The sequence below is a fragment of the Kitasatospora sp. NPDC051170 genome (assembly GCF_044455705.1).
Lineage (GTDB): Bacteria > Actinomycetota > Actinomycetes > Streptomycetales > Streptomycetaceae > Kitasatospora.
The window spans coordinates 113,017-167,717 of sequence record NZ_JBITFA010000006.1 but is presented as its reverse complement, the minus strand read 5'-3'; the positions used below and the strand labels follow the sequence as shown (position 1 = coordinate 167,717).

56 protein-coding genes (2 of these 56 only partly in view) are annotated in these 54,701 nt (G+C 71.5%); 28 read left to right on the top strand and 28 right to left on the bottom strand.

Features of this window, described 5'->3' with window-relative positions:
* Positions 1–636, top strand: the final stretch of a protein-coding gene (locus ACIBCA_RS15670; protein WP_396283420.1) for an MFS transporter. It extends 888 nt beyond the left edge of the window; only the last 636 of its 1,524 coding nucleotides appear in the window; its start codon lies beyond the left edge, outside the window; it ends in the stop codon at positions 634–636.
* A 162-nt stretch (positions 637–798) separates the two neighbouring features.
* Positions 799–1,515: a helix-turn-helix domain-containing protein gene (locus tag ACIBCA_RS15665; protein WP_396283419.1), complete on the top strand. Its 717-nt coding sequence runs from the start codon at positions 799–801 to the stop codon at positions 1,513–1,515.
* A gap of 57 nt (positions 1,516–1,572) precedes the next feature.
* On the opposite strand, the gene ACIBCA_RS15660 is transcribed toward ACIBCA_RS15665, so the two are convergent.
* Positions 1,573–1,983, bottom strand: coding sequence for a VOC family protein (locus ACIBCA_RS15660; protein ID WP_396283418.1), 411 nt, complete (start codon positions 1,981–1,983; stop codon positions 1,573–1,575).
* Between the two features lie 85 nt (positions 1,984–2,068).
* Here ACIBCA_RS15660 and ACIBCA_RS15655 point away from each other — a divergent pair, with 85 nt between their 5' ends.
* From ACIBCA_RS15655 to ACIBCA_RS15645, 3 genes are all read left to right on the top strand, one after another.
* On the top strand, positions 2,069–2,581 hold the full coding sequence (locus tag ACIBCA_RS15655; protein ID WP_396283417.1) for a GrpB family protein: 513 nt from the start codon (positions 2,069–2,071) through the stop codon (positions 2,579–2,581).
* A gap of 77 nt (positions 2,582–2,658) precedes the next feature.
* Positions 2,659–3,621 (top strand): molybdopterin-dependent oxidoreductase, encoded by a 963-nt coding sequence (locus ACIBCA_RS15650; RefSeq protein WP_396283416.1) that lies wholly within the window; start codon positions 2,659–2,661, stop codon positions 3,619–3,621.
* A gap of 12 nt (positions 3,622–3,633) precedes the next feature.
* Positions 3,634–4,593 carry an aldo/keto reductase gene (locus tag ACIBCA_RS15645; protein ID WP_396283415.1) on the top strand — a complete coding sequence of 320 codons (960 nt, stop codon included), beginning with the start codon at positions 3,634–3,636 and terminating at the stop codon, positions 4,591–4,593.
* A 182-nt stretch (positions 4,594–4,775) separates the two neighbouring features.
* Here ACIBCA_RS15645 and ACIBCA_RS15640 read toward each other — a convergent pair whose 3' ends face one another.
* The gene (locus tag ACIBCA_RS15640) at positions 4,776–4,913 is read right to left on the bottom strand and encodes a hypothetical protein (RefSeq protein WP_396283414.1); all 138 of its coding nucleotides are present in this window, start codon (positions 4,911–4,913) and stop codon (positions 4,776–4,778) included.
* A 441-nt stretch (positions 4,914–5,354) separates the two neighbouring features.
* Between ACIBCA_RS15640 and ACIBCA_RS15635 the strand changes: the two genes are divergently transcribed.
* The 4 genes from ACIBCA_RS15635 to ACIBCA_RS15620 all read left to right on the top strand — a co-directional run bounded on the left by ACIBCA_RS15635 (position 5,355) and on the right by ACIBCA_RS15620 (position 9,709).
* Positions 5,355–7,199: an asparagine synthase-related protein gene (locus tag ACIBCA_RS15635; RefSeq protein WP_396283413.1), complete on the top strand. Its 1,845-nt coding sequence runs from the start codon at positions 5,355–5,357 to the stop codon at positions 7,197–7,199.
* Positions 7,196–7,657 (top strand): lasso peptide biosynthesis B2 protein, encoded by a 462-nt coding sequence (locus ACIBCA_RS15630; RefSeq protein WP_396283412.1) that lies wholly within the window; start codon positions 7,196–7,198, stop codon positions 7,655–7,657. The genes ACIBCA_RS15635 and ACIBCA_RS15630 overlap by 4 nt, the downstream gene beginning before the upstream one ends.
* 65 nt (positions 7,658–7,722) lie before the next feature.
* A complete protein-coding gene (locus tag ACIBCA_RS15625; protein ID WP_396283411.1) occupies positions 7,723–7,983 on the top strand; it encodes a lasso peptide biosynthesis PqqD family chaperone in 261 nt (86 codons plus the stop codon).
* Positions 7,984–8,008: 25 nt separating this feature from the next.
* Positions 8,009–9,709 carry an ABC transporter ATP-binding protein gene (locus tag ACIBCA_RS15620; RefSeq protein WP_396283410.1) on the top strand — a complete coding sequence of 567 codons (1,701 nt, stop codon included), beginning with the start codon at positions 8,009–8,011 and terminating at the stop codon, positions 9,707–9,709.
* An 88-nt stretch (positions 9,710–9,797) separates the two neighbouring features.
* On the opposite strand, the gene ACIBCA_RS15615 is transcribed toward ACIBCA_RS15620, so the two are convergent.
* Complete coding sequence (locus tag ACIBCA_RS15615) at positions 9,798–10,301, bottom strand: MarR family winged helix-turn-helix transcriptional regulator (RefSeq protein WP_396283409.1); 504 nt, start codon at positions 10,299–10,301, stop codon at positions 9,798–9,800.
* Positions 10,302–10,425: 124 nt separating this feature from the next.
* Between ACIBCA_RS15615 and ACIBCA_RS15610 the strand changes: the two genes are divergently transcribed.
* The gene (locus ACIBCA_RS15610; RefSeq protein WP_396283408.1) at positions 10,426–11,268 is read left to right on the top strand and encodes an NAD(P)H-binding protein; all 843 of its coding nucleotides are present in this window, start codon (positions 10,426–10,428) and stop codon (positions 11,266–11,268) included.
* A 32-nt stretch (positions 11,269–11,300) separates the two neighbouring features.
* Positions 11,301–11,723 (top strand): MarR family winged helix-turn-helix transcriptional regulator, encoded by a 423-nt coding sequence (locus ACIBCA_RS15605; RefSeq protein WP_396283407.1) that lies wholly within the window; start codon positions 11,301–11,303, stop codon positions 11,721–11,723.
* Here the strand turns inward: ACIBCA_RS15605 and ACIBCA_RS15600 are convergent.
* Positions 11,720–12,187 carry a MarR family winged helix-turn-helix transcriptional regulator gene (locus tag ACIBCA_RS15600; RefSeq protein ID WP_396283406.1) on the bottom strand — a complete coding sequence of 156 codons (468 nt, stop codon included), beginning with the start codon at positions 12,185–12,187 and terminating at the stop codon, positions 11,720–11,722. The genes ACIBCA_RS15605 and ACIBCA_RS15600 overlap by 4 nt on opposite strands.
* Before the next feature lie 30 nt (positions 12,188–12,217).
* On the opposite strand from ACIBCA_RS15600, the gene ACIBCA_RS15595 reads away from it, so the two are divergent.
* Entirely contained in the window at positions 12,218–13,285 is a 1,068-nt protein-coding gene (locus ACIBCA_RS15595) for a GNAT family N-acetyltransferase (protein WP_396283405.1), read from the top strand.
* 29 nt (positions 13,286–13,314) lie between these two features.
* Here the strand turns inward: ACIBCA_RS15595 and ACIBCA_RS15590 are convergent, their stop codons facing one another.
* On the bottom strand, positions 13,315–13,773 hold the full coding sequence (locus tag ACIBCA_RS15590; RefSeq protein ID WP_396283404.1) for a carboxymuconolactone decarboxylase family protein: 459 nt from the start codon (positions 13,771–13,773) through the stop codon (positions 13,315–13,317).
* Entirely contained in the window at positions 13,770–14,435 is a 666-nt protein-coding gene (locus ACIBCA_RS15585) for a class II aldolase/adducin family protein (protein WP_396283403.1), read from the bottom strand. Before ACIBCA_RS15585 ends, ACIBCA_RS15590 begins: the two co-directional genes overlap by 4 nt.
* 143 nt (positions 14,436–14,578) lie before the next feature.
* Here ACIBCA_RS15585 and ACIBCA_RS15580 point away from each other — a divergent pair, with 143 nt between their 5' ends.
* Entirely contained in the window at positions 14,579–14,956 is a 378-nt protein-coding gene (locus ACIBCA_RS15580; RefSeq protein WP_396283587.1) for a MerR family transcriptional regulator, read from the top strand.
* Positions 14,957–15,222: 266 nt separating this feature from the next.
* On the opposite strand, the gene ACIBCA_RS15575 is transcribed toward ACIBCA_RS15580, so the two are convergent.
* Positions 15,223–16,053, bottom strand: a complete 831-nt coding sequence (locus ACIBCA_RS15575; RefSeq protein WP_396283402.1) for a cupin domain-containing protein — start codon at positions 16,051–16,053, stop codon at positions 15,223–15,225.
* 75 nt (positions 16,054–16,128) lie between these two features.
* Between ACIBCA_RS15575 and ACIBCA_RS15570 the strand changes: the two genes are divergently transcribed.
* Positions 16,129–16,695 (top strand): TetR/AcrR family transcriptional regulator, encoded by a 567-nt coding sequence (locus ACIBCA_RS15570; protein ID WP_396283401.1) that lies wholly within the window; start codon positions 16,129–16,131, stop codon positions 16,693–16,695.
* A gap of 167 nt (positions 16,696–16,862) precedes the next feature.
* Complete coding sequence (locus ACIBCA_RS15565; protein WP_396283400.1) at positions 16,863–17,906, top strand: NAD(P)-dependent alcohol dehydrogenase; 1,044 nt, start codon at positions 16,863–16,865, stop codon at positions 17,904–17,906.
* A 161-nt stretch (positions 17,907–18,067) separates the two neighbouring features.
* Here the strand turns inward: ACIBCA_RS15565 and ACIBCA_RS15560 are convergent, their stop codons facing one another.
* Together ACIBCA_RS15560 and ACIBCA_RS15555 are read right to left on the bottom strand one after the other, a co-directional pair.
* Entirely contained in the window at positions 18,068–18,790 is a 723-nt protein-coding gene (locus ACIBCA_RS15560; protein WP_396283399.1) for a response regulator, read from the bottom strand.
* Positions 18,787–20,028 carry a sensor histidine kinase gene (locus ACIBCA_RS15555; RefSeq protein ID WP_396283398.1) on the bottom strand — a complete coding sequence of 414 codons (1,242 nt, stop codon included), beginning with the start codon at positions 20,026–20,028 and terminating at the stop codon, positions 18,787–18,789. The genes ACIBCA_RS15560 and ACIBCA_RS15555 overlap by 4 nt, the downstream gene beginning before the upstream one ends.
* A gap of 140 nt (positions 20,029–20,168) precedes the next feature.
* On the opposite strand from ACIBCA_RS15555, the gene ACIBCA_RS15550 reads away from it, so the two are divergent.
* Entirely contained in the window at positions 20,169–21,353 is a 1,185-nt protein-coding gene (locus tag ACIBCA_RS15550; RefSeq protein WP_396283397.1) for a serine hydrolase domain-containing protein, read from the top strand.
* A 100-nt stretch (positions 21,354–21,453) separates the two neighbouring features.
* The gene (locus ACIBCA_RS15545; protein ID WP_396283396.1) at positions 21,454–22,596 is read left to right on the top strand and encodes a serine hydrolase domain-containing protein; all 1,143 of its coding nucleotides are present in this window, start codon (positions 21,454–21,456) and stop codon (positions 22,594–22,596) included.
* A 233-nt stretch (positions 22,597–22,829) separates the two neighbouring features.
* Here the strand turns inward: ACIBCA_RS15545 and ACIBCA_RS15540 are convergent, their stop codons facing one another.
* From ACIBCA_RS15540 to ACIBCA_RS15515, 6 genes are all read right to left on the bottom strand, one after another.
* The gene (locus ACIBCA_RS15540; RefSeq protein ID WP_396283395.1) at positions 22,830–24,350 is read right to left on the bottom strand and encodes a serine hydrolase domain-containing protein; all 1,521 of its coding nucleotides are present in this window, start codon (positions 24,348–24,350) and stop codon (positions 22,830–22,832) included.
* Positions 24,351–24,548: 198 nt separating this feature from the next.
* Complete coding sequence (locus ACIBCA_RS15535; RefSeq protein ID WP_396283394.1) at positions 24,549–26,369, bottom strand: FG-GAP-like repeat-containing protein; 1,821 nt, start codon at positions 26,367–26,369, stop codon at positions 24,549–24,551.
* Positions 26,370–26,723: 354 nt separating this feature from the next.
* The gene (locus ACIBCA_RS15530; RefSeq protein ID WP_396283393.1) at positions 26,724–27,833 is read right to left on the bottom strand and encodes an FG-GAP-like repeat-containing protein; all 1,110 of its coding nucleotides are present in this window, start codon (positions 27,831–27,833) and stop codon (positions 26,724–26,726) included.
* 102 nt (positions 27,834–27,935) lie between these two features.
* Positions 27,936–29,261: an FG-GAP-like repeat-containing protein gene (locus ACIBCA_RS15525; protein WP_396283392.1), complete on the bottom strand. Its 1,326-nt coding sequence runs from the start codon at positions 29,259–29,261 to the stop codon at positions 27,936–27,938.
* A 102-nt stretch (positions 29,262–29,363) separates the two neighbouring features.
* Positions 29,364–29,639, bottom strand: a complete 276-nt coding sequence (locus ACIBCA_RS15520; protein WP_396283391.1) for a hypothetical protein — start codon at positions 29,637–29,639, stop codon at positions 29,364–29,366.
* Positions 29,640–29,645: 6 nt separating this feature from the next.
* Positions 29,646–29,849, bottom strand: a complete 204-nt coding sequence (locus tag ACIBCA_RS15515) for a hypothetical protein (protein ID WP_396283390.1) — start codon at positions 29,847–29,849, stop codon at positions 29,646–29,648.
* A gap of 298 nt (positions 29,850–30,147) precedes the next feature.
* Between ACIBCA_RS15515 and ACIBCA_RS15510 the strand changes: the two genes are divergently transcribed.
* The 4 genes from ACIBCA_RS15510 to ACIBCA_RS15495 all read left to right on the top strand — a co-directional run bounded on the left by ACIBCA_RS15510 (position 30,148) and on the right by ACIBCA_RS15495 (position 34,747).
* A complete protein-coding gene (locus ACIBCA_RS15510; protein WP_396283389.1) occupies positions 30,148–31,128 on the top strand; it encodes a LuxR C-terminal-related transcriptional regulator in 981 nt (326 codons plus the stop codon).
* Between the two features lie 1,491 nt (positions 31,129–32,619).
* The gene (locus tag ACIBCA_RS15505; protein WP_396283586.1) at positions 32,620–33,543 is read left to right on the top strand and encodes a DUF6192 family protein; all 924 of its coding nucleotides are present in this window, start codon (positions 32,620–32,622) and stop codon (positions 33,541–33,543) included.
* A gap of 2 nt (positions 33,544–33,545) precedes the next feature.
* Positions 33,546–34,049 (top strand): hypothetical protein, encoded by a 504-nt coding sequence (locus ACIBCA_RS15500; RefSeq protein ID WP_396283388.1) that lies wholly within the window; start codon positions 33,546–33,548, stop codon positions 34,047–34,049.
* 188 nt (positions 34,050–34,237) lie between these two features.
* The gene (locus tag ACIBCA_RS15495; protein ID WP_396283387.1) at positions 34,238–34,747 is read left to right on the top strand and encodes a GNAT family N-acetyltransferase; all 510 of its coding nucleotides are present in this window, start codon (positions 34,238–34,240) and stop codon (positions 34,745–34,747) included.
* A gap of 73 nt (positions 34,748–34,820) precedes the next feature.
* On the opposite strand, the gene alaS is transcribed toward ACIBCA_RS15495, so the two are convergent.
* The 6 genes from alaS to ACIBCA_RS15465 form a co-directional block, all read right to left on the bottom strand.
* Positions 34,821–37,478 carry an alanine--tRNA ligase gene (gene alaS / locus ACIBCA_RS15490; protein WP_396283386.1) on the bottom strand — a complete coding sequence of 886 codons (2,658 nt, stop codon included), beginning with the start codon at positions 37,476–37,478 and terminating at the stop codon, positions 34,821–34,823.
* Between the two features lie 228 nt (positions 37,479–37,706).
* The gene (locus ACIBCA_RS15485) at positions 37,707–38,375 is read right to left on the bottom strand and encodes an HAD family hydrolase (RefSeq protein WP_396283385.1); all 669 of its coding nucleotides are present in this window, start codon (positions 38,373–38,375) and stop codon (positions 37,707–37,709) included.
* On the bottom strand, positions 38,372–38,923 hold the full coding sequence (locus ACIBCA_RS15480; RefSeq protein WP_396283384.1) for an orotate phosphoribosyltransferase: 552 nt from the start codon (positions 38,921–38,923) through the stop codon (positions 38,372–38,374). Before ACIBCA_RS15480 ends, ACIBCA_RS15485 begins: the two co-directional genes overlap by 4 nt.
* Positions 38,920–39,519, bottom strand: coding sequence for an LOG family protein (locus tag ACIBCA_RS15475; protein WP_396283383.1), 600 nt, complete (start codon positions 39,517–39,519; stop codon positions 38,920–38,922). The genes ACIBCA_RS15480 and ACIBCA_RS15475 overlap by 4 nt, the downstream gene beginning before the upstream one ends.
* Positions 39,516–40,400 carry a hypothetical protein gene (locus ACIBCA_RS15470; RefSeq protein WP_396283382.1) on the bottom strand — a complete coding sequence of 295 codons (885 nt, stop codon included), beginning with the start codon at positions 40,398–40,400 and terminating at the stop codon, positions 39,516–39,518. The genes ACIBCA_RS15475 and ACIBCA_RS15470 overlap by 4 nt, the downstream gene beginning before the upstream one ends.
* A 52-nt stretch (positions 40,401–40,452) precedes the next feature.
* The gene (locus ACIBCA_RS15465; protein WP_396283381.1) at positions 40,453–41,286 is read right to left on the bottom strand and encodes an aspartyl/asparaginyl beta-hydroxylase domain-containing protein; all 834 of its coding nucleotides are present in this window, start codon (positions 41,284–41,286) and stop codon (positions 40,453–40,455) included.
* A 385-nt stretch (positions 41,287–41,671) separates the two neighbouring features.
* Here ACIBCA_RS15465 and ACIBCA_RS15460 point away from each other — a divergent pair, with 385 nt between their 5' ends.
* Genes ACIBCA_RS15460 through ACIBCA_RS15450 form a run of 3 tightly spaced genes read left to right on the top strand, consistent with a single transcriptional unit; the run spans position 41,672 to position 44,085 of the window.
* Positions 41,672–43,072 (top strand): hypothetical protein, encoded by a 1,401-nt coding sequence (locus ACIBCA_RS15460; RefSeq protein WP_396283380.1) that lies wholly within the window; start codon positions 41,672–41,674, stop codon positions 43,070–43,072.
* A 23-nt stretch (positions 43,073–43,095) separates the two neighbouring features.
* Positions 43,096–43,710, top strand: a complete 615-nt coding sequence (locus tag ACIBCA_RS15455; RefSeq protein ID WP_396283379.1) for a GNAT family N-acetyltransferase — start codon at positions 43,096–43,098, stop codon at positions 43,708–43,710.
* A gap of 3 nt (positions 43,711–43,713) precedes the next feature.
* The gene (locus tag ACIBCA_RS15450) at positions 43,714–44,085 is read left to right on the top strand and encodes a hypothetical protein (RefSeq protein ID WP_396283378.1); all 372 of its coding nucleotides are present in this window, start codon (positions 43,714–43,716) and stop codon (positions 44,083–44,085) included.
* A gap of 422 nt (positions 44,086–44,507) precedes the next feature.
* On the opposite strand, the gene ACIBCA_RS15445 is transcribed toward ACIBCA_RS15450, so the two are convergent.
* The 5 genes from ACIBCA_RS15445 to ACIBCA_RS15425 all read right to left on the bottom strand — a co-directional run bounded on the left by ACIBCA_RS15445 (position 44,508) and on the right by ACIBCA_RS15425 (position 50,466).
* The gene (locus ACIBCA_RS15445) at positions 44,508–44,840 is read right to left on the bottom strand and encodes a hypothetical protein (RefSeq protein ID WP_396283377.1); all 333 of its coding nucleotides are present in this window, start codon (positions 44,838–44,840) and stop codon (positions 44,508–44,510) included.
* 164 nt (positions 44,841–45,004) lie between these two features.
* Positions 45,005–46,756, bottom strand: a complete 1,752-nt coding sequence (locus ACIBCA_RS15440; protein WP_396283376.1) for a relaxase/mobilization nuclease domain-containing protein — start codon at positions 46,754–46,756, stop codon at positions 45,005–45,007.
* On the bottom strand, positions 46,746–47,630 hold the full coding sequence (locus ACIBCA_RS15435) for a hypothetical protein (protein ID WP_396283375.1): 885 nt from the start codon (positions 47,628–47,630) through the stop codon (positions 46,746–46,748). The genes ACIBCA_RS15440 and ACIBCA_RS15435 overlap by 11 nt, the downstream gene beginning before the upstream one ends.
* A 250-nt stretch (positions 47,631–47,880) precedes the next feature.
* A complete protein-coding gene (locus ACIBCA_RS15430) occupies positions 47,881–48,675 on the bottom strand; it encodes a DUF2637 domain-containing protein (RefSeq protein ID WP_396283374.1) in 795 nt (264 codons plus the stop codon).
* Positions 48,676–49,143: 468 nt separating this feature from the next.
* Entirely contained in the window at positions 49,144–50,466 is a 1,323-nt protein-coding gene (locus ACIBCA_RS15425; RefSeq protein WP_396283373.1) for a DUF3631 domain-containing protein, read from the bottom strand.
* 407 nt (positions 50,467–50,873) lie between these two features.
* Between ACIBCA_RS15425 and ACIBCA_RS15420 the strand changes: the two genes are divergently transcribed.
* The 3 genes from ACIBCA_RS15420 to ACIBCA_RS15410 all read left to right on the top strand — a co-directional run bounded on the left by ACIBCA_RS15420 (position 50,874) and on the right by ACIBCA_RS15410 (position 53,392).
* Complete coding sequence (locus ACIBCA_RS15420) at positions 50,874–51,383, top strand: helix-turn-helix domain-containing protein (protein ID WP_396283372.1); 510 nt, start codon at positions 50,874–50,876, stop codon at positions 51,381–51,383.
* Positions 51,384–51,923: 540 nt separating this feature from the next.
* Complete coding sequence (locus tag ACIBCA_RS15415; protein WP_396283371.1) at positions 51,924–52,133, top strand: helix-turn-helix domain-containing protein; 210 nt, start codon at positions 51,924–51,926, stop codon at positions 52,131–52,133.
* A 14-nt stretch (positions 52,134–52,147) separates the two neighbouring features.
* Positions 52,148–53,392, top strand: coding sequence for a tyrosine-type recombinase/integrase (locus ACIBCA_RS15410; RefSeq protein ID WP_396283370.1), 1,245 nt, complete (start codon positions 52,148–52,150; stop codon positions 53,390–53,392).
* Between the two features lie 56 nt (positions 53,393–53,448).
* Here ACIBCA_RS15410 and ACIBCA_RS15405 read toward each other — a convergent pair whose 3' ends face one another.
* Complete coding sequence (locus ACIBCA_RS15405; RefSeq protein ID WP_396283369.1) at positions 53,449–53,898, bottom strand: DUF5994 family protein; 450 nt, start codon at positions 53,896–53,898, stop codon at positions 53,449–53,451.
* A 254-nt stretch (positions 53,899–54,152) separates the two neighbouring features.
* Here ACIBCA_RS15405 and ACIBCA_RS15400 point away from each other — a divergent pair, with 254 nt between their 5' ends.
* Positions 54,153–54,578 carry a CBS domain-containing protein gene (locus ACIBCA_RS15400; protein ID WP_396283368.1) on the top strand — a complete coding sequence of 142 codons (426 nt, stop codon included), beginning with the start codon at positions 54,153–54,155 and terminating at the stop codon, positions 54,576–54,578.
* Positions 54,579–54,615: 37 nt separating this feature from the next.
* Here ACIBCA_RS15400 and ACIBCA_RS15395 read toward each other — a convergent pair whose 3' ends face one another.
* Positions 54,616–54,701, bottom strand: partial view of an ATP-binding protein gene (locus ACIBCA_RS15395; RefSeq protein ID WP_396283367.1) — the 3' end only. The gene runs 364 nt beyond the window's last position; 86 of the gene's 450 nt are visible here — the last part of the coding sequence; the start codon falls outside the window, past its right edge — the gene reads right to left on this strand; its stop codon occupies positions 54,616–54,618.

The window sequence follows — 54,701 nt, the reverse complement described above, 5'->3', positions numbered from 1 at the left end:
GACACCGGTCTCGCCTTCATCCCCCTCGCCGTCGCCTCGCTCCTCTTCAACGGCATCGGCGCGGCCCTCGGCAAGAAGGTCTCCGCCCGGGTGCTCACCGCGATCGGCATGCTGATCATCGCCGGCGGCTTCGGCCTGCTCGCCACCCTCTCGGTCGGCGACGGCTTCGTGAAGGTCGCCCTCGGCATGCTGGTCCTCGGCATCGGCTCCGGCCTCGGCATGCCGGCCGCCGCCAACGCCCTCCTCGGCGCCATCCCCGGCGAACACGCCGGCGTCGGCTCGGCCCTCAACGACACCATCCAGCAGTCCGGCGCAGCCCTGGGCGTCGCGATCCTCGGCACCGTCCTCTCCAGCACCTACACCGACGGCATGCCCACCGACACCCCCTCGGCCGCCCGCCACTCCATCACCGACGCCCTCGCCCTGGCCTCCACCAACGCCGACCACGGCCTGGTCACCGCCGCCCGCGACGCCTTCAACACCGCGACCTCCACCACCTTCACCGCCGGCGGCATCGCGGTCCTCGCGGCGGCGGCACTGACCCTGGTCCTGATGAAGGGCGGCCCGAAGGCCCCGGAGGCGGAGGCAGCGGATGCCGATGCGGCCGCCGAGCCCGAGGCCCAGCCGGTGGGCTGACCCCGCAGCGCCGTTGAAGGCCCCGGCCCGCTGAACGCGGCCGGGGCCTTCGGCTGCCCGGTGGGAAGCACGGGGTCACTACGGACGTAGTGCCACTACTTGCGTAGTGCCGGGGGCTCGCAGGCCCGGCAGGATCCGCCGGACACGGCTTAGCCTTCGGGTATGCCTGCGATGTCCGCCGCCTACGCGGAGCGCCCGTCCCGGCTGCCGGGGGCGGTCGTGTGGACGAAGCCTGCCGCCGTCTGTGGGGACTCGGGCGCCGCAGGGCTCGTGCTGCCGGACGGGTGCATGGACCTGATCTGGACGGGCGGCCGGCTGCTGGTGGCGGGCCCCGACACCTGCGCCTTCCGGCCCGGGCCCGGTCAGGGCGGCCCGTGGGCGGGCGTACGGCTTCGGCCGGGTGCGATGCCGGCGCTGCTCGGCGTTCCGGCGTGCGAGCTGCGCGACCAGCGGGTCGACCTGGCCGCGCTACGGCCCGCCGCCGAGGTGAGTCGGCTCATCGGCCGGATCGACACCGCGCCCGATCCGGCCGCCGCGCTGGAGGACCTGGCCCTGCACCTGGCGGCCGAGGCGCCGCCGGAGGACGGGCTGGTCCGGGCGGTGGCCTCCGCCCTCGCGGCCGGGCGCGGCGTCGCGGCCACGGCCGAGACCGTCGGCCTCGGCGCCCGGCAGCTGCACCGGCGCTCGCTGGCGGCCTTCGGCTACGGCCCCAAGACGCTCGCCCGCATCCTGCGGCTGCAACGCGCTCTCGCGCTCGCCCGCTCGGGCGTGCCGCTCGCCGAGACGGCGGCCCGCGCGGGCTACGCGGACCAGGCGCACTTGGCGCGGGACGTCCGGGAGTTGGCGGGCACGCCGGTGACGTCCCTCCTGCGCGCCTGACGTTCCGGGTGCACCCCGGTGGCGCCCCTCCTGCGCCTGGTCGCCATGAGCCTCCGCTCAGCCCTCCGCGAGCGGGGCGAGCAGGTCCACCTCGTTGCCGTCCGGGTCGCGTACGACCGCGTACCGCTGCCCCCAGAACGCGTCCCAGGGCTTGAGCTCCCCGTGGTGCCCCGCGTCGACCAGCTGCGCGTACAGGGCGTCCACCTGCGCGGGGTCGGCGCAGCGGAACGCCAGGGCCGTGCGGCCGCCGCCGGTCGGGGGCTGCCAGTCGGGGTGGAAGGAGCGGATGGTGGATTCCGGGTCGAGGACCAGCAGGGGGCCGCCGGGCAGTTGGGCTTCGACGTGCGGTTCGTTCTCGGCGCCCGCGGCGAACTCGATGCCGAGGAGGCGGTAGAAGGCGATGGAGGCGGCGAGGTCGGACACGGCGAGGCCGACGAAGGCGAACCGGGGTGCGGTGGCGTCGTTCATGACCGCCACGCTAGGCGCGGCCCGGGGCGCCGGTCTTGAAGGAATCGGACGTGGTGGTCGTGTCCGGCGACGGTACTCTCCGGGCATGCTCGACGAACCGATTCACCTGACCCCTTACGATCCCGCCTGGGCCGATCAGGGCCGCGCGCTGGCGGCGCTGTTCCGCGCGGACCTTCCGGTGCCGGCCGAGGTCGAGCACATCGGCTCGACCGCCGTGCCCGGGTTGGACGCCAAGCCGGTGCTGGACGTCCAGATCGGGTGCGCGGGGGTGGACACGGCGGCGGTGGTCGAGGTCGTGTGCCGGCACGGGTTCGAGCACCTGGGCGAGTCGGGAGTGCCCGGGCGGCAGTACCTGCGGCGGCGGTCGGGGGTGTCCGCGAACGTCCATGTCGTGGAGCTGGGCGGCGCGTTGTGGACGGACAACCTGCTCCTGCGCGCGTACCTGCGGGCCCGTCCGGAGGCGGTCGCCCGCTATGCCCGCGCCAAGCGGGAGGCTGCCCGGGCCGACGCCCGTCTGCTCGCCTACTCCGCCCACAAGGCTTCCACCGTCGCCGAGTTGGTCGCCGAAGCCCGCGCGTTCGGCGGTCGGCCCGCCTGAAACCGGGCTGACCGGGCGGGCTCCTGCGGGTAACGTCCCTGCGGATACAGGTGATTCGTATGAGGAGGCAGTGGCGGATGGGCTACCACAACGACCCGGAGACCCCCGACGTCTTCCGGACCCCGATCGGGCAGGTCTTCGTCCGCACGCACCTCGGTGAGGCGCCTGCGATCGAGGCCGCCGACTGGACGCTCACCGTCGACGGTCTGGTCGAACGCCCCCTGGAAATCGGCCTGTCCGCTCTGCTGGAGCTGCCGCAGACCCGCGTCACGTCCGTCCACGAGTGCCTCGGCAACCCGTTGAACCCGGACGTCCCGACCCGCGCCGTCGCCAACCTGGAGTGGACGGGCGTCGCGCTCTCCGCGGTGCTTGCCCTGGCCGGTCCGTCCGCCGGGGCCCGGCACCTCTGGCTGGAGGGCGCCGACACGGGCAGCTTCGCGGGGGAGAGCGGCCTGACGTACCTCAAGGATCTTCCGCTGGAGGAGGGCGGGGCCGCTGTGCTGCTCGCCCACCGGGTGAACGGTGAGCCCTTGCCGCGTCAGCACGGCTTTCCCGTAAGGGCGGTGGTGCCGGGGATGTTCGGCACCAACTCGGTGAAGTGGCTGCGCCGGATCACCCTGGCGGCCGAGCGCCCGGAGCACCTCTTCACCACCCGCCTCTACACGCGGGCGGTCCCGGGGAGCGAGGAGCGCGTCCCGGCCCGCGAGATCGACGTCAGCAGCAAGCTGCTCACCCCGCGCGACGGCGCCCGGGTGCCCGCCGGGGTGTGCGAACTCGCGGGCCGGGCCTGGAGTTCGACCGAGGTGACCTCCGTCGAGGTCTCCGTGGACGACGGCCCCTGGCGGCCCGCCGTCCTGGAGCCGCGCGGCGCGCAGCCCGCCTGGCAGCGCTTCGCGCTCGACCACGACCTCGCCCCTGGCCCGCACCGCGTCCGGGCCAGGGCGACCGACGCCGTCGGCCGGGTGCAGCCGCTCGCCGGTACCAGGAACCACGTCCACGAGATCCGGCTGACCGCCGGAACCGAGCACGAGCACGAATAGGGGATCGCGCGAATGAAGCACCGTGCACTGGGAGTCGGCGGCCCGGAGGCGAGCGCGTTGTGCCTGGGCGCGATGACCTTCGGCACCACCGTGGACGAGGGGACGGCGACGGCGATCCTGGACCGCTTCACCGAGGCGGGCGGGACGTTCGTCGACACCTCGAACAACTACGCCTTCTGGGTGCCCGGCGCGACCGGCTTCGAGAGCGAGGAACTGCTCGGCCGCTGGATCAGGAGCCGCGGCAACCGCGAATCGCTGGTGCTCGCCTCGAAGTCCGGCGCCCGCCCGGTGCCGGGCCTGCCGTTCCCCGAGCACATCGAGGGCCTCGCCGGGCCCGTGCTGCGCGCCGCCGTCGAGGGCAGCCTGCGCCGCCTCGGCACGGACCGCCTGGACGTCCACTACGCGCACGTGGCCGACCCGAACACCCCGGTCGAGGAGACCCTCGGCGCCTACGCGGGCCTGGTCGGGGACGGCAAGGTGGGCCTCCTCGGCTGCAGCAACCACACCGCCGCCCAGCTGTTCGAGGCCAACGCGCTGGCCGCGCGCCGGGGTTGGCCCGGCTATCGGTGCGTCCAGCAGCGCCACAGCTATCTGATGCCCCGCCCCGACGCGGACTTCGGCGTCCAGGCGCACGCCGACGTCGCTCTGCTCGACCACCTCGCGGACCACCCCGGGACCGTCCTGCTCGCCTACTCCCCGCTCCTCGGCGGCGCCTACGGCCGCCCGGACCGGTCGCCGGGCGAGCAGTACGACTGGCCTGGGGCGAAGGCCCGCCTCGCCGTCCTGGCGGAGGTGACGGCCGAGACCGGTGCGACCGTCAACCAGGTGGTGCTGGCCTGGCTGTTGGCGCATCCCGTTCCCACGGTCCCCGTCCTGGGCGTGAGTTCGGTCGCGCAGCTCGACGAGGCGCTCGGGGCGCTCGAACTGAGGCTCGACGAGGACCAGTTGAGGCGGCTCTCGGAGGCCGGCTGACGGAGGGTCGAGGGGCGGGGGTCGAGGGGCGGGTGCGGGGGGCCGGGGGGCGGATCGGGTGCGGTCGACCGGGAATTCGGAATTTCGATGGCGATGGGAATTCGGAATCGCGGGAAAGGGATCCCGGATAAAGCGGGACGGCCCGCCGGCGGTGCGCCGGCGGGCCGTCGGGCAGGAGCGGGTCAGCGCGGCTTCTTGAAGCCGAGGGTCGTCGCGTCCTTCTTGGTGTAGATGGTGCCGTCGGTGTCCTTGGTGAAGTCGCCGACCTTGGCGGCCGCCGGCGGGGTGTAGCGCTCGGGCAGCTTCTGGTTCTCGGTCACGGTGCTCTCCCATGCGTCCGTATCGAGGCCCGGGTGGCCTCCGCTTCATTGAGACCGGTGTCCCCCGATGGTGTCCATGCGGACGGCCGGGCTTCGGCCATTGCCCGTCGACTTCTCGTGCGCGGGGCTGGCTCGTAAGCGAAGCATCACCCGGTCGACTTCGTTGTGGAAGTGGGCATGACAGATTCTGGGTCGGTCAAAAGTGATCAGAAGCGGTCGTGATGATCTCTCGATCTGAATATTATCGATCCGGAAATGGCCATATTTCGCCACCGAACAATTGGCGCGATCCCCGGGAATGCGGCGATATTCGGTTGTGATGCCCCCTTTTTGTGGTGCACGGTTCTGGGGCGAAGCACCGATGGTGCCGATGCCGTCGTGATACCCGTGATGACCGTGATACCTGGGGGTGGGAACGTGAAGTCGCTCGACGATTACCTCGTGGTTTTTCCGGATTCCCAGGGTGGCGCCGAGGCCCACCGGAACACCGGCCGTCGGATCGGCCCCGGAACCGCGCGGACGGTCGCGCACGCCTCCGGACGGCCCTGGCTGGCAGGCTCGTGGGCGCCGGAGGACCTGGTCGTCTCCACCGCCGGGCCGGTACGGGTGGCGGTGTTCGGGCCGAGCCCGGTCGCCGCCGGCCGGCTCGACGCCCTGGTCTCGCGCGTCCGCGGCCTCCCGGACCTCGACGCGCTCGCCCGGGGCCTCCCCGGCAACACCCACGTGGTGGCCTCCGTCCACGGGCAGGTGCGCTTCCAGGGCACCGTCAGCGGGACGCGCTGCGCGTTCACCGCCCGGCTCGGCGGTGTGCCCATCGCCGGCGACCGGGCCGACGTGCTGGCCGAGTTGACCGGCGCCGAGCCCGACGAGGGCCTGGTCGCGGCGAGCGTGACGTACGGGATGCTCTTCGCGCCGCTGAGCGAGCGCAGCTGGTGGCACGGCGTGCACCAGGTGCCCTCCGACTCCTGCCTGGTGCTCCCCGCCGACGGCCCCGCCCGGTCCGTGCAGTGGTGGCGGCCGCCGGAGCCGGAACTCACCCTGGCGCAGGGCGCGCCGGCCGTGCGCGAGCGCCTGCGGGAGGCGGTGGCCCAGCGGCGGCCGGAACAGGGCCGGCTCTCCGCCGACCTCTCCGGCGGCATGGACTCCACCTCGCTGTGCTTCCTCGCCGCCGAACAGCGCCCCGACCTGCTGACCTTCTGCTGGACGGGCGGCAGCGCGATCAACGACGATCCGCTGTACGCCGCCCAGGCCGCCCGCCTGCTCCCGCACGCCGAGCACCTGACCGTGCCGGACACCGACGCGCCCGCGGTGTTCGCCCCGCCCTACTGGGCGACGGACGCGGAGGCCCCGCGCGCCACCACCCGCGGCATGAACGCCGTCCGCTTCGGTGCCCGGCAGCTGGTCGAGCACGGCGCCACCCGGCACCTCGCGGGGCACGGCGCCGACGAGCTGTTCACCGGCGGCGCCTCCTACCTGCACACCCTGCTGCGCCGCCGCCCCGTCACCGCCTGGCGGCACCTGCGTGCCCACCGGGCCCTGAACGACTGGCCGCTGCTGCCCAGCCTGGCCGGACTGCTGGGCGGGGGAGACCTCGCCGGGTGGTGGCGGCAGTGCGCCGGCGACCTCGCCCGCAGCGCGCCGCCTCCCCGGACGCCCTCCCTCGGCTGGGGCGAACGGATTCCGGCCACGCCCTGGGCCACCGGCGACGCGGTACGGACCACCCGGACGCTCTTCCACGAGGTGGCCGAGCAGGCCGCGCCCTTCGCACCGGACCGGGGGCAGCACGAGACCCTCGCCGCCCTGCGCAGCGCCGGGCCGGTGCTCCGGCTCGTCTGCCGCGACTACGCCGCCGAAGGCCTGCCCCTCGAACTGCCGTACCTGGACGACCGGGTGATCGAGGCCGTACTGGCCGTCCTTCCCCACGAGCGCTACAGCCCCTGGCGCTACAAACCGGCGCTGGCCGCGGCGATGCGGGGCCTCGTGCCCGACGTGATCCTCGACCGCACCACCAAGGGCGACTGCGAGGAGCCCGTCGACCGCTCCCTCCAGCAGCACGTGCCGGACCTGCTGGACCTCTTCGCGGACTCGGAGCTGGCGCGGCGCGGCCTGATCGACGTACGCGGGCTGCGCACCACGCTGATCACCCCGCCGCGCAGCGGGGACGTCTGGTCCGCGCAGCTGGAGGCGACGATCGGCGCCGAACTGTGGCTGCGCGAGATCACCGCCCGCTCCGCCGCTCACCTGCCCGAAGCCCAGCCGGTCCTCACCCTCGAGGAGACGCCGTGACCAGTCCGCCCTGCGCGCTCCAGCCGCGTACCCGGCTGCCCCTGCACCGGCGCCTGCTCCCGCTGGCCGCCGTGGCGCTCGCCCGTCCGCTGGCCAGGCTCTCGCCCGGGCGCCTGCAATCCGTCCTCGCGGCCCTGAGTACCGGAGCCCGGCCGGGCACCGCCGCGCAGGCGTCCGCCGCCCGTACGGCGGTGGTCGCGGTCAGCCTGCGCTGCGCCGTCCACAACTGCCTCCAGCGCTCGATCGCCACGGCCGTCCTGTGCCGGTTCAAGGGCGTCTGGCCCACCTGGCAGGCGGGCGTGCGCACGACGCCGTTCGGCGCCCACGCCTGGGTGGAGGCGGAGGGGCGGGTGATCGACGAGCCGTACCCGGACGGCTACTTCCGGCCGATGGTCACCGTCGCGCCCAAGCGGCCGGCTCGGCCCGCCAGTTCCGCCCGTTCCGCCCGTTCCGGCTGACCTGCCTGACCTGCCCGTTTCGCCCGTCCCGCTGGTTCCGCCTCATCCCCCGTCCGGAGGACCGCATGACGCTCCGCCTGACCGCCCACACCGTGTCCACCGACACGGACGACGGCGCCGTGCTGCTGAGCCGGCGCACCGGCGCCTACTGGCAGCTCAACCAGACCGGCGCGTACGCCCTGCGGCGCCTGCTCGACGGCCACACCGTCGGCCAGGTCGCCGAGGAGTTCTCCGCCCACTTCGGCATCGCCGAGGCCGAGGCGCGGCAGGACCTCACGGCGATGACCGACCGGCTGTGCACCTCCGGCCTGGTGGAAGCCGGCTGAACACATCCTGGGAGCCGAGGACACGATGCTTCGCCAGCTGTGGACCCTGACCCGTGGGCAGCGCCGCGCCCTGGCCGTCGCCCTGCTCCTCACCCTGGCGGCCGCCGCCGTGGGCATCGCCCAGCCCCTGGCGGCCAAGGGGGTGGTGGACGCCGTCACCGCCCACCGGCCGCTCCTGCTCCCCGCCGGTCTCCTCGTCCTGCTGCTCCTGCTCCAGGCCCTCATCGGCGCCGGCGCCGTCTACCTGCTGGAGCGCACCGGCGAACGGTTCGTCCTGGCCACGCGGACCAGGCTGATCGGGCACCTGCTGCGGGTGCGCATACCCGCCTTCGACCGTCTGCGCGTCGGCGACCTGATGGCGCGCGCCTCGACGGACGTGGTCGTTCTTCGCGAGGCGCTGACGCACGTCTCCGTCCAGATCGCCACCAACCTGTGCGTCGCGCTCGGCAGCGTCGCCGCGATGTTCGTGCTGGATCCGGTCCTGATGCTGATCATCCTCGGCGTGCTCCTCGCCAGCGGCCTCGTGATCAACAGGCTTTCGGCGGCGATCGGCCGCTCCTCCTCCGACCTGCAGGCCGCCGTGGGCGCGGTCTCGGCCGGGCTGGAGCGGGCCCTGTCGGCCCTGCGGACCGTACGGGCCAACCGCGCCGAACGGCGGGAGGCCGACCACCTCGGCACACTCGCCCTCGACGCGTACGACGCCGCGATGCGCGGCGCCCGTCTCACGGCGCTGATCGCCCCGACGGCCCAACTGGCCATCAACGCCGCCTTCGTGCTGGTCCTGCTGCTCGGCGCGACCCGGGTCGACCAGGGCGTCCTCTCGCTCGGCGCCCTGGTGGCGATGCTGCTGTACGCCACCCAACTGACGGGCCCGGTCACCGAGTTGATGGAGGGACTCGCCTCGGTGAACCGGGCCAAGGGCTCCACCGAGCGCATCCGGGAGGTGTACGCGCTCCCCGTGGAGGCCGCCCCCCGAGTGTTTCGTCAGCCCTCGGAGTGGTCAACCACCGCCCCCGCACTGGAGATCCGCGACCTGTACTTCGGCTACAGCTCCGACGCGCCGATCCTCCAAGGCCTCTCCCTCACCGTCCCCCGCCACGCCCTGGTGGCCCTGGTCGGCCCGTCCGGCGCCGGCAAGTCGACCACCTTCGCGCTGGTCAACCGCTTCTACGAACCGTGGAGCGGCAGCATCCGCCTCGGCGGGCACCCCGCCGAGGGCCTCGGCCTGGACGAGTGGCGCTCCGGGATCGGCTGGGTCGAGCAGGACTGCCCGATGCTGCACGGCACCCTACGGGAGAACCTCTGCTACGCGGCCCCGGACGCCACCGACGACCGCCTCCGGGAAGTCCTCGACCTGGTCAACCTCACCGAGAAGGTGCACCGCCTGCCGGCCGGGCTCGACACCGAGGTCGGCGAGCGGGGCCTGCGCCTCTCCAGCGGCGAGCGCCAGCGCGTCGCCATCGCCCGCGCCGTCCTCGCCCGCCCCCGGCTGCTGCTCCTGGACGAGCCCACCGCGCACCTGGACCCGGCCAACGAGGCCGCGCTGACCATCAACCTGCACGACCTGCGGAAGGAGTGCGCCCTGCTGGTCATCGCCCACCGCATGTCCACCGTCGAGGCCGCGGACAGCGTGGTGATGCTCTCCGACGGTACGGCCTCCGCCACCGCCCCTTACGCCGAACTCCTGCGCGACCACGCCCCGTTCCAGCGCCTCTCCGGGCGCTGATCACGTGCTGATCACGTGCTGATCAGTGCTGAACGGGCCCTGATTCGGATGCTCACCGGCCGCCGTCCGGGCGCAGGGCCCGCAGGCCTCAGGCGCCCTTGGCGTCCACGGCCAGGCCCCGGTCCTTCAACTGGGCCAGCGAGTCGACGTACTTGAGCATCAGGCGGGCGAACTCCAGGCGGTCGTGCTCGTTCCAGTCGGCGGTGATGTAGTCGAACGCGTCGCGCTGGTGGCGCCGGAACCGGGCCATGAGCTCGGCGCCCTCGGGGCTGAGCAGGAGTACGGTGCGGCGCCCGTCCTGCTGGGAGGCGGCGCGGATCAGGTAGCCGGCCTTGATGTTGTCGCTGACCATCCGGCTGGCGACCGAGGGGTCGACGCCGAGGATCTCGGCGACCGCGCCGACGGTGATCTCCTTGTCGGAGTCCCGGGTGTGCCCCAGGACGATGTTCAGGACCAGGGTGCGGCTCAGGTCCTTGGCCGAGATGGGGTTCTCGACCTCTAGCAGCGAGGTGCGGCGCAGCTTGGAGAACGCGGGGCCCACGGCGTTCAGCAGTTCCTCCGCCGTCTGCGGCGCGTTCCCGTTCGTCGTCATGGGTCCATCGTAGAGCCCATGAGCGACGGCAGGCATGTGTTGACCTGAAATTACATGCATGCAAGCATGCATATGTCGAAGCGCAGAGCTTCGGTCGTGCTGTGAACCAGGGGGTCCCCTTCTCATGTCCATCCTCATCACCGGCGCCCGCGGTCAGGTCGGCCAGGCCGTCATCCACCGCCTCCACACCGTCGGACGGCCCGTCCGCGCGGCCAGTGCCAAGCCCGCCGACCTGACCGTCCCGGCCGGCGTGGAGGTCGCCGAACTCGACCTCGGCCGGCCCGAGACCTTCCCGGCCGCGCTCGACAGTGTGCGCCAGGTCTTCCTCTACCCGGAGCCCTCGGGCATCGACGCCTTCGTCGCGGCGGCCAGGGCCGCCGGGGTCGAGCACGTCGTCCTGCTGTCCTCCGCCTCGGTCCTGGCGCCCGACGCCGAGACCGACCCGCTCGCCTCGCACAGCTTCCTCGTCGAGCGCGCCCTGGCCGCCTCCGGCCTGCCGCACACCTTTCTGCGGCCGGACGCCTTCGCCAGCAACGCCCTCGGCTGGTCCTACGGCATCGGCCAGGGCCTGCCGATCCAACTCGCCTACCCGGAGGCGCAGATCGCGCCCATCCATCCCGAGGACATCGCCGACGTCGCCGTCGAGGCGCTCACCGGTACGGCCCTGCGCGGCCGCGCCCTCACCCTCACCGGCGGCCGGTCCCTCACCTTCCGCGAGCAGATCGCCGTCCTGGCCGAGGTGCTCGGCCGCGACCTGCGCGTCGAGACCATCACCCGCGCCGAGGCGGAGCAGCAGATGAACCGCTTCCTGCCCGCCGGCTTCGCCGACTCGCTGCTCACCCTGTGGGCCGCCGCCACCGCCGGTCCCGCGCCCATCGCCGACACCACCCGCTCCCTGCTGGGAAGGCCGGAGCGCACGTTCCACCAGTGGGCCGTCGAGAACGCCACAGCGTTCACCCCGCGCTGAGAAACGCTGCCGGACAAGGAAAGGCCGCCACCATGAAGCCGATCGGCTACTGGCTCAACCGCACCGACCAGGCCATCACCCACCACATGAACGGCGTCCTCGCCGAGTACGGCCTCACCCGCACCACCTGGCAGGTCCTCAACGTCCTCCGCGACACCCCCGAGGCCACCGGCGCCGCTGTCGTCCCCGACGCCGCCGTCGTCACCGCCCCCGCCCCCAACGCCGACCTCCCCACCCTGACCGCCGCCGTCGAGACCACCCTCGCCCACGGCTGGACGACCCGCCCCGCCCCCGGCCACCTCACCCTGACCCCGAGCGGCCGTGACCACCTCTCCACCGTCGCCACCCGGGTCGCCGCCTTCCGCGACCTCTCCCTGGCCGGCATCACCCCCGAGGAGTACCGCGCCGCCGTCACCGTCCTCGAACGCATGACCCAGAACCTCGAAACGAGTTAACCCTCGGGGCCCTCCACCTTCCGGGCGATCGCCTCGAGCGCGGCGAGATCCTCAGGGGTGAGCCGGTCGACGAAGTGGCGGCGCACGGAGGCGACATGGGCCGGGGCGGCGGCGGCGAGGGTGTCGAAGCCGTGCTCGGTGAGGACGAGGAGGCAGCCCCTGCCGTCGGTCGGGTCCGGCTCGCGGCGCAGGAGGCCGCGCTCCTCCATCCGGGTGGCGTGCCGGGAGAGGCGGCTGCGGGACCAGTCCATCTTGGCGGCCTGCTCGTGCAGGGAACTGGTGCGCCCGGGGCGTTCCGAGAGCGTGCTCAGGACTTCGTAGTCGGGTTCGGAGAGGCCGGCCGCGCCCAGGTCCCGCACCGTTCCGGCCTGGACGGCGGCCACCATGCGGCGGAAGGCCCGCCAGGCGCGCTCCTCGTCGGCGGTCAGCCAGGGGGCGGTCTCGTCCGATGATTTCGTTGACATGTAACCAATCTACTCGCTAGCTTCGTTTCCATGTCAACGAAAAGCCTGCGCGTCCTCGTCCTCCTGTCCAGCAACCGCCCCGGCGCCCTCGGCCCGGCGGTGGGGGAGTGGCTCGTCGACGCGCTCGCGCCCCGCGCCGCGGAACTGGGCGTCGAGCTGGTGCCCCTCGCCCTCGGCGACCTCGGCCTGCCGTTCCTCGACGAGGAGGCGCATCCGTCGGAGGGCGCTTACCGGCACGAGCACACCCGGCGCTGGAGCGCGATCGCGGACGCCGCGGACGGCTTCATCGTCGTGACCCCTGAGTACAACCACGGCATGCCGGCGACGCTGAAGAACGCCCTCGACTACCTCTACCGGGAGTGGGCCTGGAAGCCGGTCGGCTTCGTCAGCTACGGCAACAGCTCGGCCGGCACCCGGGCCGTCCAGCACGCCAAGCAGATCGTGGCCACGCTGCGCATGGTCCCGCTCGGCGCCACCGTCGCGATACGCCTCGGCGACTCCGTGGAGGACGGCCGGGTCCGCCCCACCCCGGCCCTCGCCTCGGCGGCCCACGGAGTCCTCGACGAGCTGACCAGGGTGGCCCACGCCCTGCGCCCCCTGCGCGAGGCCGGGCGGCCGGAAGCGCTGCCCGGCCCGCCGACCGGCTCGTACACCAGGCGCCTGACCCCCGAGGACGCGCCCGAGGTCACCGTGCTGCAGCGGTGCTGCTGGGTGGACGAGGCCCTCGCCAACGACACCCTCGACATCCCGGCCCTGCACGAGTCCCCGCAGCAGGTCCGCGACTGGATCGCCACCTGGAACACCACGGGCCTCTGGCGCGACGGCCGCCTCCTCGGCATGGTCCGGGCCCGCCGCACCGGCACCGACTGGCACATCGGCCGCCTCTGCGTCGCCCCCGACCTCCGCGGCCAGGGCCTCGGCCGCTGGCTCCTCCGCACCGCCGAATCCGCCGCCGACCCGGCCTGCTCCCGCGCCGTCCTCTTCACCGGCACCCGCAGCACGGGCAACATCGCCCTCTACGAGAGCGAGGGCTACCGGCCCGCCCCCCACGACGAGCCCGAGGGCACGGTTCGCCTCGCCAAGCCCCTGCGGCCCTGAATCCGACCGGTTCGATCCGGGCGCGGCGGTCAGCCGTCCTCGCCCTTCTCCTTCTCCTTCTGCTTCCCCTTCACCTGATCCCTTTCCCGCGCCCTTTCCCGCTCCACGATTTCGACGACGATCTCGATGCCGAGCGCGTAGGCCGGGGCGCCCGAGGTGATGAGCGCGGTCTCGGCGACGCCGATGAGGTCGGCGATGCCGGCGCCCGCGTGGAGGGCGCCGCGGGCGTGGATGCGGGCCGGTTCCGCCCGGCCGAGGGACAGCAACTGGCCGAAGTGGACCAGCTGTTGTACGCGGCCACCGAGCGGGCTGTCGGCGAGCACGAGGTGGCGCAGGGCCGTGAACACCTCCTCGGTGGGGAGCCGTCCGTAGTCCTGGGCGAGCCGCAGGCGGTCCTCCACCGCGGCGGGGACGGCGCCGAGCGTGGTGCGGTAGCGGTCGCGCAGCGCCTCGGAGCGCTCGTCGAAGCCCTGGTCGGAAGCGGTCATGCCGACACCCGCGCGATCGAGGCGCGGACGGCCTCCAGGGCGCCCTCGGGGAAGTCCACGGCCCCGCCGATCGCCGCGGCGGCGATCTCGGCCTCGGCGCTCTCCTCGATCGCCACCACCAGGTGGGCGGCGGCGGCCGCGTCAGGGCCGAAGACCAGCAGGCCGTGGTTGGCGAGGAGGACCGAGGACGTCGTCGGGCGCCGGTCCAGCACGTCGGCGATGCCCCGGATCGACACGTCCGAACCGCGCGGACCCCAGGGCACGACCGGCACCTCCTCGGGCTGGCCGAAGCGCAGCATCGGCTCGGTGCGGCAGGGCAGCGGCCGGTGGGCCACCGCGAAGGCCGTCGCGGAGGGCGAGTGGGTGTGGATGATGGCGCCCACGTGCGGGCGGGCGCGGTAGACGACGCTGTGCATGGTGATGATCTCGGCGCTGACGGAGCGCAGTTCGCCCTCCAGGAGCTGCCCGTCGAGGCCGACGGTCGCCAGGTGCTGGGGCTCCAGGTCCCGGACGAAGCCCGGGGTCAGCAGGAAGCGGTCGGCGTCGAGCCTGACGCTCAGGTTGGCGTGCCCGGAGTGCGACATCACCCCGGCCGTGAAGAGCTGCCGACTGGCCTCGACGAGCTGGTGCGCCCGGCTCCGGGCCTCGGGTGCGTCTGACATCTCTGATCTCCCAATTCTCCTTCGGGGGCGGCCGGTTCGGCGCCGCCCCTCCTGTCGGCAACTCTGCGACTTGAACTAAGGTTCAAGTCAAGCGCCCACCCGGCGCGGGGGAGAGGAAGTCGAGGAGGGGCCGGATCGTGCGCATGACCATCGGCCAGCTCGCCGAGATCACCGACGTACCCGCGTCGGCCATCCGGTTCTGGGAGCGCAACGGCCTGCTGCCCGCACCCGAGCGCCAGAGCGGGCAGCGCCGCTACCCGCCGTCGGCCGCGGACCGGATCGTGCTGCTGCGCAAGTTCCAGCAGGCCGGCCTGAGCCTGGCCGAGGTCCGGGAGTTCCAGGAGGACCAGCCGCGCCGGCAGGCGATGATCCGCGCCAAGATCGCCGAGGTCGAGCAGCGCATGCTCGACCTCGACCACGCCCACCAGCTGCTCACCCACGCCCTCCAGTGCGGCCGGACGGACATCGTCACCTGCCCGACCTTCCGGGAACAGATGGCCTCCTGGAACGAGCCCGGCTGACGGCGCGCGGCGTACCGACCGAAATCAGCAGCGGACGGTGTGCGGCGCGGTGAACCCTCAGGTTTTGTCTACTTCGTCTACGGCGCATGTTTACGGCGTATGTGAAGTGCCCCTCGATCTCCGCGACTGACAAGGGGCCAGGCGGCCCTGTGAACGACGAGGGCCCGGACCGCTCCGAGGCGGTCCGGGCCCTCTGACGTCTCCTGCCCGGCGCCAAGGTCCGGGGCGGCCGGCTCTTCGGGTGCTGAGCGGCGGGACGGCCGAGCTCAGGACGGGTCTTCGTAGGTGATGGCGTAGGGGGCTGCGATGCGGTTGAGTTCGCGGGGGTCGAGCCGGCCGGCGGTGCTGACGGACGTCCGGGCCTCGACGAAGTCTTCGACGAAGCACTCCCAGCCGCCCGGGGAGGAGATCTGGAGCACGCGCGGGGGCGGCGTGGAGCCGGGGGCCAGGGCGTGGGGGATGCCGTGGGGCAGGAGGACGAACTGGCCGGGGGAGAGGAGGTGGCTCTGGTCGGCGAACTCGACGGCGAGGTCGCCGGACAGGACGTAGACCGCCTCGTCGGCCAGGTGGTGGACATGGCGGGGGATCTGCTGGGTGACCGTCATCTCCAGCAGCGAGAGCCGGCCCCCGGTGTCGGTGCCCCGAACCTTTGCGGCGAAGGCCGGTGGGACCGGGATCCGTCCGGGCCGCACCTCGCCCGGGGCCAGGACGTGGACGGGGCGCCGGCCATCGGCGTCGGCGTCGGCATCGGAGGCGGCGGGAGCGGGGGCGGGGATCGAGAGGCGGAGGGCGCGTACCCGGGCCTCGGGCTGGACATCGACGGTCCGGGCGGTGCCGCGCGGGAGGAAGGCGCACATGCCGGGGGTGAGGTGGTGGACGAGGTCCTCGGTCTCGACCTTCAGTTCGCCGTCGAGCAGGTAGAGGATCTCGTCGCCGTCCGGCCGATGGGGCGACGGCAGGGGGTCGGGGCCCCAGTGCTCGGTGAGACCGAAGCGGCCCTCGGTGTCGTCGGCGCTCGCCTTGACGGCGGTACCCGGGGGGAGATGGGCGGAGGTGGGGCGCGACGTGCCGGCTGCGAGCAGGATGAAGCGGTCCACAAAGGTATCCTTTCAAAGGAGGAATCAGATTCGGAATCCGATTCCGGTTTGAGCATACGCAGAGGAGCGTCCCAGATGTCAACGAGTGCGGGCCGAAAGCCGCGTACGGACGCCGAGCGCAACCGGAGCCGGGTGCTCCAGTCGGCCGGTGAGCTGTTCGCCGCACACGGTGACGCGGTGCAGATGGCCGACATCGCGAAGGCGGCGGGTGTGGGCGTCGGAACGGTCTACCGGCACTTCCCGACCAGGCAGGCGCTGGTCGCCGCGGTCGCCGAGGAGCGGTTCGCCGGGATCCTGCGCCACGCGCGTGAGGAGTGCCTGTCGCTGCCCGACGGGCGGCAGGCGCTGGCGGGTTTCCTGGACGCGATCGGGCGGGCGCACGAGGAGGGGCGGGGGGTGTCCGGGGTCATCGAGGTGGCGTTCGGCAACACCGAACCGGGCGGGGAGGTGGGCGCCCAGTTGCTGGACGTCGGCGAGCAGTTGCTGGCGCGGGGCCGTGCCGACGGCACGGTGCGCGAGGACGCCGGTGTCTCCGATCTCTACATGATCGCCGGCGCGGTGGCGGCGATCAGCCGTAACGCGGTGGGCGACTGGCGCCGCTTCGTCGAACTCGCCCTGGACGGCCTGCGCCCGCAGCACTGACACCCGTGGACGTAGCGCCGGCGCCGGCCGAGCCTCGAAGGGTGCCGTCGGCAGTGTCCTTCCGCCTGGCCCTACCTACAGGCCCTACCTATCCATGACTGATTCCGGCGGAGCTCCGTCCACCTAGTGTGATCGCCAACGACGAATCCACGAGGGGGAGTTGCACGATGACGAACACGCAGCGCAGGTTCCGGACCGCCTACCACCTGGACCGCCCCGAGGACGGCCTGGACGGACTGGTGGTCCGGGAGGAGGAGGTCCCGGAGCCCGGCCCGCACGAGGTGCTGGTGAGGGTGCGGGCCGCCTCGCTCAACCGGCGGGATCTGATGATCCTGGACGGGACCTATCCGGTTCCCGCTGCCCCGGGGGTCGTGCCGCTGAGCGACGGGGCCGGGGAGGTCGTAGCCGTCGGCGAGGGCGTGCGGCGGGCACAGGTCGGCGACCGGGTGGCAGTCACCTACTTCCGGCGCTGGATCGACGGGCCGATGACGCTCCCGCTGGTCGGCGAGCAGTACGGGGCCAGCCTGGACGGGATGCTGACGGACTATCAGGTCGTCGACGAGGAGTCGGTGGTGCGGATCCCGGCGCACCTCTCCTTCGAGGAGGCCGCGACGCTCCCTTGCGCCGCGGTGCTGGCGTGGTCGGCGCTGACGACCGGGCCGCGGCCGATGGCCGCCGGCGACGACGTACTGGTGGTCGGCGCCGGCGCGGTGGCCCTGTTCGGGGTCCAGTTCGCCGCCGCCCTCGGCGGCAGGGTGATCGTGGTCGCCTCCGGCGAGGAGAAGGCCGAGCGGCTGCGGGAGCTCGGTGCGGCACACGTGATCGACCGGCAGCTGACGCCCGAGTGGCAGGGCACGGTCGGCGAGCTCACCGGCGGGCGCGGGGTCGCCCTGGTCCTGGAGGCGGTCGGTGCGCCCAGCATCGCGAAGTCGGTCCAGTCGGTCGGCTTCAACGGCCAGATCTCGGTGACCGGCGCCTTCCCCTCCGACGGGGTGCTGATCGACCCGGACGTTATCAACGGCCGCTTCTTCTCGCTCCAGCGACTGGCGGTCGGCAACCGCGCGGCCTTCGAGCAGATGAACGCGGCCCTGGCGGAGCACGGCATCCATCCGGTGATCGACCGGGTCTTCGCCTTCGACGAGGCGCTCACCGCCTACCGTCACCTGCGCGAGAGCGGCCCCTTCGGCAAGGTGGTGCTCACGGTCGACTGAGCCCCGTCCGGGGGGTGGCCCCGCCCCGGGCGCGGGGTCGCCACAGGTCAGGACCGTCGCCGAGCGAGTGGGCGTCCTCACCCGCGGCGGAGCGGCTCGCTGGGATCGCGTTGCAGCCGTCTCGGGTTGTCGCCGTCTCGGTCGGGTGCCGTTCGGAACGGTCAGCCGACGATGCCCGGGACCACCAGGCCGGACTCGTACGCGATCACCACGGCATGGGTCCGGTTCTGCGCGCTGAGCTTGGTCAGCACGTTTCCGACGTGGGTCTTGACCGTCTCCAGGCTCACCGTGAGGGACTCCGCGATCTCCGGATTGGAGAGCCCGGTGGCCATCAAGCGCAGCACCTCCTCCTCACGGCCGGTCAGGGCGGCCTGCGGCAGGGCCTCGGCGGAGCGCAGCGGGCGGGCGGCGACCATGCGGCCCAGCGCGGCCGGGAAGAGGACCGCTTCGCCCGCCGCCACCACCCGGACCGCCTCGGCGATCTGGCGGACCGGGAGGCGCTTGAGGACGAAGCCGCTGGCGCCCGCGCTGAGGGCAGCGGTGACGTAGCCGTCGTTCTCGAAGGTGGTGATCATCACGACCTTCGGCGGGTCGGCCGCTTCGGCCAGCAGTTGGCGGGTGGCCTCGATCCCGTTGCGACGCGGCATCCGGACGTCCATCAGGACCACGTCCGGCCGCAGGCTCTGCGCCCGTTCGACCGCCTCGACGCCGTCGGCGGCCTCGCCGACCACCGTGATCCCCGGCTGTGCGGCGAGCAGCGTGCGCAGGCCGCTGCGGGTCACCTCGTCGTCGTCCGCGATCAGGAGGGTGACGGCGGGGCTGGTGGCGGCGGGGCTGGTGACGGCGGCGCTGGCCGTGCCCTCGCCCGCGTCGGATCCACTCACGCCGCGACCCGTACCGGCAGCCGGACGGCCAGCCGCCAGTGCTGCGTCCCGTCCGGGCCGGCCCGGAACTCACCGTGCAGCAGCCGGACGCGCTCGGCCAGTCCGGGCAGACCGTGGCCGGAGGTCGGGAAGGCACCCGCGCCCGGGCCCGTCCGTGCCCCGATCCGGTTGACCACCGTGAGATCCAGTCCGTCCGGCGCGGCCGTCACCCGGACTTCGATCGGGCCGCCCGCCCCGTGGCGCAGCGCGTTCGTCAACCCCTCCTGGAGGATCCGGTACGCCGCCCGGGAGAGCGTCCCCTGCACCTGCGCCAGCTCGCCCGACAGGGTCGGTTCCACCACCGCCCCCGCGTGCCGCAGACGGTCCAGCAGCTCGGGGAGGTCGGCCAGGGTCCGGGTCGGCGCTGTTCCCGGCTTTTCCTCGCGCAGCACCCCGAGCACGTAGTCCAGGTCCTCCAGCGCGGCCCGGGCCGACTCCTCGATGCTGCGCATGGCGGCCCGCGCCGCCGCCGGGTCGGCGGAGAGCACCTGGCCCGCCACCGCTGCCTGGATGGTGGCCGCCGTCAGCGTGTGCCCGATCGAGTCGTGCAACTCGTGAGCGATCCGGTTGCGTTCGGCCAGCAGCCGCTCCCGCTCGGCAGCCAGCGCGAGCCGCTCGGCCGCCGACGGGCCCAACAGCCGGGGCGCCGACCACCGCAGGGCCTTCGTCACCAGTACGCAGACGGCCACCGCCAGCAGGACGCACACGGCCGCGATCATCCAGCTCCACCAGCCCGACACCCGGACCGACGTGCCGAACAGACTCGCTCGCACCTCGCCGCCGAGCCAGTTCCCCGGCAGGGAGAGGCCCATGATGAACAGCACCCCGCTCGCCAGCGCCCCCGTCCACCCGACGGCCACGTGCAGCACCAGCCAGATCGGGGTCCGCCAGCGGTCGAGGCCGAGTGGACCAGAGGCCCGGCGACCGGCCACCGGATTCGGCAGCGGCACCCGCAGCAGCCGGCGGGCGGACACGACCAGCGCCCGCCGTACGGGGCGCGCCAGTCCGACCGCGCCGACCAGTACCGCCCAGACCAGCAGCACCAGGACGATCTGCACGCTCTCGGGAGCGGATCGCCACGACAGCGCCGGCAACAGGGCGAGAGGCAGCAGCGGAAGGCTCGCCAGCGCGCCGCAATAGGCGAACAGCACACCCGAATACGTGGAGCCGCGCAGTAGCGGCGGGATTCCCCTGATCATGGTCGCCAGTATCGCCGGGCAGCCCACCGGCAGCCTCCCCCGATCGAGGGAGCGATTTCTCCCGCCTTCCCGCGATGCGGTCGGAGGGCCCTGGACATCAGGATCGTGCCCAGTCCAAACGATTCCCCAGGAGTTGACTGATGCGTGCTCGGATCCGGCAGGGCCTTCGTTCCTCGACCCGGCAGCAGGGCGGCAGGCGGCGACGAGCCGTGTCGGCCGCCGCCGCGGTGGCCATCGGCGCCATGACGCTGGGCGCCCTCGCCCCGTCCGCCGCCTCCGCCTCCAGTGCCGCCGCCGCCAGGCCCGACACCGTCCAGCAGGCCCTGAACGCACTGGTGCGCGAGGACGGGATGCCCGCCGCGCTGGCGAGCGTCCAGGACCGGAACGGCCGCACCCGCGCCTACACCGCAGGAGTCGGCGACCTGACCACCGGCTCCAAGGTGCCCAGGGACGGCCAGGTACGGATCGGCAGCAACACCAAGGCGTTCACGGCGGTCGTGGTCCTGCAACTGGTCGGCGAAGGGAGGATCGGCCTCGACGCCACCGTCGACACCTACCTGCCCGGCCTCGTCCGCGGGGAGGGGATCGACGGGCGCCGCATCACCGTCCGCCAGCTCCTCCAGCACACCAGCGGACTCCCCGACTACGGCATCCACCTCGACGACGACGAGATCAGGAACCGGTACTTCGAGCCCCGCGAGCTGCTCGACATCGCCCTCCGTTACAAGGCCGACGCGGCTCCGGGGGAGAAGTGGGGGTACAGCAACACCAACTACGTCCTGGCCGGCCTGATCGTCCAGAAGGTCACCGGCCGCCCCCTCGCCGAGGAGATGGACCGGCGCGTCATCAAGCGGATCGGGCTGAGCCACACCTACTTCCCGGCCCCCGGCGAGACGGCCATCCGAGAGCCGCACCCCCAGGGCTACCACCGCAACCCGGCGAACGGACCGCTGCGCGACTTCACGGAGTTGGACCCCTCCGCAGGCTGGGCCGCAGGCCAGTTGATCTCCACCAACTCCGACCTCAACAGCTTCTTCACCGCGCTCCTCGCCGGACGCCTCCTCCCGGCGGCCCAACTCGCCGAGATGCGCACGACCGTCCCCGCCGGGACCTCAGGTCTCCGCTACGGGCTGGGGCTCACGAGCAGGCCGTTGTCCTGCGGCGGCGTCTACTGGGGCCACGGCGGCGACATCGCGGGGTACGAGACCCGGGGCGGTGTCACCGACGACGGCCGCGCCGCCAATGTCGCGGTCACCACCATCCCGACGGACGAGGCGGCCGCGCAGCACGTGAAGGACGCCGTGGACAGGGCCCTGTGCGGCTGACTGAGGCACGCCACCGCGCCCGGGCCCGGCTCGCCCGGGCCCACCGCGCCCGGGCCGGGCGACCCGAACGAAGATCAGGCGATTCCCGAGGAGTTGACTCATGCGTGGACAGACACGGCAAGGACTTCGGCGGCGACGGGCCCTGTCGGCCGCAGCCGCGCTGACCATCGGCGTCATGACGCCGGGCGTCCTGGCGGCGCCGCAGGCATTCGCCGCCAGACAGGATTCCGTCCAGCGAAGCCTGAACGCGCTGGTGCGCGAGGACGGGATGCCCGCCGCGCTGGCGAGCGTCCAGGACCGGAACGGCCGCACCCGGACCTACACCGCAGGAGTCGGCGACCTGGCCACCGGCGCACCGGTACCCGTCGACGGGCAGGTGCGGATCGGCAGCAACACCAAGACCTTCGTCGCGGTCGTCGTCCTCCAGCTCGTCGCGGAGCGGAGGGTGGACCTGGACGCCTCCGTCGACACCTACCTGCCCGGCCTCGTCCGCGGGGAGGGGATCGACGGGCGCCGCATCACCGTCCGCCAGCTCCTCCAGCAGACCAGCGGGCTCCCCGACTACAGCGACTACCTCGGGGACGACGTCCGGTACTACGCCCCCCGCGAACTGCTCGCCACAGCCCTCCGGCACCCGGCCGACTTCACCCCCGGGACGAGCTGGAAGTACAGCAACACCAACTACGTGCTCGCCGGCCTGATCGTCCAGAAGGTCACCGGCCGTCCCCTCGCCGAGGAGATCGACCGGCGCGTCGTCCGACCCGCCGGGCTGCGCCACACCTACTTCCCCGCTCCCGGTGACGCGAGCATCCGGGAGCCCCACCCCCACGGCTACTACCGGGAATCGGCGGACGCGCCGCTGCGCGACATCACGGAGATCGACCCCTCCTGGGGCTGGGCGGCAGGCCAGCTGGTCTCCACCGGCTCCGACCTCAACCGCTTCTTCGGCGCACTCCTGGCCGGCCGCCTCCTGCCCTCGGCCCAGCTCGCCCAGATGCGCTCCACCGTCCCCGCCGAGGCGACCTTCGGCCCCGGCGCCCGCTACGGGCTCGGACTCGTCAGCCGGCCGCTGCCGTGCGGCGGCCTCTCCTGGGGCCACGGCGGAAGCTTCCCCGGGTACGAGACCCGGGGCGGCGCCACCGACGACGGCCGCGCCGCCAACGTCGCGGTCACCATGCAGCTCACCGACGAGGCGGACCGGAGGAATCTCGAACGCACCGTGGACGCCGCCCTGTGCCGCTGAACCCCGCCGAGGGCGTTCCGTGAGGCGGAACGACCGATGGGCCCGACCGCAGTGCGGTCGGGCCCATCGTCTGCCCTGGCGGGCGGGTGCGGAGGATACGAGATTCGAAAACTGCGGCGGAGCGGACCGCTGGGTGGCGGCTGAACCCGTCTGGACCGGGGTGAACGAGACCGGCTGACCGGCCGACCCTTCCCGTGGTCGTGGTCGTGGTCGTGGTCGTGGTCGTGGTGGCGTCAGGCGGACTTGGCGGTGGCGCGGACGCCGAAGTGGACGTAGCGGCTGCCGTCCGGGAGTGCGTAGAAGACGACCGGGATCCAGGCGTCCTTGGCGTTGCGGCGGCCGGCGAAGACGGTCTTGGCGGGGGTGTCGGAGACGGGGGTGAGGTGCCAGACGAGCGGGTCGAAGGTGCCGGCCAGGCCCCCGACCCCCTCGTAGCGCAGGTCCAGTACGCCTTCGCCGTCGTCGTCCCCGGTGCGAGGCGTGATGGTCATCAGGAAGCCCTCGCGCGGGTAGCGGCCGGCGAAGGGCTCCGGGTCGACGGTCAGGGGGTGCTCGGCGGGCCCGAACGCGGGCATGGTGACGCCGGCGAGTTCGGCGCTCAGCTCGCGGCAGAGGGCCTCGTGGACCTTGGGCGCGGCGCCTCCGCCGTTGGTGAGCAGGGCGATGGCGAGGCCCTTCTCCGGGATGGCGCGCAGGTAGGCGAGTTGGCCGAAGGTGCTGCCGTCGTGGCCGAAGCCGCGCACGCCGTCCCATTCGAACAGGCCCCAGCCGAGGCCCCAGTGGGCGCCGAGGAACCACTGGTCGGGCATCTCGACCTCGCGGGTCAGCATCGCCTCCACGGCGGCGGCGGAGAGCACCCGGGTGCCGTCCGGTGCCGTCCCGCCGTCGATGAACAGCCGGGCGAAGCGGACCACGTCGGCCGCGGTGGCGCTGATGCCGCCGTACGGTCCGGCGGAGCGGGGCAGCATGTTCCACAGCGGAGTGGGCGTCGGGTCCTCGCCGGGCTCGCCCATGTGCCCCATCGCGGCGCGGAAGCGCAGGACCTCCTCGGGCAGCGTCATGGTCTGGTGGAGTCCCATCGGGTCGCAGAGCAGCTCCTTGAGCGCCTCGTCCCAGGTCCGGCCGGTGACCACCTCGACGATTCGGCCGAGGACGTTGTACGCGGTGCTGGAGTACGACATGGTGGCGCCGGGCGGGTTGGTGAGGCCGACGTCACGCGCGCCCTCGACGTAGCGGGCCAGGCAGTCGTCGCCGCGGCCCGTGTCGTTCACGTAGTCACCCTCGATCCCACTGGTGTGGTTGAGGAGCTGACGCGGCGTGATCGTGCGGGCGGCCTCGGCGTCGGCGAGGGCGAAGTCCGGCAGGATCGTCACGACCGGCTGGTCCAGGTCGAGCTTGCCGGCGTCGGCGAGGGCCAGGACGAGGGCGGCGGTGTAGCCCTTGCTGACCGAGCCGATCTGGAACACCGAGTCGGTGGTGGTCTCGACGCCGGTGCCGGTGTGCAGGACGCCACTGGCCAGTTCGTGGATCTCCCCGCCGGTGAGGACGGCCAGTACGGCGCCGGGGATGCGGTGGGTGGTGAGCAGGTCGTCGAGCCGGCGCTGCCAGTGCGCCGTGTCGAACGCCCCGGCGGCGGGGCCCCTGCCCAGTGCCCGGTCGACGGCCTGTGCGGCCTCCCGGCTGGTTCGGTCCACGAGCTTCACGACCTCGCGGTCGACGTTCTCCGAGAACTCCTTGTACATGTCCTTCGACACGGTTCCCTCCCCCGGGACAGGTGCGCGATGGCGCTACCGCTTATTCGAACATCGTTTGAAACGATCTCGGTGCGATCCCGGTTCCCGAAGGACACGAGGGACGACGAAGGCCCCGACCGGCGAACCGGTCGGGGCCTTTCGGTTGCCCTGGCGGGCGGGTGCGGAGGATGCGGGATTCGAAAGTGGGAGGGACGCTGCCTACCAGCCGCCGGTGAGTCGCAGGGGGCGGGTGAAGGAGGCGTTGCCGGCGTTGTCCCACTCGTCGAGATCGCCGGTGGTGTCGTTGCGGGCGAGGAGGTCGGCGGCAGCGGTCCCGCGGAACTTGCCGGCGGTGGTCTGGGAGAACGGGGCCCAGCCGCTGGTGAGCAGGACCCGGTTGCCGAAGGTGCCGTCGCCGTTGCCGGGCCAGCGGTAGAGCGTGCCGGTGGTGTCGTCGCGCGCGACGAGGTCGGCATGGCCTGTGCCGCGGAAGTCGGCGGCGGCGGTCTGGGTGAAGTTCCAGCCGCTGGTCAGCAGCTTCTTAGCGCCGAAGGTGCCGTCGCCGTTGCCGGGCCAGCGGTAGAGGTTGCCGGAGGCGTCGGCCGCGACCAGGTCGGCGCGGCCCGTGCCGGTCAGGTCGGCGGCGGTGGTCTGGCTGTAGTTCCAGCCGTCGGTGAGTTTGACGGGTGCGCTGAAGGTGCCGCCGGCGTTGCCGGTCCAGAGGTAGAGGTTGCCGGAGGAGTCCCGGGCGACGAGGTCGGCTGTGCCGTCGCCGTTGAAGTCGGCGGCCGTGGTCTGGGTGAAGTTCCAGCCGCTGGTGAGCAGGACCCGGCTGCCGAAGGTGCCGTCGCCGTTGCCGGGCCAGCGGTAGAGGTTGCCGGTGGCGTCTTCGCGGGCGATGAGGTCGGAGTGGCCGGTGCCCCGGAAGTCGCCGGCCACCTGCTGCGAGAAGTTCAGGCTGACGGAGGGCGGTTTCGGCGGGGCGGCGATGGTGTTCGCCAGGACTTGATTGCCGTTGTCGTTGAGGTGCAGCTGGTCGTCGCCCCGGTTGTAGTACCCGGCGAAGAGGCGGCCGGGTGCCAGCGGATCGCGGGTGGCCTGGTCGAAGTCGAGGTAGTGGTCGATGTCGGAGGTGGTGCGGATATAGGCGTTGACGCACTGTCGGACGTTGTCCTTGGCCGCCGAGTACATGCTGTTGCCCTCGAAGGGCGGGATGGTGGCGACGCTGAAGCCGAGTCCCTTGGCGTGTGCCCGCGCGGACAGTTGCTGGATCCCGGTTTCCAGGGCGGTGTCCGTCGCGCCGTCGAGCGAGATGTCGTTGATGCCCTCGTAGAGGATCACGGAGCGGGCGTTGGGCTGGGCCAGCACGTCGCGGTCGAACCGGGTGAGGGCGCTGGCCCCGTAGGCGGCCTTCTGGCCGGTCACATCGGTGAGCAGACGGTTGCCCGAGAGGCCCTCGTTGACCACACCCATCGGGTTCGGCTGGGCCTGGAGGGCCCTGCCGTAGTCGTCGACCCAGCGGCGGTTGGTGTCGGCCGTGGTGTGGCCTTCGTCGGTCTGCGAGTCCCCGATGGCCACGACCGTTCCGCCGCTGCCGGCCGCCGTGACGTCGAGTCCGCTCAGGTAGGCCCAGTGGTAGTAGGCGGTGGTGAAGCCGGTGCTGCCGAGTCCGGCAGCGTGGTCGGCGCCGTCGCCGGGGGCGCTGGTGTACGAGGTGGTGAGGGCGTCCGGGTGGTAGGGCGCGGAGCTGACCGGATCGGGCAGATGGATACTGACCAGGAGGTTCTCGTCGGCGGTGACCGGGAAGGCGGCCTGGTCGCTGTAGGCGTCACCACCCGCCGGGATGACGGTCTGTTGGTTTCCGCCGAAGGTCAGCGTGAGGGGTGTGGCCGCCGGGGTCGCGCCCGAGCCCTGGACGGCGATCGTCGCATGGCCGATGGTGACCGGAGCCGAGCTGAAGGTGTTCGCCAGATGGATCCGGGCGCTGCTTCCGGCGATGCTGCTGTGGACGACCATCCGCAGGGTCTGCCGGCCTGACACGCCGGACTGCGCGGCCGGTCCGGCGGTGCTCAGGGCGGTGCCCCAGCTGCCCGTCCATGGCGAAGTCGCCGGGCTGGGGCGGATGGTGGCCGACAGGGGGGCCGGGAAGGCCGCGCAGCCGCCGGAGTCCGCGACCGCCGGGGCAGCGGCCGCGAACGGGGCCGTGACGAGCCCGCAGCACAGGGCCGTGGCCAGTGCTGCCGCTCGACCTCCCGCAGTGCGCGGACGTTCCTGCGTGGCTCTGCTGCTGCGTTTCACTGGCCTGACTCCTTCGGGCTGGTCCTGGTGCGGGTTCTGTCGCCGGGTGTTCGGGTTCGGCTTGCCGCCGCGCCTGCCGGCCGGTGGTGAGGGCGGCTACCAGCCGGTGGTGAGGGCGACGGGGCCGGCGAAGTGGCCGGTGCCGTTGCCGGCCCAGCGGTAGAGGGTGCCGGTGGTGTCGTCGCGGGCGACGAGGTCGGCGTGGCCGCTGCCGGTGAAGTCACCTGCGGCGGTCTGGCTGTAGTTCCAGCCGCCGGTGAGCTTGACGGGTGCGCTGAACGAGCCGCCCGCGTTGCCGGTCCAGAGGTAGAGGTTGCCGGAGGAGTCCCGGGCGACGAGGTCGGCTATGCCGTCGCCGTTGAAGTCGGCGGCGGTGGTCTGGGTGAACTTCCAGCCGCTGGTGAGCAGCTTCTTGGCGCCGAAGGTGCCGTCGCCGTTGCCGGGCCACAGGTAGAGGTTGCCGGCGGAGTCCTGGGCGACGAGGTCGGCGTGACCGGTGCCCCGGAAGTCGCCGGCCACCGTCTGGGTGTAACTCCAGCCGCCGGTCACGAGCTTCGCCGGGCTGTAGGCGCCGCCCGCGTTGCCGGTCCAGAGGTAGAGGTTGCCGCTGGTGTCGCTCGCGACGAGGTCGGCCTTGCCGTCGCCGTTGAAGTCGGCGGCGGCGGTCTGGGTGAACTTCCAGCCGGTGGTGAGCTGCTTCTTGCTGCTGAAGCCCGCGCCCTTGTTGCCCGTCCAGACGAAGAGGTCGCCGGCGGAGTCCTTGGCGAACAGGTCGGAGACCTTGTCGCCGTTGTAGTCCCCGCCCGTCGTCGACGAGTAGTTCAGCGTCACCGACGGGAACGGGCTCTGCGTGTCCGTGCCGAGGCCGTTCGGGGCGCCGCACTTCGGCCATGCGCTGGGGCCCTGTACGGCCAGGACCTTCTCGGCGATCGTGATCTGCTGGTTCTCGGTGGCCTGGTGGGGGTAGGCGGCGTACTGCTGGCCCCCGTAGGCGTTCCAGGTGTCGAGGTCGAACTGCAGGCCGCCGTAGTAGCCGTTGCCGGTGTTGATGCTCCAGTCACCGCTGCTCTCGCACTGGGCGACCTTCTCCCAGGTGCTGACGGAGGCGGCGGAGGCGCTTCCGGCGCCGGCCACCGAGGCGACCAGGGCGGTGCAGGCGGCGGCCAGGGCCAGGACGTGACGGTTCTTGCGGTTGGTGCGGCGCATGGGACTTCCGATCGTGGTCAGGGTGTGTGCGGGGAGTGGGGCAGCCGGTGTCCCGCGCGGGGCGTCAGCGCGGGACACCGGGGGTGAGCGGCGGAGCAGGTGCTACCAGCCGGTGGTGACCTGGACCTTGGGCGCGAAGCCGCCGCTGCCGTTGCCGGCCCAGCGGTACAGCGTGCCGGTGGCGTCGTCGCGGGCGATCAGGTCGGCGTGGCCGCTGCCGGTGAAGTCACCCGCGGTGGTCTGGGTGAAGTCCCAGCCGCTGGTCAGCAGCTTCTTGGTGCTGAACGAGCCGCCGGCGTTGCCGGTCCAGAGGTAGAGGTTGCCGGAGGAGTCCCGGGCGACGAGGTCGGCTATGCCGTCGCCGTTGAAGTCGGCGGCGGTGGTCTGGGTGAAGTTCCAGCCGCTGGTCAGCAGCTTCTTGGCGCCGAAGGTGCCGTCGCCGTTGCCGGGCCACAGGTAGAGGTTGCCGGAGGCGTCCTGGGCGACCAGGTCGGCGTGACCGGTGCCCCGGAAGTCGCCGGCCACCGTCTGGGTGTAACTCCAGCCGCTGGTCAGCAGCTTCTTGGCGCTGAACGCGCCGCCCGCGTTGCCGGTCCAGAGGTAGAGGCCGCCGGAGGAGTCCCGGGCGACGAGGTCGGTGAGTCCGTCGCCGTTGAAGTCGGCGGTGGCGGTCTGGGAGAAGTTCCAGCCGCCGGTGAGCTGCTTCTTGCTGCTGAAGCCCGCGCCCTTGTTGCCCGTCCAGACGGACAGGTTGCCGGCGGAGTCCTTGGCGAACAGGTCGGAGACCTTGTCGCCGTTGTAGTCCCCGGCGACCGTCTGCGAGTAGTTCAGGGTGACCGAGGGCTTCACGACCGGGCTGATGTACCCGCTGATGGTCTGGTTCCAGGGCGCGGCGCCCACCGCGTAGTTGGTGGTGCTCTCCTGCTGCACGATGCCCTGGCTGTAGCCGCTCGAGTGGCCCTCGTTGCCGCCGACCACGGTGATGGAGCCGCCACCGACCGCGGTGACCAGCGCCACGTGGTCGGCGTAGTCACTGGAGGGGTCGTAGTTGTAGACGACGGCGTCACCCACCTGAGGGGTGCTGTGCAGGGTGCCGTAGGTCTTGCCGTAGTCGTAGACGCTGGCCGCGGTGTTGTCGATCGCGGAGAGGTGGGCGACGTCGTACTGGGACCACACCCAGCCGACGAAGTCCGCGCACCAGGCATGGGACTGGCCGCCGGAGCCGTCGCAGCTGGTGCTCTGGCTGTTCAGTCCGGACGAGTAACCGCCGTGGGCACAGGGGCCGTTGCCGACCTCGGCGGTCGCGGTGGCGGCGATCGAGGACGTCGTGCTCGCGTGGGCCGGGGCGACCATCAGACCGCTCACCGCGGTGGCGGCGACGATCGCGGCGAGACCGGTCTGCTGGAGACGGCGCATGGTCATGCTCATGACATAAACCCTTCGATGAGGTACGGCGCGGCGGAGGCCGCGCCAGGGCGCGGGAAGTCCGTGGGGAGAGGGCTCCGGAGAGCCCTGAGGGAGGAGGAAGCCCTACCGCCCGAGCAGCGGTGTGACGTACCGGGAGAAGACCTGTGCCCTCGCGGCGGAGCCGAGCAGCTCGCATGCGTGTGCTGCCGCCTGACTCCGGCTGCGGGCCCGGAGAAAGAGGACGAGGTCGATCCCGTGCGGCCCGGCACGGGCGCGGACGTGTTCCAGGCCGTGGCGCGACTCGGCGTGCGCCCACAGGACATCGTGCACGGTGTGCGCGTCGGCTCCCTCGGAGCCGGTGCTCCCCGCCTGGTGCAGGGTCAGGTGAACGACGTGCACGTCCGGTCAGTCCCAACCGATGCTGTCGGCCTGCGGGGCGGCGCCGAGGGGCGAGCCGGCCGGGGCGACGTCCCAGCCGATGGAGCTCGCCGTGACGTTCGTCGCCGTTGTCTGCGCACCGGCCGCAGCCGTCAGCACGGTCGGTGCGGCGCCGAGGAACAGCGCGGTCGCGACGGCGGAGACCTTGAGCAGGCGGGCGGCGTTGGACATGGCGGTACCCCTGTCGGTGAAGTGTGTGGGGAGGCGAGGTGCCTCGGAGTGAACCCGGCGAGCGGGCTTCGTTCTCGCCGCTGTTCCGGTGATCAATATCTTGCTGCCGGGAGGGGCCCAGCGGAATGGGTTCGGCCTGGCGCCAAGGAGCCAATGGGCGCGGCACCTTGGTGCCTCCGGCGGCCGGAGTCCGCGCCGGGGCCGGACCGGTTGCCACTGCTGCGCCTTGCTGGAAAGATCGTCCGCGAAGCTGGGGAACGATCCTTCAGTGGCAAGCGGGGGCGCTTTCATGCTGGAAATGCTGGGGTTGGACCGGGTCGTCGAGGCCGTCTACCGGGAGATGCTCCGCGACCCCGACGCCGGAGTCGCGGAGCTGTGCGCGCAGCTGACCCTGCCGGAGAGCACGGTGCGCGAGGCGCTCGACGAACTCGCCGATCTCACGATCGCGCGTGAGTCCCTCTTCCACCCCACCGGGCTGCGCGTGGTCGAGCCCCCGGTCGCACTGGAACTGATGCTCCTTCGACAGGAGGAGGAACTCGCCCGTCGTCAGCACGACCTGGCGTCGCAGAAGACGGCGATGGCCCGCGCGGTGGCCGACTGCGCCAAACTGCGACCGGAAGCCGCCGCCGTCCGCGGCTCGGAGCGACTGGTGGGGGTGGAGGCGATCCAGGCGAAGCTGAGGGTCCTGGCCAAGGAGCTGCAGGGCGAATGCCTGGCCGTGATGCCCGGAGGCGGCCGGTCCCAGGAAAGCCTCGACGCGTCCAGGCCGCTCGACGCGGAGGCGCTCGGGCGCGGGGTCACCCTGATGACGCTCTACCAGGACAGCGTGCGCAACGACCCGGCCACCCTCGCGTACGCGCAGTGGATGACGGATGCCGGCGGACAGGTGCGGACCGCCCCGGTCCTGCCGCCTCGAATCCTGGTGTTCGACCGGCAGGTCGCCGTCCTGCCGATCGACCCCACGGACACCCGTCGCGGTGCACTCTGCACGCGCGAGCAGGGGATCGTGGCCGCACTGCTCGCCCTGTTCCAACAGGCATGGGACACCGCCATACCGCTCGGGGCGGACCGTCAGCGCGAGGCGGACACCGGCCTGAATCCCACCGAGAAGGAGCTGCTGAAGCTCCTCGCGACCGGCCTGACCGACGAGGCCGCCGGAAAGCGTCTGGGCGTCTCCTTGCGAACCGTCCGCCGCCAGATGGCTGCCCTCATGGAGCGCCTGGACGCCACCAGCCGGTTCGAGGCGGGCCTCAAGGCGGCCCAGCGCGGCTGGCTCTGAGCCAACCGAAAGAGGATCGATCGCAACCACGGAACGACGAAGGCCCCGACCGCTCGGCGGTCGGGGCCTTCGTTTGCCCTGGTGGGCGAAGGCGGAGGATACGAGATTCGAACTCGTGAGGGGTTGCCCCCAACACGCTTTCCAATTCTCCCGAACGGCGTCCGCCGGGGTTCACACCCGTTCTGACCTGCGACGGAGTGGACCTCTCGGCGGTGGCCGAACCAGGCTGGACGGGGGTGAATGAGACCAAAACTGAGACCAGACGGATTGCTCAGCTGCGGTCTGTCGATGCGCCCTCCACACTGCCGGTCCATGCCACTGAGGGGGCACGCACGCGAGTGCCGTGGCGGCTGAACGGACTTCGTCCGGCGATCCGGCGGTGCGTCGGATCCACCTCGACGGTCCCGGAGCCTGGCTGCCACAGAGGAGCCGGAGCAGTGGACCAGTCGGGGGCCTCGGGTCGCGCAGGGAGCACTGCTTGGCCGAGGCCGTGGTTCTCGCCTCGGCAGATGCAGTCGCATGGGCTGGCCGGCGCCGCGTCTGCGCAGCTGGCAGAGCCGCAAAGTGGGGGGCCGTCGCCGTTCGGGTGGTGTGGGCAGAGCCTCGGGGAGCACGGCGTCTGGAGGTACCAGTCGAGGCATGCGACGGCGCCGGTCAGCTCGCGGTCGAGGACCGCGAGCATGACGGGTATGGCGTCCTCCAGCATCGTGATGGCGCTCCAGTAGGACACCGGGGGCGCGCTACTGTAGATCGCTTTCTGGTATCCGGAGGCGAAGACTCGCGCCGTAGCGTGATCACTGACGGCGCACATGTCTGCGCTCACGCCGAATGGGCGGTGGTCCCCAATGACCCACGAGTCGTCGTACAGGTGAGCCCACCGGCTGCCAGTGCTCTCGCACCAGACCTTTCCGCCGAGAATCTTCTCCCACTCGCGTGCCATGCCGATGAGAACGGTCGCTGTGTCGCGGCCATCGGCGAGCCTTCGCTGTTCAGTAGGTGCCTTGGCAAGGACACGACGGAGTGGGTCCTCGCCTTCCCAGGTTGTGGCTTTGCTGGATCGTGAATCGCCGCGCGACGGCTTCAAACGGCACCTCTCACTGGAACGCATGGCATGGCCGGGGCGATCCTGCTCACCATGTGACGCTTGCAAACCACCGCCAGAGCCAACCTCACGGCGAGGATCCCCCTGTTTCCGCGCTCCTGGGGTGGTGGTGCTCGCGTCGAGGACCTCGGTGGTGCGGTGGATTCTCCAGGGCCTTCCCCGGCAGCGTCGATAGTCCCCACCACGCTTCGGACGCTGGGGCGAGCGAGTCCGGAGGTCACTGCTCCGAGAGGTCCCGCGTCATGGCCACGGCGGTTGCTGAGGCGTAGGTTGGTTGTGGGCGGTATCACAGCCGCCAGGGCTCGTGGTGCTTCTGCGGCTTCGGCGGTAGCGGATACCACCCGCCGGTAGTGCTTGGCGCACGAGTGAGGAGGCTCCTCGTGGCAACGATGACTCTTCCCCGCGGCTACACGAAGACCGAATGGGAGAAGTACGTCCGCAAGGGCCGGAAGCTGATCAACCAGAAGTCCGGCATCCAGTTCGCCCTGGGAGACCTAGTGGTTGATGCCTTGGAAGGGCATACCCGTGGACATGGCGAGGTCGGCGAGGTCGTAGAACTCCTTGCGCACCAGATCGGCGCGAATGCAAGCACCCTGCGCGAGTACTACTACGTGGCGTGCCAGTGGCCGGCTGAAAAGCGCAGGGACGATGTCTGCTGGAGCGTCCATGCGCGGCTCGCTGCCGTCCGAAGCAGGTACGTCCTGATTCGTAAGGACCCCCTGGACCCGATCACCGGTGAGCACCGCTGGACCGTGAATGAGGCTGAACGGGTTGCTCATAGGCGTCCCGATACACCCACGAACAAGGAAGAGCGCCTTGCCCACACCCGTCGGCTGCTGCACAACGACGAAGACGCGGCAGCAGCGGTGACCGAGATGTTGGGACGTCCCGAGGTCCGCAGCAGGCTCGTCTCTGACCAGCATGCACGGCATCTGCTGCGGGAGGCCCAGTACGAACACTGGCGCCAGGTGGATCGCGAGATGGAGGCGGAAGTCGAACTCGCGCCCGTTGAGGACGCGGAAGAGGTCGAGGAGACCGCGGCAGAGACGGCGGCTCCCGCGCTGAGGTATCAGGAGGCGCCACTGGAGATCCTGCGACTGATCGGGAGCTTCGCATCGTTCTTCGTCTCCCTGCAGCGGATCATCCCCGAGATCCACGCTCAGGACTACAACGAGGAGACGAAGGCGGCGGTGCTCGACAACGTTCACAAGGCACGGATGCTCCTCGACTGGTGCGAGAGCGCCATCACGACGGGCCGGACCGACATGGACAAGGCATTGGCGAGCCTGTTGGAGGACGAAGAGGGTGAGTAGCCATGGCGACCTCGCGCCGCCAAGCGGCGCACGACAGTGGAGAGGACATATGGGACAGGGTGGTCGAGGCCGGTGACGCCGGCCTTCCCCGGGAGGAGGCCATGGGCCGAAACACGCCCGCCCAGTTCGAACGAGGCAAGGCGTGGATCCGGGACCACCAGTGCGCGAACAAGAAGACCGGGTTCGTCCTGGTCCACAGCCACTACGCGGCGACGAACAACGTCGACATGAACAAGCTCTACGCGACGATTCGGCTGCACAGCCTGTACAAGTCGGTCGAACGGGTCTACAAGTGCGCGTTGGCGAATCTTCCGCCGGACGCCAAGGGCGACCTGTCGATCATGGTGCTGCTCAAGACGTGCGACGACATCTTCGCGGCGATGAAGTTCCTGGAGGAGGCAGGATTCTCGGCCCAGGCTGCGGGTGAAGCCGCACAGGGGAAGCTCAAGGCGTCTACGGCATCGGCAAAGGGCCGGAAGACGTCGGGTAGCGCTGGACAGCGTTGAACCCGAGGGGCACGAGCCGGGCCCACGGCAAAGGTGGGCCCGGCCCGCTAAGGAAGAGCGTCCCCGCGGATGAGTGTCACCGCAAGCTGATCACATGGTGCCGCAGGTTGAACGGGCGATCTTCTGTCGATCTGGTGAAACTAGATGACGTGCCCCAACCGCTGGCTCATCCGTCAGGACCGTCCAGAATGTGCGATCCGCTCGTGGTAAGGCGTTTCGTCGACGGTGACTCTGTCGAGGAACTGACAGATCTGCTTCACCGCGCCTACTCTGATCATGCTGCTGCAGGGCGAGTCTTCTTTGCTTCGTATCAGTCGGTGGAGGACACAGCCAGCCGACTGGGGAGGGGCGAGTGTTGGCTGGCCCTGCGGGGGAGTGAGCTGGCGGGAACCGTGACTCTAGCAGCCCCGTACGAGGCACCGGATGGGTATCCCGCCCCGGCGGGAGCAGGCTCGTTCTGGCAGCTGGCGGTAGATCCTGCATGTCGAGGGGTGGGGCTTGGGCAGCGGTTGCTGACCCTGGCGGAGCAGCGGATTGCTGCTCTCGGGGTGACCGAGGTGGTCATCGACACGTCGGCCGAGGCAGTCGAGTTGGTTGGTTGGTACCGCCGACAGGGATACGTTCCGACGGGCACCTGGCGGTGGGAGGTGACCAACTATGGGAGCGTCGTCCTCCTGAAGGTACTGTCCGTGAGCTAACTGCTGGGCGGGGCACGGTTTCGGGCGCGCCCCGAAGTGGGGACGCGCCCAAAGAGCGCGTGCGGTGTCCGTGCTACCGGTCGCGGAGCTGCCTCGCCGCCTGCTGAGCGGCGATGGCGAGGGCCTCGTCGAGGGATTCGGCGCGGCGGCCTCCGGCGCTGGCGATGGCTCCCTTGCCGCCGGCTCCGCCGCCGACAGCGCGGGCTGCGGTAGAGAGGATCTGGCTGGCCTGGGTGCCGGCCTCGTGGAGGGCGTGGGTGATCCCGGCGGCGAGTAGGGCCTTGCCCTGGTGCTCGCTGCCGAGGACGACGATGGCGCGGCCGTCGTAGAGGAGGGCTGTGGTCTCGGCGACCAAGCGGCGGAGGTCCTCGGGACTGAGGCCGGTCAGCTTCTCGGTAATGACCCGGCCGCCGGTAATGGCGCGGGCGGACGCGGCAAGCCGCTGGGCCTGGTCGCGCAGCTCGGCGTCCTTGAGGCGGCCGAGTTCCTGCTGGGCGGTGGTGAGGGCGTCGAGGCGCTTGCGCAGGGCTTCGGGGGCGTCCTTGGGGCGGGTGCCGAGGAGGGTGGAGAGTTCTTCGAGGAGGCGGCGTTCGGTGTCGTAGTAGCTGAGGGCGTCGCGGCCGGTGAGGGCCTCAATACGGCGGAGGTTGGAGCCGATGGAGGCTTCGCCGAGGATGCGGACGGGGCCGGCGTTGGAGCCGTGGCCGACGTGGGTGCCGCCGCACAGTTCGCGGGAGAAGTCGCCGATGTCGACGATGCGTACGTGGTCGCCGTACTTCTCGCCGAACAGGGCCGTCGCCCCGGCGGCCTCCGCGTCGGCGCGGGTGGCGTGCCAGATGCGGACCTCGGGGTCGTCGAGCAGGTGGTCGTTGACCAGGGCCTCGATGGCGGCGAGCTGGGTGAGGTCGACGGCGGAGAAGTGGGCGAAGTCGAACCGGAGCCTTCCGGCGTCGACGAGAGAGCCGTGCTGGCGGGCGTGGTCGCCGAGGGTGCGGCGAAGCATGGCGTGCAGCACGTGGGTGGCGGAGTGGGAGCGCGCGACGGCATTCCGGCGTCCGCCGTCGACGACAGCCTCGGCGGCCTGGCCGCAGCGAATTTCGCCGCCGATGACGCGCACGGTGTGGATGTGGAAGCCCTCCAGGCCGAGCCTGGTGTCGAGGACCTTCAGGACGGCGCCGGCGCTGGTGCGGATGGTGCCGGTGTCGCCGACCTGGCCGCCGGACTCGGCGTAGAACGGGCTGCGGTCGAGGACCAGCTCGACGGTGCTGCCCTGATCGGCTCCGGGCACGACCGCGCCGTCGGAGATCAGGCCGAGGACGGTGGCCTCGGTGGTGAGGCGGTCATAGCCGACGAAGTCGGTGCGGCCGTGGCGGGCGGACAGCTCGCGGTAGGCGTCCTGGCGGCGCAGGGCCTCGGCAGTCTTGGCCTTGCCACCGGCCTTGGCACGCTGCTGCTGCTCGGTGAGCAGGGTGGCGAAGCGGTCCTCGTCGACGGTCAGGCCGGCGTCACGGGCGGCCTCGATGGTCAGCTCGATGGGGAAGCCGTAGGTGTCGTGCAGTTCGAAGGCGGTGTCCCCGGCGAGGGAGGTGGAGCCGCCGGTGCGGGTATGGGTGATGGCGGCATCCAGCAGCCGGGTGCCCTGGGTGAGGGTACGGGTGAAGGACTCTTCCTCGGCGGTGACGACCTGCTCGATCAGCGCGGACTGGGCGTTCAGCTCGGGCCAGACGTTGCCGAGGTTGCTGACCACGCTCGCCGTGGCGGCCGGGAGGACGGGGCCGTCGATGCCGAGCAGGCGGGCGTGGCGAATCGCGCGGCGCATGAGGCGGCGCAGAACGTAGCCGCGCCCGTCCTTGGCGGGCAGCACGCCGTCGGCGATGAGGTAGGCGATCGAGCGGGCATGCTCGGTGACGACCTGGAAGGAGACCTTCTGCTCGCCGTTTCCGGGGTAGTCGCGGCCGGCGAGTTCCTGGACGGTTTTGAGGGTGGGCAGGAGCAGGTCGGTGGTGCAGACGTTCTCGACGCCTTGGAGGATCGCGGCGAGGCGGTCGAGGCCGAGGCCGGTGTCGATGCTCTGCTGGGCGAGCTCGCCGAGGATCGGGAAGTTGCCCTTCTTGTCGCCTTCGCCGCGCTGGTACTGCATGAAGACGAGGTTCCAGATCTCCATGTAGCGCTCGCCGTCGACGGCTGGGCCGCCCTCACGGCCGAAGGCCGGGCCGCGGTCGTAGTTGACCTCGGAGCAGGGCCCGCACGGCCCGGGGACGCCCATGGACCAGTAGTTGTCCTCCATGCCCAGCCGCTGGATCCGGTCGGCGGGGACGCCGATCTTGCGCCAGAGCTGTTCGGCTTCGTCGTCGTCCTCGTAGACGGTGATCCAGAGCCGGTCCTTCTCCAGGTTGTAGCCCTCGGTGAGCAGTTCCCAGGCGAAGGCGATGGCGTCGGCCTTGAAGTAGTCGCCGAAGGAGAAGTTGCCCATCATCTCGAAGAACGTCGCGTGCCGGTTGGTGCGGCCGACGTTGTCGATGTCGGAGGTGCGGGCGCACTTCTGGATGGTGGTGGCGCGCGGGTACTCCGGGGTGACCTCGCCCAGGAAGTAGGGCTTGAACTGGTTCATGCCGGCGTTGGCCAGCAGCAGGGTCGGGTCGGAGGGGATCAGCGGGCTGGACGGGACCTGGCGGTGACCGCGGGAGGTGAAGAAGTCCAGGAAGGTGGAGCGGATCTGCGTCGAGCGCATGGCGGTATGGCCCTCACGGAAGAGTCGTGGGAGAGGTGGGGGGTGTTCACACGCCGAGCCGGGCCGAGAACGAGGACTGAGTGGTTCTCAGTTCTCCAGCTCGGCGCAGATAGCTCGCGCCCCCACGGTGTAGACCATGACTCCAGATCCATCGCTCTGAGGTGGCGCAGCCGACACCGGACGCAACGGTCCGCTGCGACTGCGCCACCAACAGTAGCGGGTCTGGGGTCAAGATCGCTTGGCGTAGTCGTCGGACTGGCCGCTGCCCACCAGAAGGAGCAGCACACCGGCGAGGTCGCCGGGCTGGGGAAGCACGATGTCGGTGCCCGCGCGAGTCAGGGGCTCGGGCCCCGCGAAGCCCCAGCCGGCGCCGATGGCACGCACGTCGGCTGCCCGGGCCGCGTGTATGTCGACCTCCATGTCGCCCACGAACGCGGCGTCTCGCGGGGCGACGCCGAGCCGGCCGAGGGCGAGCAGCAGCCCGTCAGGTGCGGGCTTGGGCGCGGCGTCCTCGTAGCAGACGACCGTGTCGATCAGGTCGAGAACGTCGGATGGGAGGAGCCAGCTGACCCTGCGGCGGCTCCGTAGGGTCACGATGCCGGTGGCGACACCGGACTCCCGCAGCGCGGCGAGGGTGCCGGTGACGAAGGGGAAGACCTCGGCGTGAAGGCTGGCGGTGGCGGTCGCCGCGTCCCAGGCGTCCTCGTTGATCTCTCCCCGCATGCCGAGATCCGCCAGCACCTGCTCGCGCGGAGTGGTGGCGGCGTCGGCCGGGAGATCGGCCACGGTGATCCGGCGGTCGAGCGCCGAGGTCGCGTACCCGGCCAGCGTGGCGAGTTGGGCGGCTCGGCTGTCGACGAGGACGCCGTCGAGGTCGAAGAGGACGGCCCGCTTCACGCGGCATCACCGGTCCGCTGTGCGGGCAGGTCGGCCTCGGTGATCAGAGCGTGGAGGGTGACGCGGTGCTCGGCCAGCAGCATGCGACCGCCGAGCGGGCGCTCCAGGACGCACAGCGCATCGGCAACCGGCGCCCCGGCCATCCGCAACGTACGGGCCATGGCGAGGAGTTGGCCGCCGGAGCGGACGACGTCGTCGACCAGGACGGTGCGGCGGCCGGTGATGTCGGCTCCCTCGATCTGGCGGCGGGAGCCGTAGCCCTTCGGGCGGCGGCGCAGGAAGACGGCGGGCAGGCCGGTGGCGGCCGACAGCGCGATGACGAGCGGGACGCCGCCCAGCTCGATGCCGGCCAGCGCCTGGGCGTCGTCGGGGATGAGAGCGGTCATCGCGCGGGCCGTGTCGCGCAGCAGCGAGGGGTCGGCGGCGAGGCGGTACTCGTCGAAGTAGGCGCTCAGCTGAGTGCCGTCGGCGAGCTTGAACGGGGCGTTCACACAGGCGGTTTCGGCGAGGCGGGCGGTGAGGCCGGCCAGCGTCGGGCTGGTGGTCATGCTCCTCCGATCGGGCTGGTGTCGAGCGTTGCCAGGTGGGTGCGGAAGTCCTGGGCGGTCTCGGCGGCCCGCAGGAAGCCGAGGGGCCGGGTGGGCGTCTCGAAGAGCCACTTCTCCTCCTGCAGGAAGGCGAGGAGGCGAAGGGCGGCCGGGCCAGCGACGCAGACCGGCATGGGGCGGATGGTGGTCGCGTAGTAGAGCGCGGCGGTCAGCTCGTGGAGGGTGCCGACGCCGCCGCCCATGGCGACGATCACGTCGGCGTGCTCCAGGTAGTGGTTGAGCCGGGAGCCGAGGTCGGGCAGGTGGACGGACAAGGTGGCGTGACGGTTGAACGCGCCCCACTCGTCGTGCTTGCCGATCAGGGTGACCGCGGTGACGGTGGCGCCCTGGGAGGCGGCTCCGCGGGCGGCTGCCTCCATCAGGCCGTTGTAGCCGCCGTGCAGCAGCTGGTACCCGGCCTGAGCCAGGCTCCGGCCGATCTCCTCGGCCAGGGTCTCCTCCTCGGCGGAAGCTGGGACGACGCCGCCGAAGAAGACGGCGGTCAGGCCCTCGCGGGCCCGGCTGGCGGCCGGGCCCGCGAGGTGGAGTGCGTTCACACCAACTCCTGGTAGGTGCGGTAGGCGGTGACGGCGTCGTGCAGGTTGTCGAGCGCCTGCGGGCAGGCCCGCTCCACCAGGGCGAGCACCCGATCGATCGCCGCGTTCACGTCGGTCGCCTCCGGGATCGCGGGGCCGCTGATCGCCGAGTCCAGGTCACCGAGGCAGGCCCGGCCGATCGGCGTGACGGCGATCTCCTCGCGCAGCTGGTACCAGCCCCAGAACTGCGAGGCCGGCGCGAGGGCGGTCTTGATGAGGTCCTTCGTCGCGGTGTGCAGCCGGTGCCACTCCGAGTACGCGACGAACCGCTGGCCACGCTTGATCCGCTTGTGCAGGAGCACGGCCAGGACCAGGTGCTCGATCAGCAGCTCGGTGCACGTGCGCGGCCGGGCGAGGAATGCGGCGGTGAAGCTCTCGGCCACCGCGACGTCCGGCGTGGTCGCCGGCGTGGTCGCCGGTGCGGGCTGCCGGTCGAGGATGACAGCGGTGCTGACCGTCTCCCGCAGGTGCGGGATGCGGGAGGCGGGCGCGAGGTAGAGGTCGATCTGGTGGAGTCGGCCGTCGTCGGGGACGAGGAAGACCATCCCGAGGCCGCCGAGGTCGGCGACGATCGTGTCGCGCCAGCCGGGCAGCAGGGCCCCGGCTTCGACGGACATCAGGGTGTCCAGGGCCTCGACGAAGGCCGGCAGCTGGGCGTCGTGCACGCCGACGACGAAGTCGACGTCGGAGAGGCGGTCGGCGGTGCCGTGGGCCAGCGACCCGCGGACCATCAGGTGGGTGACGGCCGGGGAGGCGGCCAGGATGTCGGCGAGCTTCGACAGCAGCGGCAGCTGGGCGGGCCGGTTGGCCTGGGTGATCTCTGCCAGTTGCAGGGTGGGCATGCGCTTCTCCCTTCGGAGTGTGGGAATCGCGGGCGCGGGCTGCTGGGGCGGGTCAGGCCGTGAGGGCGAGGAGGCGGCGCTTGGCCGCCGTCCAGCGCGTCGCGGCCTCCATGTCGCCGAGCGAGGTGTGCAGTTCGGCGATCAGGTCGTAGGCCGTTCCCTCCGGCAGCGCGTAGGTGTAGAAGAGCCGCAGCAGCATCCGCTCGGCCGCCTCGGTGTAGCCCAGGGTGGCCATGTTGCGGGCGGTCTCCAGCCGTTCGGCCAGGACCGTCTGATCGGCGGTGGGCAGCGGCTCTGCGACCGCCGGGTGGAGCGCGGGGCGGCGGGCGAGGCGCCGGTAGGTGTCGTCGGCGTACACGTCGGCGATCAGGTGGATCCGGTCCGGGCCGAGCAGGTTGCACACCCCGTGCGCGTAGGTCGGGGTGAGTCGCCAGATCCGGCCGCCGGCCATGTGCACCTTGGTGCCGCTGGTGACCAGGAAGGCGGAGCTGTTGGTGTGGAGCGGGATGTGCAGGCGGTGCCGCTCGACCTGGTCGAGTTCGTCGTAGTCGCGGTGTTCCCAGAGGAACGCGTTGCCCTCCAGTCGGGCGAGCCGCACCCACATGAAGTTCAGGCCGAGGTCGGCGAGGAACGCGGCGGTGGCCGGCATCTTCCCCAGTAGGTTGGTCGGACGGGCGGCGCAGTCGCCGATCGTCACGTCGGCGGCGTCGCCGGAGGCGTTCATGAGCGAGGTGGTCCACCAGCCGCCGGACTGGTAGGCGCCGTACTCCGCCTTCCAGGGCGCCTGGGCGGTCAGGGCTTCGTGGCGCATCCGCTCCAACTGGGCGGAGTCCACGGCGTCGAGCTGGGCGATCTGCCCGGCCAGAGCGGTCAAGGTGCTGTCCATCGGTTCCCTCCCGTTGCCGGCCCCCAAGCGGCGAGCCGGTGTGCACGTAGTGCTGGATGGGGTGGTTCGGACGGCGCTGCCGTTCACAGCTACCGATCTCACGCTTCGCTGTCGGAGATTCACGGAAAGCGAAGTGCCGTTCAGCATGGCCTCGGAGGCTGTGGCACCGATACGACGTGGCCGCCGTCACGAACACGCCGTCATCTCCGGCGCTGAGGAGTGGTCGACGACGCCATGCGTCATGACTGCCGTCATGGCTGCCGTCATCTGGGCAGCAAGGCCGCCGAAGGGGTTTCCTGCCGAACGCTCGTGGCTATCGTCGAATCAGACGAACGGGGACCGGAGAGGATCTGCGGTGGCTGAAACTCCCACGCTCTTACGGGTCTTGACGCTGGAGCGGCACTGGCAGGTCTACGAGACCTTCAGGATCCGGTTCGAAGGCGCCGCGGCCCGGCTCGCCGAGGCCGAGACCGACCCGCGCCTGGCGGGGCTGTCGGTCTCCAAGCGGCAGTTCGAGCGCTGGTACGGCGGCGCCGTGAAGACCCGGCCCTACCCGGACCAGTGCCGGGTCCTGGAAGCCATGTTCGAGGTCGGCGTCGACCAGCTACTTGGACCCGCACCCGCACGGCCCGATGCTCGTGTGGTGTCCCCGCTCGTCGTCCCGCCGCCACGGCCGGTCCCTGTCCTCCTCCCATCCGAGCAGGCACAGGTACTGCCTGCTGGTGGCCCGTTCAGCAGCGAGACCCGCCTCGACGCGGGCACCACGGAATTGGAAAGGCAGGTCACAATGGCGGCTCGTCGTGCGCTTCGCTTCACCGCACTGGCGGAAGGAAGCAGTGTCGGCCCGGAGACCCTGGGCCAGATCCAGGACGAGGTACGGCGACTCACCGTCGCCTACCCCAAACTCGCCCTGCCGACCCTGCTCGGCGACCTCGTCGAGGTCCAGGATCTGACCTTCCGCCTCCTGGAGCACGGCCGCGTCAAGCCCCTGCAGGCCCGCGAGCTGTACCTGCTCGCCGGCATCACCTCCGGCATGCTCGCCAAGGCGAGCCACGACCTGGGCAACCCGAGCGCCGCCATGATGCAGGCCCGCACCGCCTTCGTCTGCGCGGACAACGCCGACCACCACGCCATGCGCGCCTGGGTCCGGTCGCTGCAGTCGCTCATCTCCTACTGGGCGGGCCGCCCGGCTGAGGCCGCCGACTACGCCGACCTCGGACAGGCCGCCGCCGGAAACGTCCGAGGCACCACGAGCGTCTGGCTCGCCTGTCTCTCCGCCCGCGCCCACGCCCTACTCGGCGACGGCGAGGCGACCCGCGCTGCCATCCAGCGTGCCGAGGATGCGCGCGCCATGGCCCAACCCGACGACCTGGACGGCTTCGGCGGCATCATGACCTTCCCGGAGCCCCGCCAGCTCTACTACGTCGCCGAGGCCACCGTGCACCTCGGCGAAGACGCAGCCCTCGGCGAGAGCCAGTCCGAGGCCGCCGTCGCTGCCTACCGCACCGCCTCCGAGGAGGAGTGGGCCTTCGGCGATGAGGCCGGCGCCCAGACCGACCTCGCGCTCGCCCGCCTCGCCCGCGGCGAGATCGAGGGCGCCGCCGAGGCCGTCCGCCCCGTGCTCGACCTCCCCGTCGAGCAGCGAAACTTCGGCATCACCAGCAGTGCCCAGCGCGTCCACGCCGCGCTGCCCTCCGGCAGTCGGCGGGCCACCGGCGCTGCCGCCGACCTGCGCGAGGAGATCGAGGCGTTCACCGCCAGCCCGACGTCCGTCCTCATCCGGTGACCGCGAAGGTAGGCTCCGCGGCCATGACCCCAGTTCACCTGGCCGGCCCCCGCCTGGCGATGCGCGAAGTCGAACCCGAGGACACCGACGACCTCTTGGCCATCTACGGCGACGCCGAGGCCACCCGGCACCTCAGCTTCGAACCCCGCACCCGCGAGCAAGTTCAGGCGATCACGGACCGCTCCATCGCCGCCGCGCACGCTAGCCCACGCACCGAGTACTGCCTCGCCATCACCCGCCGTGGCGAGCACCGGCTGATCGGCTACGCCCGTCTGGCCACCGAGCCGCAGGAGGCCGCCACCATCGGCTTCGCCCTCCACGCCGCCGAGTGGGGCAAGGGGCTCGGTACCGAGACCGTCCACCTGCTGTGCGCGCTCGGATTCAACGTCCTTGGCCTGCACCGCATCTGGGCCGCCCGCTCGCCACTCAACGAGGCATCCGCAGGGACGCTTCTGCGCGCCGGCATGACTGAGGACGGGCGCATCCGCGACCACGTCTTCGTTCACGGCGCCTGGCGCGACTCGATCACCTACTCGATCCTGGAGCACGAGTGGACACCGATCGACGGGCTCGACACGACGAGCGCGCTCGACCGGTCGGCCGCCCCGCCCGGCGGCGAGACCGTACCGGGGAGGTGACCCGTGGCGACCGAGCTGGCCGTGCCGCACATGGTGATCCCCGGCATCGCCGAGTTCGCGCGGGGCGGCGTACCCGCCCCGCCCACCACCGACGACGGTAACCAGTGGGTCGACGGGTTCTGCTGGCTCTACTGCGGGCAGCAGTGGACGCGGGTCCTATGGATCGGACCGGCCAGCGTCGCCGGCGCCCAGGCGGACATGTACGCCTGCGGGCCGTGCATCCGCGAGCTCCAGGAACGGGTCTGGCGCTCGATCCTCCTCAACGACGAGCCGTCCCGCCCGGCGCTGCCAACGCCGCGTGCCCCAGAACCTGAGTCGGGCGCGCGACGGGTGGGGCGGCATCGCCGTGACGGCTGGCAGCTGTCTCGACGGTAGTTCCGCCTTGGTCGTGGGTGGCGCTTCGGAGAACAGGCTGCCTGAGATCCACTACTCGGCGGGTCTGTGGTGGTCCTGCCCCTTGAACGTTCGGCTCCTACGTTCTGCGGCTTCAAGTGCTCGCACCGCAGCCTGACGTTCGCCTGGGGTGTGCATGCAGTACGGGCAGCCGCCGACGTTCTCGAAGGTCTCCCGCAAGGCCAGGTGGCCGAGGTGGCAGCGGACGACTTCCGCCTTTCGTCCCTCCTCACTCCAGAAGAGAGGGACTTCTTCCGGGCCGCTGGTCATGTGATCACTTCCTTCGGCCTGGCCGGACCGGACTTGGCCCTATCTCGAACCTACGCCGTTACGGTCCTTGTTGAGCTGTAGTTGTCATGCTGTGTGCCGGCACACCGGAGTGGCGTGCCGGCACACAGCGTTGCTCATTCCAGGTTCCAGGTCGCTCCGGCCAGAAGGCCGTCGAAGGCGAGTGCCCGCATGGCGGTGTTGTAGTCGTCCCACTCGTCCCACTCGTGTTCGGGGGCGGTGAAGTGCAGGTCGAAGTAGGCGCGGGTGAGGTCGGGCTCGTGCCACTCGGCCGCGCAGCGGCAGCGGACGAAGACCTGCTGGCGGACGTTGAGGAGGAGCCAGTCTCGGCGTGCACGGCAGTTGGGGCAGGTGATGGGGATGCCCCGGGCGTCGAGTTCGCCGGGGTGGGGAACGGCACGGATGACGGCTCTGTGGTGGCCGTCGTGGTCGGTGCTGGGGTCGGTCAAGTGGTGCCCTTCGATGGCGGGTGACGGTTGGCAAGCACACAAGACGCACGGCGGCCGGGATGGTTCCCGGCCGCCGGAGAAGACATCGAAGCGACATCTGTGCGTACGGGCGTCCGTGTGGCTGGGTGGGCGGGGCTCGGGGCATCGGGTGTTTCCGGTCGGGGTCAGCGTCGGCGGGTGGGGTCGTTGGCGGCCCTGGTGCCGGTCGGCACGGCGGGTGTTGTGGGTGCGGGTGTCGGGGTGGTGCGGCTGCCGGTGCGGGCGCGTGCGGCCTGGGTGCGCTGGTCGATGCGGTCGCTGGTGGCGTTGCGCAGGCGCCAGAGGAGGACTTCGGCGGGTCGGTCGGCGGTGGTGAGCTCCCGTTGCTGGGCGGCCTCGGCGAGGGCTCGGCGGGGTGGTTGGCCGGAGGATTCGGCCTGGGCGAGCGCGGTGGCCAGGGCGGGCCAGGACGGGTCGGCGAGGATGCGCTGGGCGTGGTCGGGGACGGCGGCGTGGACCTGGGCGGCGAGGCGGTCGGTGGTCTTGGGGGTGGGGGTGCGGCGGGTGAGGTCGGCTATGACCGGCTCGGCGGTTTGCCGGTAGGCGGTTCGCAGGTGGACGAGGGACTGCTGGGCGGCGTGGGCTTGCTGCTGGTGGCCTCGGGTCTGGTGCCAGCGGGCAATGGCGATCACGACGAAGACGGCGGTGGACAGGAGGGCGGCGGCGGTGGCGCCGTCCTCGCCGGAGCCGGCGGTGTGCAGGAGTTGCTTGGCGGCGGTGCGGAGGGCTGCGGCCTGCTGGTGTTCGGCACGGACCTTGGATCGGGTGGCGCGGTTGAACGCGGTTGCGGCGGCTCGTAGTTCGGCGCGGGTGTGGGCGGGTGCGGTGAGGGCGGCGGTGTGGAGGAGTTCGCCGAAAGCGGCGGCCTGGGCCTGGACGACGGTGTCGAACGCGTCGACGTCGGGTACGTCGGGGTGGTGTTGGTCCTGGTAGGCGAAGCGGGCGGTCTCCCGCAGGGTGGTCTCGGCCTGTCGCCAGCGGTTCGGTTCGACCGTGCCCCGTGCGGGCGTGGTGGGCTGCTGGGCGGCGAGGCGTTCGCGCAGGCGGTTGATGGACAGGTCGGGGGAGAGCTTGGAGCCGCCGAAGTAGACGGGTTCGCCTTGGGCGTTGACGTCGCCGGGTCGGGCGAGGCTGTAGCCGATGACGTCGCCGCTCTCGGGTCCGATGCGGTAGCGGACCTGGATGCCGAGGGCGGTGAGGGTGGAGAAGTACTCCTGCTCGTCGCGGACGGCGGCGGCGACGGCTTGGGCCTGTTCCTGCAGCCACTCCTTGGCGGTCTGCTGGTGGCCGGTGCGCTGGGCCTTGGCCTGCTCGGCGCTGGTGGGCATTGGGGCGGCGGTGTGGTCGCCGGAGTTGAGCTGGCGCAGCCCGAGTTCCTTCTCGATCTTGCGGCACTCGGCCTGGGCGCGTTGGCCGTCGCGCTTGTTGCGGGGACGGCGGCCGTCCTCGCGGACGCTGGTGGCCATGATGTGGATGTGGTCGTCGGCGTGGCGTACGGCGATCCACCGGCAGCCCTTGTCGTCGCCATCGGGCGCGATGCCAGTGGCGTGGACGACCCGGCGGGCGACCTCGGCCCACTCGGCGTCGGTGAGGTACCGGTCGCCGGGCGCGGTGCGGACGGGGCAGTGCCACACGTGCTGCGGGACCTTCGCGCCCAGGCGCATCTCGCGGGCGCGGACGGGCTGGTCGAGGTAGTCGGCCAGTTCGGTCAGCAGGTCATGGTGCTGGTCGAGGGGCGCTCGGCCGGGGTCGGGCAGGCCGGGCATGGCGAACGCGGCGACGATGTGCGGGTCTGTGTGCTCGTCGCGCCGGCCGGGGCCGAAGAGGTAGGAAAGCAGGCCGCGGGTGCGCGAGCCGGTGGAGACGTCAGGCACCACGGTGGCCTCCCGGCAGGACGCGCTGGTAGGCGAGGCGGGCCTCGATCGCGCAGGCGTGAAGGGCATCCAGGACCTGCATGGCGCGCTCGGGGAGCTCGCCCCGGTAGATCTCGACCATGAGCTGGTTGAGGTTGTTGCCGGCCCGGTTGATCGCCCGCTGGTGGGTACCGACCGCTTCGGTGAGCTGGTCGACGGCCTTGCGGTCGGGCAGGGGGACGAAGCCGTCGGGGCGGCCGGTCTTCACGACCTCCAGGGCGACGCTCATGCCGGAGTTCGCCAGAAACGCGGAGCGTGAGAGTTCGAGCTTGGCGGCGGCGAGGTCGATCATGACCTTCTCGGTCGGTTCCACGGAGCAGGTGAGCTGGTCGTCGCGCTTGGTTCCGGAACGCGGCTGGTACATCCGCTTGGCAATCGCAGCGATGCGCTCGTCCTCCGGAAGCGGCGGCCGGTCGAGTACCGGAACGCGCTCGTGGAGGAACTCGGCGGTGGTCACGGTCGGCGCTTCACGCACGACGGCGGCGTCGGCACGCTCGACGTCGCTGCTCGACAGCGGCTCGGCGCTGGGCTCGGAAAGCTCGTCCTGGTCGTGGCCGCCCCCGGTCACGACCTCCTGGTCCGGCGCGCCCTCGCGCCGGTCCTGCCCCGCCACCCCTGGGGCGGGGTCAAGCGCAAAGTCCGCGGCGCCAACGGCGTTGTGGACTTTGCCCCAGCTTGCTCCGTCGTTGTCGTGACCGTGGCCGGTCCAGGGTAGGGCCTGCTTGACGCGGGCGAATATGCCACCACGTCCGGGCTTGTCGCTACCGGTTCCGCTGGGCTGTGCTTCCTGCTCGGGCGTGACGGAAGCAGGGGCGAGGTGGTGCTGCTGGTCGGGCACGGGGATCTTCCGGTTCTTCTGTGACGGCAGGTGGTTGTCGGTTGGTGGGGTGTTCGCCGGATGAGGGGTGATGGTCCGGCGGAAGAGGGGTTTGGCGGTGCCGGAGTTCCGGTGTAGACGTCGCCGGTTCAGGACTTCCGGGGTCTCCGGATGGGCGCTGGGGGAGTTCCGGTGAGCGTCGGTCAGCGTCGGTGAGGGGCTGCTCGCCCGGTCCGGAATCGGGCCGGTGCTCGGGCGAGCGGTGGTGGCGTCAGGCCGCCGAGGCGCTGGCTTGCGCGTCGGCCTGCTGGCTGGCCTGTTCGTCCTTGAAGCGCTGGGTCAGCTTGCCGAGGCGGTCGCTGGCGATGGGTATGCCGGCTTCGCGCAGGACTGTCCTGATCACGGCCTGGGTGGGGCCGTGCTCCTGGACGGCGGGCCGGACGATCTCGGCCAGCTCGTCCATCGAGGCGGCGGGCTTGCGGCCGGTGCGCTTGGTGCCAACCACCGGTTTCCGGCTGTCGGGCCGGACGTCGTCGTCGGGCTCGAGCACCGGTTCGTCGGCGGGTAGGTCGTACTGCTCTGCGTCCGTCAGCGGTGCGGGCTCGGTTGCCGGTGCAGGCTCGGGGTTTTCACGGAGCGGGAGTTCGCCCTCGGCGCGCTTCGGGTCGATGGCGGTCGCGGTGGTGTTGTGGGCGAGGTGGGTGCCGCCGAAGAAGGCGAGGGCGGGCCATCCGGCGACGAGGATCCGTAGCCAGGCGGGGACGTGGTCGAGGTCGAGGAGGCCGGCGGTGGCGACGTTGGCGCCGAGGGAGGCGGTCAGGGCGATGGCGAACCAGGTCCAGGCGGTGCCGGTCGGGCGGCCGGTGGTGCGCAGGGTTCGCATGCGGTGCCAGGCGGCGACGAGCAGCAGGTCGACTGAGACGGGGTAGGCCCAGGCTTTCCAGCCGTGTTGTCCGGCGGCGTCGGCGATGTCGTGGAGGTGGGCGAAGGACAGGGCGCCTGCGATGGCGGCCTGTACGAGGACGGCGTCCGGGCGGGGCAGACGCGGTGGGGTGGTGGCGGTCATGCGGAAGGTGGTCCTCGCGGGTCGGGCGGTGGTGGTTTGTGGGATTGCCGTCTTTGCCGTCTTGCCGTCTTGGGGCTGCGGGACGGTCTGTGGCCTGGGGCGGGTTCGGCTGCCCGGGTGGTGCCGTGGACGCGGCGGTATTCGGGTTCGGGACGGTGCGGTATCCGTCTTGGGGCTCGTATCCGTCCCGGAGGCATGGCCTGTGACCTGCGGTTTTACGGCAGGGACGGCTGGGACGGCACAAGACGGATGTGTTTCCCGTCCCGGCCAGGGCCCGCCGCTCGCGCCCCGGACGGGGGCGGCGGCGGGCCGCTGGTGGGAGTGGACGTCTGCCGTCTTGGCGTGGGCCTGATCCGTCTTGGTGCGGATGGCGTTGCCGTCTTGGGGTGCCGTTCCGTCTTGGCGGCAGGTGCTGTGACCTGCGCTGTTACGGCTGGGACGGCAGGGACGGCATTTCGGGGAGGGTGGTCAGCCTCTGCTGCCCGCTGCGGTGGCGTTCACGGGGTGGACTGCGGGGCAGTAGCGCCGCCAGGCGTCGAGGAACTTGTTGCGCAGGTAGCCCTTGCGCTGGGTTCCATCGGGCATGCGGACGTTGCCGGAGGAGATGCCGAACTCGCGGAGCATCGCGCCGAGGCCGCGCGGGGTCAGCCCGCCTCGGCTGGTCTCGGCCCAGGGGGCCTCGGGGTCGCCGTTGAGGTTGAACAGCAGTTGGTCGGTGGCGATGCTGTCCGGCTCACCGGCGGCGTGGAAGATCCGCCGGATGTCCGCGAGGATCCGCGCGCCGCCGGGGTTGTCCTCCTCGGTCTGGACCTCGGCGTCGACCATGCGCTTGCACGCCTGCCGGGCCAGGCGGGGCCACGGTCCTCCGGCGAGGTCGGCGATGATCACCAGGGGTTCCCAGGTGTCGGCGGCGCGGTCCTCGACCGGCATGGCGGGCTCCAGGCGCAGGGCCCGGTCAGCGAGCGGTGCCGCCCAGCGGGCGATCTTGTCGCGGATCGCGTGCAGGGCGGGCCGGTCCCGCTGGGTGCGGTACGGGGCGACGCGCTCGCCCTCGGCTCGGCGGCGCATGCGGATCACGATCGAGCGATCCATGATCGTGTCGGGGAGGTCGCCGATGCCGGCGATTGCCGCCATGGCGAAGGTGGGGAACTTGCGCGGAGTGTGGTCGTTGCCGACGACCCGCAGCACGTAGCGGTCGCGCTGGTGCCCGGCGTTGAGCAGGCCGCGCATCTCCTCGTTCTTCTCCGCCGCCTTTGGACTGCCGAAGATCGTGTCCGCCTCGTCCACCAGAAGGGTGGGCGGCTCCTCGCTGATCGTGCGGAAGATGGCGGCCGGAGAAGAGTTCACCGTCAGCATCGGCTGATGGACCGTCTCGGCGAGCACGTCGAGCAGGCGGGACTTGCCGCAGCGCTTGGCCGGGCCGACCACGGCCAGGCGCGGGGCGTGCTGCCACGAGCACTGCAGGTGGGTCGCCGCGACCCACAACGTGGCGGCGTCCAGGGCCTGCTGGGAGGGAAGGATCACGAACTTCGCGATCTGGGCCCTCAGCTGCGCGAGCAGGTCGGCGCCCTCGGTCGCCTCGGTGTCGGGCATCAGGTCGGTCCCGTCCGGGACGGTGGGCTCGGCAGGCGCCGCCTCGGCGTCGCGTCCACAGGCTGTGGACGCGAGGGCCTGCTGGACGGGCAGGTAGGTGCCGGGCTCGCCGGCCTTGGCCACGGGCGGCCATGCGACAGCGGGCTTGTCCGCTGCGAGGGGTGTGGCGTGGGCCTGGGAGGCAGTAACCTCGGTCATGGAGATCCTCACTCGGCGGCTCCGGGGGGCAACCCGGTCCGCCGTAGGTCGACTGTCCTGGGATGGGCGGTGGCGAGGTTTTCGATCAGCCCCCGGTGTTCGTAGCGCCGGGGGCTTCGCGTTTTCCTGAGGGCATTCGGGCTGGCGCCCGGCCCGGCTTAACCTCCTCTCGGTTGGCCATTTCATGCTGGCACGGTCGAACGTAGCGGGACGTCGGCCCCCTGTCAAGCGATTCGCGCATGATGATCTCAACCTCTCTCGGCATTCGCGCTGGCTGGGCTGATCCATGGAGGTTTTGTGAAGGTCTGCTCAACCGCTTGGCGGTTGGTCATTTCATGCTGATACAGTCGCTCCTGTCGTCGCGTCGCGCCGCTCGCAATCGGAAGGAGGTTGGTATGGTCAACCCCATGGTGCATCGGTACAAGGCCCTGGAGGGCGAGGCCCTCGTGGCCCACAACCTGAAGGTCTTGCGCAAGGCCGCCCGCCTCTCCCAGGAGGACGTGGCCGAACGCATGACCCGGCTCGGCTTCAAGTTCCACCAGACTCAGGTCGCCAAGATCGAGAACGGAACCCGCCCGGTCCGCTTCGACGAGGTGATCGGCCTGGCCAAGGCACTCAGCGTCCCGCCGGCGAACTTCATGACCGAAGCCGTGGCTGGCCCGGACGAACCGGACTACGAGCTGCAGGAAGCAGGCTTCGCCGTCGAGAAGGCCGAGCAGGAGTGGAGAACCGCCCACGACCTCGAACAGGCCGCCAAGGCCCGGTACGACGAGGCCCTGCGTACGTACGAGGAGATCGCCGAACGGCTCGAAGCCCAAGGCGTCGACCTCGGGCCCTCCGGTGCCGAGCCCACGTGGTACCCGGCCCCCAACTCCCAGTGGGACCCGCTCCGCCAGGACCCCTCGGCTGACCGGTAAGCGAGCCCGCCCGGCTCGCCGCCTGGGCATCATTGCCGCGATCCGGCCGGAAACCTAAAAAGGTCGGACTGGTGCACGCGCCCAAGATCTTTTTTCGTTTCCGGCCGGGGCCGCCGTAGTGTGCCCGTCCCGCCCACCACCCCGCTGCCCGACCCTCGGCGCTACGAACGCTGAGGGCCGCGCCAGCTCGGGGATCGACGGCCTCGCGGAGCATCATCGCCGCGACCCGGCTCGCGACCTAAAACGCTCGACCCGGCCCATGCGACCGAGATCGTTTTAGGTTCCGAGCCGAGACCGCCGTAGTGTGCCCGCCCCGCCCACCACCCCGCTGCCCGACCCCCGGCGCTACGAACGTCGAGGGCCGCCCGGCAACCCGCCAATCCACCGCCCATCCCAACAGTCGCCACGGCGGCGCGTTGCCCCGCGCCGCTGGGAGGAACACCTATGCCTGAAACGCCCCTGTCTCTCTCGCGCCTTGCCGGCGCAATCGGCCTCACGGAGCACCAGCTCCTTGCCCTCGTCGCCAGCTGCGGCACAGAGGTGCCGGACCCGACGCTCGTCGCCCTCACCGTGGAGGAAGCCGCCCGTCGTCTCGGCGTCGGCAGGACGACCATGTACGCCCTGGTCACCTCCGGCGAAGTCCCGTCCGTGACGATCGGCCGTCTCCGCCGAGTGCCCGCCGAGGCGCTCAAGGAGTACGTGGCCGCCCGTACGCAGGCTGCCCCTTCGACCGTCGCGCTCGCGGCCTGAACGGGGGAAACCGAATGACGAACACCCGCAAGCCCAACGGCGACTCCTCGATCTACCAGGGCAGCGACGGCCGCTGGCACGGTCGCGTCACGGTCGGCGTCAAGGACGACGGCACTCCCGACCGCCGCCACGTCAGCGCCAAGACCCGCCCCGAGGTCACGGCCAAGGTCCGCAAGCTGGAGAAGCTGCGTGACGACGGCGCCGTGCCCAGGGCCGGCCAGAAGTGGACGGTCGGCAAGTGGCTGACCCACTGGATCAAGGAGATCGTGCCGGGCACTGTCGGCGAGAACACGTACGCCGGATACGAGGTCGCTGTCCGCGTGCACCTCGTTCCCGGCCTCGGCGCGCACCGCCTGGAGAAGCTGGAGCCCGAGCACCTGGAGCGCTTCTACAAGAAGATGCAGGCCAGCGGCAGCGCCGCCGGTACTGCCCACCAGGCCCACCGCACGGTCCGGGTAGCCCTCGGCGAGGCGGTTCGGCGCCAACATCTCACCCGCAATGTGGCCACGATCGCCAAGGCCCCGAAGCTCGAAGAGGAGGAGGTCGAGCCGTTCGAGATCGAGGAGGTCCAGGCGCTCATGGACACGGCGCGCAAGCGCCGCAACTCCGCCCGCTGGATCTTCGCGCTGGCCCTCGGCCTCCGTCAGGGCGAGGTGCTCGGGCTCCAGTGGAAGGACGTCGACTTCGCCCGAGGCGTCGCGTGGGTGAAGCGCGGCCGACTTCGGCCCAAGTACCGGCACGGCTGCGGCGACCGCTGCGGGCGCAAGCCCGGCTTCTGTCCGAAGAAGGAGCCGATCCGGCGCGAGACCAAGGACACCAAGTCCCGAGCCGGGCGACGCGCGGTGCCGCTGCCCGAGCAGCTCGTCGCGATCCTCCGGCTGCACAAGGAGGAGCAGGACCGCGAGCGGGCCCTCGCCCGCGACCTCTGGACGGACAAGGGCTACGTCTTCACCTCGGAGACCGGCGAGCCGCTCAACCCCAGCACCGACTACCACCACTGGAAGCGACTCCTGCGCGAGGCCGGCATCCGCGACGGCCGCCTCCACGACGCCCGCCACACCGCCTCGACCGTCCTCCTCCTGCTCGGCGTGCCGGAACGGATTGTCATGGCGATCATGGGCTGGTCCTCGACCTCGATGGCCCAGCGCTACCAGCACGTCACCGAGCCGATGCTGCACGACGTCGGCAAGAAGATCGGCGCGGCCCTGTGGGGCGCCGGGGCCGAGGTCGCCGACGGTCATGGCGAAAGCGTCGCGTAGCTCAGCATCGAAGGCTCCGCTCATGAGCAGTCCGGCATCGTCAGATGCCGGACTGCTCATCCGAGCAGGAGTTTGGCTGCCGGGGTGTGGTTTCCGGTTTCTGCGGCACCTGCCATCGCTGAGGAGGCGTTCTCCGGGGTGGTGAGTGGCGGTACGACCAGGAGGAGGAAGTGGTCCTGGAAACCCCGGGTGACACTGATGGTTGCGTCACTGCCAGCGAACCAGTTGATTTTGACCATCAGGCCGTTCGCCGCGAGGGATCGGGGCACCCCGTCCCAGGCCGAGGTGTCGAGGCCGACCCGGACGATGGGCCCCAGGTGGGCGCTGAGCGCGGTGATCAGGTCCGGGAGCTCGGCCAGGATGTGGTTCGAGCGGGGCCACCACGCGCCGTCGAAGATCCCCTCCCGGGACATCGTCGGCTCCAGCACCAGGCGCGGCAGCAGCGGAACACCGGGCACGGACCACGGCCCGGGGGAGGAAGGAGTGGGGAGGGGGATCGGCATCATGTGGGGCCGCCCGTCCGGTCCGTGAGGGACCACTCATGACCTAGGGCGACACCAGCGCGAATGCCGATATTCGGAGAGTCCTCGGTTGTCTCCCACGCTACTCCGCAACGGGCTCCCTGGGGCGGTCCGGCCGCAGGAGTACGCTCGAAACCATCCAGGGCACCCCGTATTCCGGCACTCGTTCCGGCTTCGTTCTGGGTGAAGGACGTTCCGGACAGCCTCGGGCGAGCCCGGAGACGGGAACGGTGAACACCGTGACCACTCATTCCCCGCAGTCGACACGGCCGGGCCACGGCCTCACGGTCGCTGACGCCATGGACCCCTGCGACTACCAGATCGCCGACGACAGCACCGTCGACCAGGCCAACGACATCTTCCACAGCGCCCACGTCGAGTACCTGCTCGTGCGCGACCACAACGGCCGGTGCGAAGGACTGGTCACCCGCGCCGGCCTCCACCCGTTCCTGGCCCGTTCCTGGGACGCCGAGCGGACCGCGATCAGCGCCACCTCGCACCAGCGCGGCCCGTTCACGTGGCCGACCATGGGTCTGGCCCTGGCCGCGCTCGCGATGCGGATCAAGCACCTGGCGGTCTGGCCCGTCGTCGACGAGGACGACCACATCCTTGGCGTGCTCACCGCGGACCGTGCCGCTGTCCTGCTCACCCCCGCGCCCGTCTGAGCCAACGCGCCCTGCCTGCACACCGGCTCGCCGTCTGTCACAACGGCTTCTGGCTGGCACGGCGACGGTCCTGTGGCACACGGTCGGGCTGTTTCGGGCGGAGGAGGAGATCAGCCCACACGG

Bases quoted from the DNA above. Each gene is read 5' to 3' on its own strand.
- ACIBCA_RS15590 (WP_396283404.1), bottom strand. From the start codon at position 13,773: ATGACCGCTTCCGACCAGGGCTTCGACGAGCGCTCCGAGGCGCTGCGC.
- ACIBCA_RS15665 (WP_396283419.1), top strand. From the start codon at position 799: ATGCCTGCGATGTCCGCCGCCTACGCGGAGCGCCCGTCCCGGCTGCCG.
- ACIBCA_RS15555 (WP_396283398.1), bottom strand. From the start codon at position 20,028: ATGATCAGGGGAATCCCGCCGCTACTGCGCGGCTCCACGTATTCGGGT.
- ACIBCA_RS15515 (WP_396283390.1), bottom strand. From the start codon at position 29,849: ATGTCCAACGCCGCCCGCCTGCTCAAGGTCTCCGCCGTCGCGACCGCG.
- ACIBCA_RS15605 (WP_396283407.1), top strand. From the start codon at position 11,301: ATGAAGCCGATCGGCTACTGGCTCAACCGCACCGACCAGGCCATCACC.
- alaS (WP_396283386.1), bottom strand. From the start codon at position 37,478: ATGCGCTCGACGCAGATCCGCTCCACCTTCCTGGACTTCTTCACCTCC.
- ACIBCA_RS15600 (WP_396283406.1), bottom strand. From the start codon at position 12,187: ATGTCAACGAAATCATCGGACGAGACCGCCCCCTGGCTGACCGCCGAC.
- ACIBCA_RS15425 (WP_396283373.1), bottom strand. From the start codon at position 50,466: ATGACCGAGGTTACTGCCTCCCAGGCCCACGCCACACCCCTCGCAGCG.
- ACIBCA_RS15580 (WP_396283587.1), top strand. From the start codon at position 14,579: ATGACCATCGGCCAGCTCGCCGAGATCACCGACGTACCCGCGTCGGCC.
- ACIBCA_RS15420 (WP_396283372.1), top strand. From the start codon at position 50,874: ATGGTGCATCGGTACAAGGCCCTGGAGGGCGAGGCCCTCGTGGCCCAC.
- ACIBCA_RS15655 (WP_396283417.1), top strand. From the start codon at position 2,069: ATGCTCGACGAACCGATTCACCTGACCCCTTACGATCCCGCCTGGGCC.
- ACIBCA_RS15615 (WP_396283409.1), bottom strand. From the start codon at position 10,301: ATGACGACGAACGGGAACGCGCCGCAGACGGCGGAGGAACTGCTGAAC.
- ACIBCA_RS15410 (WP_396283370.1), top strand. From the start codon at position 52,148: ATGACGAACACCCGCAAGCCCAACGGCGACTCCTCGATCTACCAGGGC.
- ACIBCA_RS15480 (WP_396283384.1), bottom strand. From the start codon at position 38,923: ATGACCACCAGCCCGACGCTGGCCGGCCTCACCGCCCGCCTCGCCGAA.
- ACIBCA_RS15550 (WP_396283397.1), top strand. From the start codon at position 20,169: ATGCGTGCTCGGATCCGGCAGGGCCTTCGTTCCTCGACCCGGCAGCAG.
- ACIBCA_RS15610 (WP_396283408.1), top strand. From the start codon at position 10,426: ATGTCCATCCTCATCACCGGCGCCCGCGGTCAGGTCGGCCAGGCCGTC.
- ACIBCA_RS15645 (WP_396283415.1), top strand. From the start codon at position 3,634: ATGAAGCACCGTGCACTGGGAGTCGGCGGCCCGGAGGCGAGCGCGTTG.
- ACIBCA_RS15500 (WP_396283388.1), top strand. From the start codon at position 33,546: ATGGCGACCTCGCGCCGCCAAGCGGCGCACGACAGTGGAGAGGACATA.
- ACIBCA_RS15565 (WP_396283400.1), top strand. From the start codon at position 16,863: ATGACGAACACGCAGCGCAGGTTCCGGACCGCCTACCACCTGGACCGC.
- ACIBCA_RS15660 (WP_396283418.1), bottom strand. From the start codon at position 1,983: ATGAACGACGCCACCGCACCCCGGTTCGCCTTCGTCGGCCTCGCCGTG.
- ACIBCA_RS15470 (WP_396283382.1), bottom strand. From the start codon at position 40,400: ATGCCCACCCTGCAACTGGCAGAGATCACCCAGGCCAACCGGCCCGCC.
- ACIBCA_RS15545 (WP_396283396.1), top strand. From the start codon at position 21,454: ATGCGTGGACAGACACGGCAAGGACTTCGGCGGCGACGGGCCCTGTCG.
- ACIBCA_RS15510 (WP_396283389.1), top strand. From the start codon at position 30,148: ATGCTGGGGTTGGACCGGGTCGTCGAGGCCGTCTACCGGGAGATGCTC.
- ACIBCA_RS15570 (WP_396283401.1), top strand. From the start codon at position 16,129: ATGTCAACGAGTGCGGGCCGAAAGCCGCGTACGGACGCCGAGCGCAAC.
- ACIBCA_RS15465 (WP_396283381.1), bottom strand. From the start codon at position 41,286: ATGGACAGCACCTTGACCGCTCTGGCCGGGCAGATCGCCCAGCTCGAC.
- ACIBCA_RS15505 (WP_396283586.1), top strand. From the start codon at position 32,620: ATGACTCTTCCCCGCGGCTACACGAAGACCGAATGGGAGAAGTACGTC.
- ACIBCA_RS15625 (WP_396283411.1), top strand. From the start codon at position 7,723: ATGACGCTCCGCCTGACCGCCCACACCGTGTCCACCGACACGGACGAC.
- ACIBCA_RS15530 (WP_396283393.1), bottom strand. From the start codon at position 27,833: ATGCGCCGCACCAACCGCAAGAACCGTCACGTCCTGGCCCTGGCCGCC.
- ACIBCA_RS15595 (WP_396283405.1), top strand. From the start codon at position 12,218: ATGTCAACGAAAAGCCTGCGCGTCCTCGTCCTCCTGTCCAGCAACCGC.
- ACIBCA_RS15430 (WP_396283374.1), bottom strand. From the start codon at position 48,675: ATGACCGCCACCACCCCACCGCGTCTGCCCCGCCCGGACGCCGTCCTC.
- ACIBCA_RS15650 (WP_396283416.1), top strand. From the start codon at position 2,659: ATGGGCTACCACAACGACCCGGAGACCCCCGACGTCTTCCGGACCCCG.
- ACIBCA_RS15455 (WP_396283379.1), top strand. From the start codon at position 43,096: ATGACCCCAGTTCACCTGGCCGGCCCCCGCCTGGCGATGCGCGAAGTC.
- ACIBCA_RS15585 (WP_396283403.1), bottom strand. From the start codon at position 14,435: ATGTCAGACGCACCCGAGGCCCGGAGCCGGGCGCACCAGCTCGTCGAG.
- ACIBCA_RS15495 (WP_396283387.1), top strand. From the start codon at position 34,238: ATGTGCGATCCGCTCGTGGTAAGGCGTTTCGTCGACGGTGACTCTGTC.
- ACIBCA_RS15405 (WP_396283369.1), bottom strand. From the start codon at position 53,898: ATGATGCCGATCCCCCTCCCCACTCCTTCCTCCCCCGGGCCGTGGTCC.
- ACIBCA_RS15525 (WP_396283392.1), bottom strand. From the start codon at position 29,261: ATGAGCATGACCATGCGCCGTCTCCAGCAGACCGGTCTCGCCGCGATC.
- ACIBCA_RS15620 (WP_396283410.1), top strand. From the start codon at position 8,009: ATGCTTCGCCAGCTGTGGACCCTGACCCGTGGGCAGCGCCGCGCCCTG.